At 72.0% G+C, this 55830-nt stretch carries 58 protein-coding genes (3 of these 58 running past the window's edge); 20 read left to right on the top strand and 38 right to left on the bottom strand.

Translation table 11 applies throughout. The features are described 5' to 3' along the window. Positions 1–98, top strand: the 3' portion of a protein-coding gene (locus QJS33_RS01835) for a nicotinate phosphoribosyltransferase (protein WP_306366054.1). Its footprint begins 1204 nt before the window's first position; only the last 98 of its 1302 coding nucleotides appear in the window; the start codon falls outside the window, past its left edge; the stop codon is at positions 96–98. Positions 99–145: 47 nt separating this feature from the next. After that, positions 146–718 (top strand): nicotinamidase, encoded by a 573-nt coding sequence (locus QJS33_RS01830; RefSeq protein WP_306366053.1) that lies wholly within the window; start codon positions 146–148, stop codon positions 716–718. A gap of 55 nt (positions 719–773) precedes the next feature. On the opposite strand, the gene QJS33_RS01825 is transcribed toward QJS33_RS01830, so the two are convergent. Together QJS33_RS01825 and QJS33_RS01820 are read right to left on the bottom strand one after the other, a co-directional pair. After that, entirely contained in the window at positions 774–1637 is an 864-nt protein-coding gene (locus QJS33_RS01825; protein ID WP_306366052.1) for an alpha/beta fold hydrolase, read from the bottom strand. Positions 1638–1737: 100 nt separating this feature from the next. Next, positions 1738–2754, bottom strand: coding sequence for a tryptophan--tRNA ligase (locus tag QJS33_RS01820; RefSeq protein ID WP_306366051.1), 1017 nt, complete (start codon positions 2752–2754; stop codon positions 1738–1740). 84 nt (positions 2755–2838) lie between these two features. Here QJS33_RS01820 and QJS33_RS01815 point away from each other — a divergent pair, with 84 nt between their 5' ends. Next, complete coding sequence (locus tag QJS33_RS01815; RefSeq protein WP_306366050.1) at positions 2839–3102, top strand: hypothetical protein; 264 nt, start codon at positions 2839–2841, stop codon at positions 3100–3102. Further along, the gene (locus QJS33_RS01810) at positions 3096–3431 is read left to right on the top strand and encodes a type II toxin-antitoxin system PemK/MazF family toxin (RefSeq protein ID WP_306366049.1); all 336 of its coding nucleotides are present in this window, start codon (positions 3096–3098) and stop codon (positions 3429–3431) included. The genes QJS33_RS01815 and QJS33_RS01810 overlap by 7 nt, the downstream gene beginning before the upstream one ends. Positions 3432–3435: 4 nt before the next feature. On the opposite strand, the gene QJS33_RS01805 is transcribed toward QJS33_RS01810, so the two are convergent. From QJS33_RS01805 to QJS33_RS01775, 7 genes are all read right to left on the bottom strand, one after another. Beyond that, positions 3436–4368: a zinc metalloprotease gene (locus tag QJS33_RS01805; protein ID WP_306366069.1), complete on the bottom strand. Its 933-nt coding sequence runs from the start codon at positions 4366–4368 to the stop codon at positions 3436–3438. A gap of 161 nt (positions 4369–4529) precedes the next feature. Then, positions 4530–6254: a DEAD/DEAH box helicase gene (locus QJS33_RS01800; RefSeq protein WP_306366048.1), complete on the bottom strand. Its 1725-nt coding sequence runs from the start codon at positions 6252–6254 to the stop codon at positions 4530–4532. A 444-nt stretch (positions 6255–6698) separates the two neighbouring features. After that, entirely contained in the window at positions 6699–6962 is a 264-nt protein-coding gene (locus tag QJS33_RS01795; RefSeq protein WP_306366047.1) for a hypothetical protein, read from the bottom strand. Positions 6963–6972: 10 nt separating this feature from the next. Next, a complete protein-coding gene (locus tag QJS33_RS01790; RefSeq protein ID WP_372339564.1) occupies positions 6973–7686 on the bottom strand; it encodes a class E sortase in 714 nt (237 codons plus the stop codon). A gap of 165 nt (positions 7687–7851) precedes the next feature. Continuing rightward, positions 7852–8724 carry a heme ABC transporter ATP-binding protein gene (locus QJS33_RS01785; protein ID WP_306366068.1) on the bottom strand — a complete coding sequence of 291 codons (873 nt, stop codon included), beginning with the start codon at positions 8722–8724 and terminating at the stop codon, positions 7852–7854. Then, positions 8724–9833, bottom strand: coding sequence for a FecCD family ABC transporter permease (locus QJS33_RS01780; protein ID WP_372339562.1), 1110 nt, complete (start codon positions 9831–9833; stop codon positions 8724–8726). The genes QJS33_RS01785 and QJS33_RS01780 overlap by 1 nt, the downstream gene beginning before the upstream one ends. Continuing rightward, the gene (locus tag QJS33_RS01775; RefSeq protein ID WP_306366045.1) at positions 9830–10921 is read right to left on the bottom strand and encodes a hemin ABC transporter substrate-binding protein; all 1092 of its coding nucleotides are present in this window, start codon (positions 10919–10921) and stop codon (positions 9830–9832) included. Before QJS33_RS01775 ends, QJS33_RS01780 begins: the two co-directional genes overlap by 4 nt. 237 nt (positions 10922–11158) lie before the next feature. Between QJS33_RS01775 and QJS33_RS01770 the strand changes: the two genes are divergently transcribed. The 3 genes from QJS33_RS01770 to QJS33_RS01760 all read left to right on the top strand — a co-directional run bounded on the left by QJS33_RS01770 (position 11159) and on the right by QJS33_RS01760 (position 15420). After that, positions 11159–12634, top strand: coding sequence for an LPXTG cell wall anchor domain-containing protein (locus QJS33_RS01770; protein WP_306366044.1), 1476 nt, complete (start codon positions 11159–11161; stop codon positions 12632–12634). A 125-nt stretch (positions 12635–12759) separates the two neighbouring features. Next, entirely contained in the window at positions 12760–13428 is a 669-nt protein-coding gene (locus tag QJS33_RS01765; RefSeq protein ID WP_306366043.1) for an HtaA domain-containing protein, read from the top strand. A 114-nt stretch (positions 13429–13542) separates the two neighbouring features. Continuing rightward, a complete protein-coding gene (locus QJS33_RS01760) occupies positions 13543–15420 on the top strand; it encodes an HtaA domain-containing protein (RefSeq protein WP_306366042.1) in 1878 nt (625 codons plus the stop codon). Between the two features lie 73 nt (positions 15421–15493). On the opposite strand, the gene QJS33_RS01755 is transcribed toward QJS33_RS01760, so the two are convergent. The 7 genes from QJS33_RS01755 to QJS33_RS01725 all read right to left on the bottom strand — a co-directional run bounded on the left by QJS33_RS01755 (position 15494) and on the right by QJS33_RS01725 (position 22686). Beyond that, positions 15494–15736 (bottom strand): DUF3039 domain-containing protein, encoded by a 243-nt coding sequence (locus QJS33_RS01755; RefSeq protein WP_073379644.1) that lies wholly within the window; start codon positions 15734–15736, stop codon positions 15494–15496. Positions 15737–15795: 59 nt separating this feature from the next. Further along, a complete protein-coding gene (locus QJS33_RS01750; protein ID WP_306366041.1) occupies positions 15796–16377 on the bottom strand; it encodes a YqgE/AlgH family protein in 582 nt (193 codons plus the stop codon). Between the two features lie 63 nt (positions 16378–16440). Next, a complete protein-coding gene (locus QJS33_RS01745; protein ID WP_306366040.1) occupies positions 16441–17856 on the bottom strand; it encodes an NAD-dependent malic enzyme in 1416 nt (471 codons plus the stop codon). A 294-nt stretch (positions 17857–18150) separates the two neighbouring features. Then, complete coding sequence (locus QJS33_RS01740) at positions 18151–18852, bottom strand: AAA family ATPase (RefSeq protein WP_306366039.1); 702 nt, start codon at positions 18850–18852, stop codon at positions 18151–18153. A gap of 487 nt (positions 18853–19339) precedes the next feature. Continuing rightward, positions 19340–20290 carry a tetratricopeptide repeat protein gene (locus QJS33_RS01735; protein ID WP_306366038.1) on the bottom strand — a complete coding sequence of 317 codons (951 nt, stop codon included), beginning with the start codon at positions 20288–20290 and terminating at the stop codon, positions 19340–19342. Positions 20291–20360: 70 nt separating this feature from the next. After that, positions 20361–22088 carry a methylmalonyl-CoA mutase gene (locus tag QJS33_RS01730; protein ID WP_306366037.1) on the bottom strand — a complete coding sequence of 576 codons (1728 nt, stop codon included), beginning with the start codon at positions 22086–22088 and terminating at the stop codon, positions 20361–20363. 76 nt (positions 22089–22164) lie between these two features. Continuing rightward, entirely contained in the window at positions 22165–22686 is a 522-nt protein-coding gene (locus QJS33_RS01725; RefSeq protein WP_306366066.1) for a MarR family winged helix-turn-helix transcriptional regulator, read from the bottom strand. A gap of 704 nt (positions 22687–23390) precedes the next feature. On the opposite strand from QJS33_RS01725, the gene QJS33_RS01720 reads away from it, so the two are divergent. Then, a complete protein-coding gene (locus QJS33_RS01720) occupies positions 23391–25331 on the top strand; it encodes a glycoside hydrolase family 18 chitinase (protein WP_306366036.1) in 1941 nt (646 codons plus the stop codon). 148 nt (positions 25332–25479) lie between these two features. Then, positions 25480–26292: an alpha/beta fold hydrolase gene (locus tag QJS33_RS01715; protein ID WP_306366035.1), complete on the top strand. Its 813-nt coding sequence runs from the start codon at positions 25480–25482 to the stop codon at positions 26290–26292. Here the strand turns inward: QJS33_RS01715 and meaB are convergent. Both meaB and QJS33_RS01705 read right to left on the bottom strand, forming a co-directional pair. Further along, complete coding sequence (meaB, locus tag QJS33_RS01710; RefSeq protein ID WP_306366034.1) at positions 26289–27233, bottom strand: methylmalonyl Co-A mutase-associated GTPase MeaB; 945 nt, start codon at positions 27231–27233, stop codon at positions 26289–26291. The two genes, QJS33_RS01715 and meaB, sit on opposite strands and share 4 nt — an antisense overlap. Positions 27234–27547: 314 nt before the next feature. After that, positions 27548–28735, bottom strand: a complete 1188-nt coding sequence (locus QJS33_RS01705) for an acetyl-CoA C-acetyltransferase (RefSeq protein ID WP_306366033.1) — start codon at positions 28733–28735, stop codon at positions 27548–27550. A gap of 86 nt (positions 28736–28821) precedes the next feature. Here QJS33_RS01705 and mce point away from each other — a divergent pair, with 86 nt between their 5' ends. Further along, a complete protein-coding gene (mce, locus tag QJS33_RS01700; RefSeq protein WP_306366032.1) occupies positions 28822–29280 on the top strand; it encodes a methylmalonyl-CoA epimerase in 459 nt (152 codons plus the stop codon). 443 nt (positions 29281–29723) lie between these two features. Beyond that, complete coding sequence (locus QJS33_RS01695; protein WP_306366031.1) at positions 29724–31019, top strand: DivIVA domain-containing protein; 1296 nt, start codon at positions 29724–29726, stop codon at positions 31017–31019. 85 nt (positions 31020–31104) lie between these two features. On the opposite strand, the gene QJS33_RS01690 is transcribed toward QJS33_RS01695, so the two are convergent. The 3 genes from QJS33_RS01690 to QJS33_RS01680 all read right to left on the bottom strand — a co-directional run bounded on the left by QJS33_RS01690 (position 31105) and on the right by QJS33_RS01680 (position 33502). Beyond that, a complete protein-coding gene (locus tag QJS33_RS01690; protein ID WP_306366030.1) occupies positions 31105–31845 on the bottom strand; it encodes an alpha/beta hydrolase in 741 nt (246 codons plus the stop codon). Between the two features lie 33 nt (positions 31846–31878). Further along, positions 31879–32208 carry an ATP/GTP-binding protein gene (locus tag QJS33_RS01685; RefSeq protein WP_306366029.1) on the bottom strand — a complete coding sequence of 110 codons (330 nt, stop codon included), beginning with the start codon at positions 32206–32208 and terminating at the stop codon, positions 31879–31881. An 82-nt stretch (positions 32209–32290) separates the two neighbouring features. Continuing rightward, positions 32291–33502 (bottom strand): 3-hydroxybutyryl-CoA dehydrogenase, encoded by a 1212-nt coding sequence (locus QJS33_RS01680; RefSeq protein WP_306366028.1) that lies wholly within the window; start codon positions 33500–33502, stop codon positions 32291–32293. A 355-nt stretch (positions 33503–33857) separates the two neighbouring features. On the opposite strand from QJS33_RS01680, the gene nucS reads away from it, so the two are divergent. The 7 genes from nucS (at position 33858) to QJS33_RS01645 (ending at position 41132) form a co-directional block, all read left to right on the top strand. Then, complete coding sequence (gene nucS, locus QJS33_RS01675; RefSeq protein WP_306366027.1) at positions 33858–34535, top strand: endonuclease NucS; 678 nt, start codon at positions 33858–33860, stop codon at positions 34533–34535. Between the two features lie 235 nt (positions 34536–34770). Next, positions 34771–35664 (top strand): ABC transporter ATP-binding protein, encoded by an 894-nt coding sequence (locus QJS33_RS01670; protein WP_306366026.1) that lies wholly within the window; start codon positions 34771–34773, stop codon positions 35662–35664. Next, positions 35661–36497, top strand: a complete 837-nt coding sequence (locus QJS33_RS01665) for an ABC transporter permease (protein ID WP_306366025.1) — start codon at positions 35661–35663, stop codon at positions 36495–36497. Before QJS33_RS01670 ends, QJS33_RS01665 begins: the two co-directional genes overlap by 4 nt. After that, the gene (locus QJS33_RS01660; RefSeq protein WP_306366024.1) at positions 36473–37729 is read left to right on the top strand and encodes a sensor histidine kinase; all 1257 of its coding nucleotides are present in this window, start codon (positions 36473–36475) and stop codon (positions 37727–37729) included. Before QJS33_RS01665 ends, QJS33_RS01660 begins: the two co-directional genes overlap by 25 nt. Positions 37730–37934: 205 nt before the next feature. Beyond that, entirely contained in the window at positions 37935–38570 is a 636-nt protein-coding gene (locus QJS33_RS01655; RefSeq protein ID WP_306366023.1) for a response regulator transcription factor, read from the top strand. A gap of 74 nt (positions 38571–38644) precedes the next feature. Then, a complete protein-coding gene (locus QJS33_RS01650; protein ID WP_306366022.1) occupies positions 38645–39325 on the top strand; it encodes a DUF1707 domain-containing protein in 681 nt (226 codons plus the stop codon). A gap of 286 nt (positions 39326–39611) precedes the next feature. Further along, positions 39612–41132 carry a M28 family peptidase gene (locus QJS33_RS01645; protein WP_306366065.1) on the top strand — a complete coding sequence of 507 codons (1521 nt, stop codon included), beginning with the start codon at positions 39612–39614 and terminating at the stop codon, positions 41130–41132. A 236-nt stretch (positions 41133–41368) separates the two neighbouring features. Here the strand turns inward: QJS33_RS01645 and QJS33_RS01640 are convergent, their stop codons facing one another. Next, on the bottom strand, positions 41369–42007 hold the full coding sequence (locus tag QJS33_RS01640; RefSeq protein WP_306366021.1) for a class I SAM-dependent methyltransferase: 639 nt from the start codon (positions 42005–42007) through the stop codon (positions 41369–41371). A gap of 408 nt (positions 42008–42415) precedes the next feature. Between QJS33_RS01640 and QJS33_RS01635 the strand changes: the two genes are divergently transcribed. Beyond that, positions 42416–43012: a cob(I)yrinic acid a,c-diamide adenosyltransferase gene (locus QJS33_RS01635; RefSeq protein ID WP_306366020.1), complete on the top strand. Its 597-nt coding sequence runs from the start codon at positions 42416–42418 to the stop codon at positions 43010–43012. 245 nt (positions 43013–43257) lie between these two features. After that, complete coding sequence (locus QJS33_RS01630; protein WP_306366019.1) at positions 43258–43524, top strand: hypothetical protein; 267 nt, start codon at positions 43258–43260, stop codon at positions 43522–43524. Here the strand turns inward: QJS33_RS01630 and QJS33_RS01625 are convergent. After that, on the bottom strand, positions 43521–44036 hold the full coding sequence (locus QJS33_RS01625; RefSeq protein WP_306366018.1) for a hypothetical protein: 516 nt from the start codon (positions 44034–44036) through the stop codon (positions 43521–43523). The two genes, QJS33_RS01630 and QJS33_RS01625, sit on opposite strands and share 4 nt — an antisense overlap. A gap of 220 nt (positions 44037–44256) precedes the next feature. Continuing rightward, the gene (locus QJS33_RS01620) at positions 44257–44709 is read right to left on the bottom strand and encodes a DUF2550 domain-containing protein (protein ID WP_306366017.1); all 453 of its coding nucleotides are present in this window, start codon (positions 44707–44709) and stop codon (positions 44257–44259) included. An 18-nt stretch (positions 44710–44727) separates the two neighbouring features. After that, a complete protein-coding gene (locus QJS33_RS01615; protein WP_306366016.1) occupies positions 44728–45117 on the bottom strand; it encodes a F0F1 ATP synthase subunit epsilon in 390 nt (129 codons plus the stop codon). 77 nt (positions 45118–45194) lie between these two features. Further along, the gene (atpD, locus tag QJS33_RS01610; RefSeq protein ID WP_306366015.1) at positions 45195–46637 is read right to left on the bottom strand and encodes a F0F1 ATP synthase subunit beta; all 1443 of its coding nucleotides are present in this window, start codon (positions 46635–46637) and stop codon (positions 45195–45197) included. A gap of 5 nt (positions 46638–46642) precedes the next feature. Then, positions 46643–47563, bottom strand: coding sequence for a F0F1 ATP synthase subunit gamma (locus tag QJS33_RS01605; RefSeq protein ID WP_306366014.1), 921 nt, complete (start codon positions 47561–47563; stop codon positions 46643–46645). A 3-nt stretch (positions 47564–47566) separates the two neighbouring features. Beyond that, a complete protein-coding gene (gene atpA, locus QJS33_RS01600) occupies positions 47567–49207 on the bottom strand; it encodes a F0F1 ATP synthase subunit alpha (protein WP_306366013.1) in 1641 nt (546 codons plus the stop codon). A gap of 65 nt (positions 49208–49272) precedes the next feature. Continuing rightward, the gene (locus tag QJS33_RS01595) at positions 49273–50094 is read right to left on the bottom strand and encodes a F0F1 ATP synthase subunit delta (RefSeq protein ID WP_306366012.1); all 822 of its coding nucleotides are present in this window, start codon (positions 50092–50094) and stop codon (positions 49273–49275) included. After that, entirely contained in the window at positions 50094–50642 is a 549-nt protein-coding gene (locus QJS33_RS01590; protein ID WP_306366011.1) for a F0F1 ATP synthase subunit B, read from the bottom strand. The genes QJS33_RS01595 and QJS33_RS01590 overlap by 1 nt, the downstream gene beginning before the upstream one ends. A gap of 30 nt (positions 50643–50672) precedes the next feature. Next, on the bottom strand, positions 50673–50891 hold the full coding sequence (gene atpE / locus QJS33_RS01585; protein ID WP_220562989.1) for an ATP synthase F0 subunit C: 219 nt from the start codon (positions 50889–50891) through the stop codon (positions 50673–50675). A 109-nt stretch (positions 50892–51000) separates the two neighbouring features. After that, a complete protein-coding gene (gene atpB / locus QJS33_RS01580; RefSeq protein ID WP_306366010.1) occupies positions 51001–51855 on the bottom strand; it encodes a F0F1 ATP synthase subunit A in 855 nt (284 codons plus the stop codon). 93 nt (positions 51856–51948) lie between these two features. Then, positions 51949–52164: a hypothetical protein gene (locus QJS33_RS01575; RefSeq protein ID WP_306366009.1), complete on the bottom strand. Its 216-nt coding sequence runs from the start codon at positions 52162–52164 to the stop codon at positions 51949–51951. A gap of 63 nt (positions 52165–52227) precedes the next feature. Further along, positions 52228–52659 carry a hypothetical protein gene (locus tag QJS33_RS01570; protein ID WP_306366008.1) on the bottom strand — a complete coding sequence of 144 codons (432 nt, stop codon included), beginning with the start codon at positions 52657–52659 and terminating at the stop codon, positions 52228–52230. A gap of 231 nt (positions 52660–52890) precedes the next feature. Continuing rightward, positions 52891–54042, bottom strand: a complete 1152-nt coding sequence (locus tag QJS33_RS01565; RefSeq protein ID WP_306366007.1) for an MraY family glycosyltransferase — start codon at positions 54040–54042, stop codon at positions 52891–52893. A 41-nt stretch (positions 54043–54083) separates the two neighbouring features. Continuing rightward, complete coding sequence (locus QJS33_RS01560; protein ID WP_306366006.1) at positions 54084–54893, bottom strand: L-threonylcarbamoyladenylate synthase; 810 nt, start codon at positions 54891–54893, stop codon at positions 54084–54086. Positions 54894–54968: 75 nt separating this feature from the next. After that, positions 54969–55830 carry the 3' portion of a peptide chain release factor N(5)-glutamine methyltransferase gene (gene prmC, locus QJS33_RS01555; RefSeq protein WP_306366005.1) on the bottom strand. It continues 2 nt past the right edge of the window, so 862 of the gene's 864 nt are visible here — the last part of the coding sequence; the start codon is cut by the window's right edge — 1 of its three bases falls inside, at position 55830; it ends in the stop codon at positions 54969–54971. Beyond that, positions 55829–55830: a 2-nt sliver of a peptide chain release factor 1 gene (gene prfA, locus QJS33_RS01550; RefSeq protein ID WP_306366064.1), read on the bottom strand. 1069 nt of this gene lie beyond the right edge of the window; only 2 of the gene's 1071 nt are visible here; the start codon falls outside the window, past its right edge; its stop codon straddles the right edge of the window (only 2 of its three bases are visible, at positions 55829–55830). The genes prmC and prfA overlap by 4 nt, the downstream gene beginning before the upstream one ends.

Below are 55830 nucleotides of genomic sequence, written 5' to 3'. Positions count from 1 at the left end.
ACGCCCGCGACCGGCACCGCGCGGTGGTGGCCGAGCTGCCCGAGCAGGCACTGCGGATGTCGCGGGGCGAGGCCGCCCTGCCGACGGTGTTCCACTGACCGGCGGTGTTCCGGTAGACCGGGTTGTGAGAGAAAGGGGTGCCGCTATGACCAGAGCGCTCATCGTGGTGGACGTGCAGAACGATTTCTGTGAGGGCGGCAGCCTGGCGGTGGCCGGGGGTGCCGCGACCGCGGAGGCCGTCACCGGGCACGCCCGCTCGGGCGGGTACGACCACGTGGTCGCCACCCGCGACTACCACATCGATCCGGGGCCGCACTTCTCGGAGGAGCCGGACTTCGTGGACAGCTGGCCGCGGCACTGCGAGGTGGGCACGCCGGGGGTGGAGTTCCACCCGGGCTTCGACGCCTCCCTGGCCGAGGAGGTCTTCAGCAAGGGCCACTACACGGCGGCCTACAGCGGGTTCGAGGGCGCTGCCCGGGACGGTGCGACGACGCTGGCGGAGTGGCTGCGCGAGCGCGGGGTGGACGAGGTGGACGTGGTGGGCATCGCCACCGACCACTGCGTTCGGGCCACCGCGCTGGACGCCGTGCGGGAGGGGCTGCGCACACGGGTGCTGCTCGACCTGACCGCGGGTGTGGCGCGGCCGACCGTGGACGCGGCGCTGGCGCAGCTGGAGCAGGCGGGTGTGGCCCTGGAGGGCGAGCCGAGGGTCGGCTGACCGCGGACACGCGCACGGCGGAGGGCGGGGCCGGGCGGTCCCGCCCTCCGCCGTGTCATGGGCGGGCGAGCAGGGTGCGCAGGACGTCGCCGGCGCGGGTCCACAGCAGGGATCCGCCCTCCCCCGGCAACAGGTGGCGGCGGGCGCCGGGAACGCGGCGGGCGAGCAGGCCGGCCCGGTCCGGGGAATGGAAGGTGTCCAGCTCGCCGTACCAGACGTCGGTGGGGACGGCGACCCGCTCCGGGGCCGGGTCCCAGCGGCCCGAGGCCAGGACGGTGTCGCGGGCGTACCCGGCGCCGTCACCGGCGAAGCCCTCGGCCAGGGCGCGGCGGTAGGCGGCCTCGAAGACGGGGGTGCGGTACACGGCCGCGTCGCGGTCCGGGGCGTGGGCGGTGACCAGGTCCCACATGCCGTCGGGGCCCAGCGCCGCCAGATCGCGCCCGGCGTGCTCCGGGTCGGCGGCCACGGCGTCGCGCAGGGCCCGTGCGCCGGGGTCGAGGAGGTCCGCCAGAGCGGGGTGGGCGATCTCGTCCGCGGGCGAGACCAGGGCCAGGGCGCGCGCCGCTCCGGTCGCGGCACAGGCGAGGGCGAAGGGAGCCCCCTGGGAGTTGCCGACGACGGCGGGGCGGCCGATGCCCAGATGGTCCGCGAGGGCGCGGGCGTCGGCGGCGAAGTCCGCGGCGGTGCGGCCGGGGGCCGGGTCCGAACCGCCCAGGCCGGGACGGTCGGCGGAGACCAGGTGGACGCCGAGTCCGGCGAGCAGGTGGGTGCCGAACCCCAGGGAGCGGCCGGTGGCGGCGCCGGGGCAGAGCAGGACGGGGGTGCCGCCGGGGTCGCCCCATGAGCTCCAGGCCAGGGTGCGGCCGTCGGGCAGGGTGAGCGCGCCGGTGTGCTCGGGGGCGTCGACTCCGAGTTCCATACCGGGGAGCCTAGGTGCGCCCGGGCCGCTGTGACCAGTGGTTTTCCGGGTGACCGAGAGGCGGCGGGAGGGTTCCCGCCGCCTCCTGCCGTGCCGTGGTTCAGGCGACGCCGATGGCGGCGCGGACCCGGTCCAGGACGGCGCGGGCGCGCTCGCGGGCGCGGACCGATCCGGCTTCGAGGATGTCCTCGATCTCCTGCGGGTTCGCCATGAGCTCCTCGTAGCGATCGCGCTTGGGGCCCAGCTCGGCGTTGACCGCCTCGAAGAGCTCGTTCTTGAGCTCGCCCCAGCCCATGCCGCCCTGCTCCAGGCGCTTGCGCACGTCGGCCACCTTGTCGGCGTCGGCGAAGTGGGTGAGCAGCTGGAAGGGCACCGAGGTGTCGGGGTCCTTGGGGTCCTCGACGGGGGTGGAGTCGGTGGGGATGCGGCGGATCGCCTTCTTGAGCTTGTTCTCCGGCAGGAAGAGCGGGATGTGGTTGTCGTAGGACTTGCTCATCTTGCGGCCGTCGACGCCGGGGAGGATGCTCGCCTCGCTGTCGTCGATGACGCCCTTGGGCAGGGGGAAGGCGTACCCGTGTTCGCCCTCCCCGTAGCGGTTGTTGAAGTACCCGGCGATGTCGGCGGTGTACTCGATGTGCTGGGACTGGTCGCGGCCCACGGGGACGTGGGTGGCCTGCATGATGAGGATGTCCGCGGCCATGAGGATGGGGTAGTTGAACAGCCCCATGTTGACCCCGGCGTCCAGGTCGGTGATCCCGGCCTCGTTGTTGCGGTCGCGGGCGGCCTTGTAGGCGTGGGCGCGGTTCATCAGGCCCTTGGGGGTGAGGGCGCTGAGGATGGTGGTCAGCTCGAAGGTCTCGGGGACCTTGGACTGCTGGTAGATGACCGTCCTGGCCGGGTCCAGCCCGCACGCCAGCCAGGTGGCAGCCCCGGACCGGATGCTGTGGCGGAGCTCGTCCGCGTCCTTGACGGTGTTGAGCGCGTGGTAGTCCGCGACGAAGTAGTAGGTCTCGTAGACGTCCGCGGCCGCCAGGGCCGGCTGGATCGCGCCGACGTAGTTGCCCAGGTGGAAGTCACCGGTGGGCTTGATCCCGGTCAGGTAGGTGTTCGCTGCCATGTCCCAAGGAAACCACACCTCCGAACTCCGGTTTCCGCACCCCGAGGATCTGCTTTCGGGGGTGCGGGTATGCATGCTGGAGGTATGACTGCCACGGATACCACCATCAAGGTCCCCGAAGCTCTGCGCGACCGCATCGGTCGGCGTGCCGAGCGGGAGCACACGCCGTTGGCCGTCGCGATCGAACGCGCCCTGGATGAGGCCGAGGAGCCGGAGTTCTGGCGGGAAGTGCGTCGATACCACGCAGGTCTGTCCGATGAAGACCGCCGCGCATACCTGAACGACCGGACACTCCGTGACGATCTGGCCGACCCTGATGATGCCCTGACCGCGGAGGACGCATGGTGAGGCGCGGAGAAATCCACATGGCGGATCCGGGCGACCCGATCGGCCATGGGCAAGCGTTCCGGCGACCGGTACTCATCGTCGGTGGCCGGCCCTGGCTTGACTCGAATCCACCGGTGTTCACGGTCGTGCCTCTCACCCGCACGTGCCGGGAGAGCCCGACCCGTGTGGAGATCGGGCCGGGCTCTTCCGGGCTGAAGGAGATCGGCCACGCCGAGTGCGGGGACCTACGTGCCATCTCGCCACTGCGGTTGGAGCGGAGCTTCGGAACGGTCGAGGACACGGTCCTGTTCCGGGTGGAACTGGTCCTGCGCAGGCTGCTCGTGCTCTGATCCGTCAGGGCCGGTGGGGGGAGCGGAAGGCGGCCCAGTGCTCGGCCATGCGGCGGGCCTGGCCCTCGGTGAAGTGGGTCATGCAGTCGTCGTCGCTGTAGTCCATGAAGTTGGTGACCGGGTCGCGGCCGCCGCGGTGCGGGCAGGAGTCGCGGCCCTGCGGGCAGCCGGCGGCGGCCCCGCGCTCGTAGGGGGTGTCGCCGACGTAGTCGCCCGGGGTGGTGCAGCCGTTCTGGAAGGTGTGGAACAGGCCCAGCCAGTGACCGACCTCGTGGGTGGCGGTGTGGCCCAGGCCGAAGCGGCCGCGGCCGCCGCCGGGCAGGGTGTCGTGGGCCAGGACGATGCCGTCCTGGTCGGGTGCGGCGGCGTGGTCCTGCGGGAAGCTGGAGTAGCCGAGCAGGCCGGAGCCGAGGTCGGCGGTGTAGATGTTGAGCGTTTCGGCGCCGCCGCGGCGCAGCTCGGCGCGGATGTCGTCGCGGTGGCCGTTGAAGTCGGCGAACCAGGTGTCGTTCTCGCTGCGGGTGACCTCGGAGAGCGTGAAGCGGAAGCCGGTGTCGGCACCGTCCGTGTCGTAGCCGCCGGAGTAGGCGGTGTTGAGGACGTCGATCTGGTCGCGGACGCGGGCGTCGCTCACGTCGCCCCGGCCGTCGGTGGCGGAGATGACGTGGACGACGACGGGGACGGTGCGCGGCGGGGCGATCTCGTGGGACCGCAGGGAGCGCAGTGCCTCGCGCAGCTGATCGTTGTACCGGGCGGCCTGTTCGGGGGTGAGCTCTCCGTTGTCGAAGGCGGTGTCCGCCCCGGGTCCGGCGAGGCGGGCGACGGTGCCCGGCGGGCAGTCGGGCCCGTCCGCCGTGGCCGCCCGTTCGGCTCCGGCCCCGGCGGGGTCGGGCAGGGCGGTGCCCCCGACCACCCCGGCCAGGGCGAGCCCGCACATCACCAGTCCGGTCCAGAGTGCGGCCGTCGCGCCGCGTGCGTTTCGTCCAGTCACCTCACGGACTGTAGTGAAATGAACACGTATCGCACATGAGCCCGGGCGCGAGCTTGCGAAGTGTTTGCCCGGATGGTCCGAAATCCCCTGGCCTGGTCGCCCCCCGGCTACTTGCCGCCGACCGCCCAGACGCGGAGCTTGGCGATGCGTTCGCGGATCTGGTCCGGGGTGGCCTGGGCGACCGGCGGCCCGCCGCAGGCGCGGCGCAGCTCGTTGTGGATCACCCCGTGCGGCTTGCCGGTGCGGTGGTGCCAGGCCCCGACCAGCCCGCTCAGCTCGCGGCGCAGGTTCGCCAGGACCTCGTGGGTGGGGCCCTCGTCCCGGACCGGCTCGTCCTTCCTGCGGGCCTTGATCTCCCCGGCCTTGATGTCGTCCTTGCGCTTGCGCAGCAGCTGCGCCACCTGCTGGGGTTCCAGCAGCCCGGGCAGGCCCAGGAAGTCCTCCTCCTCGGTGGAGCCGGGCACACCGCCGTACTCGTTGCCGTCGTAGAGGGCGCGGTCGAACTCGGCCGACGCCTCCATCGTCTCGAACGGCAGCTCCTCCCCCGCGTCGGGGGTGTCGCGCTTCTTGTTCGCCTCCCTGAGGAGGTCCTCCTCCGGGTACGCGTCGTCCTCGGCGGGGGTGCGGTCCAGGACGTGGTCGCGCTCGCGCTCCATGTCCCCGGCGAACTCCAGCAGGTTGGGCACCGAGGGCAGGAACACCGAGGCCACCTCGCCGCGCTTGCGCACGCGCACGAACCGGCCGATGGCCTGGGCGAAGAACAGGGCGGTGCTGGTGGAGGTGGCGTACACCCCGACCATCAGCCGGGGCACGTCCACCCCCTCGGACACCATGCGCACCGCGACCATCCACCGGTCGTCGCCCTTGGCGAACCGGGAGATCTTCTTGGAGGCGGTGGGGTCGTCGGACAGCACCACGGTGGCGCTCTTGCCGGTGATCTGACGGATGATCCGCGAGTAGGCGCGGGCGTTCTCGTGGTCGCTGGCGATGACCAGGCCGCCGGCGTCGGGGTGGGTCTTGCGGACCTCGGTGAGCCGCCGGTCGGCGGCCTGGAGCACGCGTTTGATCCAGTCGCCCTTGGGGTCCAGCGCGGCCCGCCAGGCCTGGGAGAGCGCGTCCTGGGTGAGCGGCTCGCCCAGGCGGGCGGCCAGTTCGTCCCCGGCTCGGGTGCGCCAGCGCATCTCGCCGGAGTACGCCATGAAGATGACGGGGCGCACGACGCCGTCGGCCAGCGCCGGGCCGTAGCCGTAGCTGTAGTCCCAGGAGCAGCGGCGCACCCCGGCGGCGTCCTGGACGTAGTCCACGAACGGGATGGGGTTGATGTCGGACCGGAAGGGCGTCCCGGTCAGGGAGAGCCGCCGGGCGGCCGGGTCGAACGCCTCGCGGGCGGCGTCGCCCCAGGACAGGGCGTCGCCCGCGTGGTGGACCTCGTCGAAGATCACCAGGGTCTTGCGGGCCTCGGTGCGGTTGCGGTGCAGCGCCGGGTGGGCGGCGACCTGCGCGTAGGTGACGGCGGCGCCGAGGTACTGCCGGCCCAGGGCCCCCTGGCCGTTGCGGAAGTCGGGGTCGATGGGGATGTTGAACCGTGCGGCGGCCTCGGCCCACTGCTTCTTGAGGTGCTCGGTGGGGCAGACGATGGTGAGGGAGCGGATGATGTTCCGCTGGAGGAGTTCGCTCGCCAGGGTGAGGGCGAACGTGGTCTTGCCCGCGCCGGGCGTGGCGACCGCCAGGAAGTCCCGCGGCTGTCGGCGGAAGTACTCCTCGAACGCCTCCCGCTGCCAGGCCCGGAGCCCGCTGAGGCGGTCCTCGGTCGTGGTCTGCGTCACCGTCATGCGTTTCGTCCCCCGATACTCACCTGCTAGAGATTAGCGGCCCGGTCCGACCGGACAGGGGCGGCTTCCCGTGGTGCCGCGCACACTCACGGGTCCGGACCGGCCGCCGCGAAGACCCATGAACGCCCGCGCACGGGCACATACGGGTGCGAACACGCACGAGCCCCGCGGGTCCGGAGGTTCTCCGAACGGACCCGCGGGGCGCGCGTGTCGCACCGGGCCGCGATGGTGTCCCACCGAGAGGTGTGACCTCGTTCGACTCCAGGGCCCCGGAGGTAACGACGCGCTGGTCGGCGATTCGTTTCTGTTCGAACGACCGTTGTTCTCACACCGCTCCACGGGACATGGCCCGGGCCGCGCCCGGCCTTCCAGGCACCGATGCCGCCGGTGGCGGGCGGCGTCGGCGCCGAGCCGGGCGAAGGCGTCCGCCGCACACGCCTCGTGTCACTCGGCGGGCGGCTCCTCTTCGGGGGTGTCGGAATCCACGGGCGCCCCACCCGGCTCGTCGGCCTCTTCCGTCCCTGCTCCCCCACCGGATCCGCCGGCGCCCTCGATGTCGACGGCGCCGTCGTTGAACGGCATGTAGGGGGAGATCGCCGGGAAGGCGAAGAACCACAGCAGGGCGGCGGTCCCGGCCAGCAGGCCGAGCGCCATGATGAACTTGGAGATCCAGGGTCCGGGCAGAATGCGCCAGATCAGGCCGTACATGCGGGTCTCCTCACTCGCTCTCGTCGGCGTCGGGGGCCATGTGCGCGATCGAGTCGGGCATGCCCTCCGACTTGGGCGTGGTCTCGACGAGTTCGCCCCACACGATGAGCCGGTGCGTGTTGTTCAGCTTGGGCGCACAGGTGGTGAGCGTGATGATCGACCGCCCCGGCTCGACCTCTCCCCCGGCCTCCTCCGCGTCCTCGGCGTCGCCCGCGCCCTCGACGTCGTCGAACGGGTCGGGTTCGATCACCCACACGTCGGTGGGCACGACCGTCTCCTCCCGGAACACCTCGTAGGTGTAGAAGTTCTCGCCGTCCTCCAGCACCAGGACGTCGCCGTCGTCCAGCAGGTCGATGTCCCAGAACAGGCCGGGGGTGCGGTGCGCGGCGATCGCGTAGTTGCCCGCCTGCCCGGGGCTGCTGGGGTACTCGGTGTAGTGCCCGGGGCTGTAGCGGATGTCGTCCTGGGTGGTGCCGTTGACGACGACCCAGTCCAGGTCCAGGGACGGGATGTACAGCCGGCTGTCGGCGCTGCCGGGCAGGGGCTCGGAATCGGGGCCGCGTTCCTCGGCCTCGGCCCAGGCATCCTCCAGCCCCTGGGCCAGACCCTGCTGCTCGCGGTCGGTCTCCCACCGGGAGCCGTACACCTCGTACGCCGCGTAGAACAGCATGAGGAGACCGGCGGTCAGCAGGATCTCGCCGACGAAGCGGACGATGCCGCGCACCACGTCGCCGGGGGTGGCCCGGCGGCGGGGCGGGGGCTTGCGGCGGCGGCCGCCGGGGGAACGGCGGCGGCCCTCCCCGGCCCCGGGGTCATCCTGTGGCTGTCGTTCCGTTGTGGACACCAATACGACCTACTCCTGTGGACGTCTCGCGTGTGCTCCGTGGACCTACCGGAGGGGCACGACCAGCGGGGTCCCGGTCCTCGGGTGCGGCAGGACCTCGACCTCGTGCCGGTAGACGGCGCTGAGCAGGGACGCGGTGAACACCTCGGTGGGGGGACCCTGCGCGGCGATCCGTCCCTGGGAGAGTATCGCCACACGGTGGGCGTAGGCCGCCGCAAGACCCAAATCGTGCAGGACCACGATAACCGCACCGCCGCGTTCGGCGAGTGAACACGCGATGCCCAGCACGAGTTCCTGGTGGTGGACGTCCAGGGCGGCGGTGGGCTCGTCGAGCATGAGCAGCGGGGTGTCCTGGGCCAGGACCCGGGCGAGCATCACGCGGGCCCGCTCGCCGCCCGACAGGGTCGGGAAGCGGCGGTCGGCCAGGTGGGAGACGCCGGTGCCCTCCATGGCGGCGGCGACGATCCCGTCGTCCTCGCCGGGGTCGCCGAGCCCGGCCCAGGGGGCGCGTCCCATGGCGACCAGTTCGGCGACGGAGAACGGGAAGCCGACCGCGGCCTCCTGGGGCAGGACGGCGCGGCGCAGGGCGAGTTCGGGCGGGGTCCACGCGCCGAGTTCGCGGCCGAAGAGGTCGATACGGCCGCCGTCGGCGCCGCCCCGCTCCGCGGTCGCGGCGAGGTCGCCGGACACGGCGGCCAGCAGCGTGGACTTGCCGGCGCCGTTGGGGCCGACCAGCGCCACCAGCTCCCCGGCGCGGACGGTGAGGTCCACCCCGTCCAGGAGGGTGCGCCCGCCCCGGCGGACGGTGACGCCCTCGGCGCGCAGCACGGGGTCGCCGACGGCGACGGGTTCGGGCCGCGCGGGCGGCCGGGACAGGGGGGCGAGGACGGCCCGGGCCCGCCGTCGAAGGGTGGGGATCACGACCAGCCTCCCTGCTTGGCGCGGGTGCGGTAGAGGAGGTAGAAGAAGAACGGTCCGCCGATGGCGGAGGTGACCACGCCCAGGGGGATCTCGGCGGGGGCGGCCACGGTGCGGGCCAGCAGGTCGGCGGCGAGCAGCAGCAGGCCGCCGCCCAGGGCGCTGGCCGGCAGCAGCACGCGGTGCCCGGGCCCGGTGACCATCCGGACGATGTGCGGGACGACCAGGCCGATGAACGCCACGATCCCGGCGAAGGCCACCGCCGCCGAGGTGAGCAGGGCCAGGGCGGTGATGAGGACCAGGCGCATGCGCTCCACGTCCACACCCAGGTGGCGGGCCGGCCCCTCGCCCAGGGAGAGCAGGTCCAGGCGGCGCGCGTGGATCGGGATGACGATCATCCCGGCGACCAGGCAGGGCACGATCGCGGCGACCTTGGACCAGGTGGCGGTGGCCACACTGCCCAGCTGCCAGAAGGCGATGGTCTGGATCTCGGCGTCCTGGGAGAAGTTGGTCATCAGGCCGATGGCGGCCCCGGCGATGGCGTTGACGGCGATGCCGGTGAGCAGCAGGGTGACGACCTCGGTGCGCCCGCGCGAGCGCGCGAACACGTACACGAACAGGGTGGTGGCCAGGCCGAACACGAACGACGACGCGATGATCGTCCAGTGGCCCAGGACGGTGGCCCCGGTGAAGATGACGACGATGGCGCCGACGGCCGCCCCGGAGGAGACGCCGATGACACCGGGTTCGGCCAGGGGGTTGCCGAAGATGCCCTGCATCATGGCCCCGGCCACGCCCAGGGCGGCCCCCACCGTGACGGCGAGCACCACGCGGGGGAACCGCACGTCCCACAGGACGGTGTGGGCGACCCGGTCGGGCAGGGGGCCCGCGGTCCTGATGCCGAGGGCGTCCAGGACCGAGGCGGTGACCTGCCCGGCGGGGATCTGGTAGGCGCCGATCCCGGCGGCGACGACGGAGACGACGACCAGGCCGGCGGTCAGGCCGCCGAGCAGCAGGCCGGCGCGCAGGCGGTGCCGGGCCCGGCCGGTCCGGAGCGGGGCGGCCTCCTCCTCCCCCCGTTCCGCCGCCGGCGCCTCGGTGGCGGTCACGAGCCCTCCCCTGCCGCGACCTCGGACAGCTCCTCGGCCAGGGCGGCGATGACCTGCGGGGTGCGGGGGCCGAAGTTGAGCAGCACCCCGTCCTCGAAGTCGATGACGGCGCGGTCCCGGCCGGCGGGTGTCTGGGCGACGCCGGGGATCTCGACGAGGCCGTCGACGCCGCCGACCGATTCCAGCCCCTTGGTCATGACCAGGATCACATCGGGCTGGGCCGCGATGAGGGCTTCGCCGGTGATGGGTGTGAAGGGCTCGGTCAGGCCCATCTCGACCCCGGCGTCGCGGGCGCCGACCTCGGCGAGCATGGCGTCGGCCCCGGAGCCGGGTCCGCCGATGAGGTACACCCCGGCGGTGCCGCGCAGGTAGAGGAAGGCGACCAGGGGGGAGCCGACGGCCTCGGCGGAGTCCTCGCGGACGTCGGCCATCTGGGTCTGTGTGCGCTCGACCAGGGCGGTGCCCGCGGCGGGGACGCCCAGGGCCCGGGCGACGCGTTCGAAGCGCGGGTACATCTCGTCGAAGGACCAGGCCTCCTCGACGATGACCACGGGGATGCCCGAGCGCTGGATCTGCTCGATGGCCTCGGGCGGCCCGGTCTGGGTGTCGGCGAGGATCACCGTGGGCTCCAGGGCAAGGACGCTCTCGGCGGAGACCTCGTGCCCGCTGGTGACGACGGGCAGGTCGGCGGCCTCGTCGAAGGTGGCGGCGACGTCGCGGCCCACGACCCGGTCGCCCAGGCCCAGGGTGAAGACGATCTCGGCCAGGCCGCCGGTGAGGGGCAGGATCCGCGAGGTGTCGGCGACCTCGACCTGCTCGTACTCCAGGGGGTCGGCGCTGGTGCGGTAGGGGTCGAGCACGACGGAGTCGACGGTCACCGGCAGTTGCTCGACGAACTCCTCCTCCAGGGGCTGGAGGCGGTTCTCGGCGAGTTCGGGGATCTCCCCGGCGCCGCCGGAGGCGGTGTCGTCCGGGGCTCCGGTACCGCCCGAGCAGCCGGCGAGGGCGAGTGCGAGGGCGCAGGCCGCGGCGAGTGCCCGGGCCCCGCGCCGGGCGCGTGTACGGGAACGGGGGTCGGCGAGGGACATGGGGATCGCTTTCGGGTCGGGCCGGGGGTCGGGGTCGCCGGGGGAACGACACCGACCTTTATACGACACCTTGTCACCATCTTGACAAGTCCGATGGTCCGGTGTTCAACTGTTCCGGTCGCGGACGCCAGGTTAGGTAAGGCTCACTTCGCCAAGGTAAGCGTAACCTAACTTGAAATCCGCATGTCACGCGGGTCACCACCCGAACCGGGCCCGCACGAACCCCGAAGGCCCCTGATGCAAGCAGCGGTTTCCCCCCGCCCGATCACCGGGCGGCGCCGGGGCGGGTCCCTCCCTCCCCTGGCCGTCGCCGCGGCCGCGGTACTGATCTCCACCGCGCTGCCCGCGGCGGCGCACGCAGAACCGGCTCCCCGGCAGGAGGAGACCGGACACCCCCGGATCACCACCGTCGACCGGACCGAGGGACTGGACCCCGAAGGTGACACCGTCACCGTCTCCGGGGCCGGCCACACCCCCGGATCCGTCATCGAGATCGCGACCCTCGCCGTTCCGACCGAACCCGCCGACACCGGAGAGGCCGCGGAGACCGAGGAGGAGGCCGTCGCCGACACCGAGAACGCGGTGACGGTCGAGGTCGGCGGGCGCGGCACCTTCAGCGCCACCTTCGTCACCGGCGCCGGGTTCGCCGCCGAGGCCGGGCTGGACGCGGCCGCGGACGCCTTCGAGATCCGCCTCGTCGAGGTGGAGTCCCCCGAGGACTCCGAGGGCTCTGAGGACTCCGAGGGCTCCGAGCCGGTCACCGGCACCTGGGGCGGCGGCGCCCCGGCCGACGGCCCGACCGATCCCGCGGAGGATCTGGCCGCAGCGCCCGGCGCGGGGATGAGCGCCCCCGTCGCGGTCCCGGCGACCCCTGCGGCCGCCGCCGTCGTGGGCCGGGTCCCGGTCACGTTCGCGGCGCCCGAGACCGCCCCGGCTCCGGAATCGCGGCCGCGGACCACTCCGCAGACCCAGGCCGGTGCGCCGCGGGCACCCCTGCCCCGGGAACCGGGAGATCCCCGGATCACGGTGTCCAAGACCGACGGCCTCGACCCCGACGGGGAGACCGTCACGGTCACCGGCACCGGTTACGACACCGCCAAGGGCATCTACGTGGCGCTGTGCGACACCGCCTCCGCGAGCTCGACGCAGGCTCCGACGCCGTGCATCGGCGGGGTGGACATGGACGGTTCCGGCGGTGCCTCCGCCTGGATCTCCAGCAATCCGCCGCCCTACGGCGAGGGCCTGGCCGTCCCCTACGACGGCTCCGGCACCGACGGCGGCTTCAGCGTGCAGATCACGGTGAAGGCCGACGACGGCAGCACCGACTGCAACGCCGCCGGCGTCGAGTGCGCCGTGGTCACCCGCAACGACCACACCCGGTCCAGCGACCGCAGCCAGGACGTGTTCGTCCCGGTGACGTTCGGCTCGGGCGGCTCGGGCGGCTCGGGTGGTTCGGGTGGCCCGGACACCGGCTCCGGGGACACCGGCTCGGGTGGTGACGGCGGATCCGGTTCCGGCGGCACGGGTTCCGGTGGCTCCGGCAGCGGCGGCTCGGGCTCGGGCCCGATCACCGACCTGCCCCGAACCGGCACCGACCTGACCGTCCTGGTCCTGGCCGCCGCCGTGGCGACCGCGACCGGTGCCTTCGCCCTCTTCGCGACGCGCCGCCGCCGCGGCGCCGGGGACGACGTCCCCGGTGAGGCCGCGGCCTGACAGACCCCACTCTCCATGACGGGCCCGTGCCCCGGCACGGGCCCACGGGCTCCACATCCGCCGCCCCGCCCCCGGATCCCCGGGAACGGTCACCGTCTCCTTCCGACGATGGGAATCGACGAACCATGACCCTCACGACCACTCGCGGCGCCGCCCCGGGCCGCCGTGTCCTGCGCACGCTCACCTCGGCCTCGGCCGTCACCGCCCTGGCCGCGGGCCTCATCGCGGTCTCCGCCCCCGCCGCCTCCGCGGCACCGGTCTCCGGCGGCTCCGCCGCCTGGGGCGTCAAGGAGTCCTTCCGCAACTACGTCTCCGGCATCATCGCCAACGGCGGCTACGAGACCTCCGACGGCGCCACGAAGCTGAGCGACGGCCTGGTCGACTTCCCCACCGCGGGCGGGGACGTCGACGACGCCTTCTTCATCTCCGGCGAGGTGGAGTTCTCCGGCACCGTGGTCTTCACCGGCCACGACTACGGCCAGGGCCCGGTCCTGGAGATCCGCATCTCCGACCCGCGGGTGGAGTTCGACGGCGACACCGGCACGGTGTACGCCGACGTCACCAGCCGCGAGTTCCACGGTGCGAACCCCTTCCTGCCCCCGGGCGACCTGATCGAGTACGGCGAGGTCGCGGTCACCGAACTGACCGGCGTCGGCATCGACGTCACCGGCACCGAGATCGACTTCACGTCCACCGGCGGCACCCTGCACCCCGACGCCGTCGAGCCGTTCGCCGGCTTCTACGACGCGGGCACCGAGATGGACCCGATCTCCTTCACCACCGACCTCTCCTAGGCGTCGCGATCCGGGGACGGGCGGGCCCGTGGCTCCCACTCCGCCCGGGCCTGTCCGTCCCCCGCCGCCGGACCCCCGACACCATCCCCCTCACGATTGGAACCGAAGAATCCCATGACCAGCACGACCAGCAGCGGCACGCGCGGGAGGGTCCGCCGCGCCCTGCGCTCCCTCACCGCGTACGCGGGTGTGGCGGCACTGGGCGGCGCGCTCGCCGTGGCGAGCGCCCCCACCGCCTCCGCCGACGAGGTGCTCCCGCTCTCCGGCGGCTCCGCCGCCTGGGGCGTCAAGGAGTCCTTCCGCAACTACGTCTCGGGCCCCATCGCCAACGGCGGCTACGAGACCTCCGACGGCGCCACCGAGTCGGGCGAGGGTCCGATCGACTTCCCGACGGCGGGCGGCGCGGTCTCCAAGGAGGACGCCTCCGGTGATGTGAGCTTCGCCGGGACCGTCGTCTTCACCGGCCACGACTACGGCCAGGGGCCCGTTCTGGAGGTCCGGGTCGCCGACCCGCGCGTGGTGTTCGAGGACGGCACCGCCACGGTGTACGCCGACGTCACCAGCCGCGAGTTCCTCGGCGCGAACCCGAACAACCCGCCGGGCGACCTGGTCGAGTACGGCGAGGTCCCGGTCGCCGACCTGACCGGCGTCGAGGTCGACGTCCAGGACGAGGACCTGGTCTTCACCTCCACCGGGGGCTCCCTGCGCGAGGAGGCCGTCGAGGCGTTCGCGGGCTTCTACACCGCGGGCGCCCCGATGGACGCGCTGTCCTTCACCGCGGGCATCGACGACGCCGGGGAGGACCCCGACCCGGTGCACGACCCCCGGGTCACCGTCGACCCGGCCGCCGGCCTGGACGCCGAGGGCGACGTCGTCACCGTCTCGGGCACCGGTTTCCGGCCGGGCGCGGGCGTCTACGTCGCGCTCACCGCGATCCCGCGGTCCGAGGACTCCTACCCGGCGCACTGGTACGGCTCGGGCGTGTGGCTGCGCGGTGACACCGCGCCGGACGCGCAGGGCGCCTTCAGCACCCCGCTCGACGTCGTGGGCGCCTTCAGCAAGAGCGGCAGCGACTACGACTGCCTTGAGACGCAGTGCTACGTCGCCGTCTTCAACGACCGCAACGACCTGGCCAACCGCGACCAGGACGTGTGGACGCCGATCTCCTTCGCCGGTGACGAGGAGCCGACCGAGGAGCCGACGGACCCGACCGACCCCGAGGGGCCGCTGACCGTCCGGAACGGCCGCGCCGACTGGGGCGTGCGGGAGTCGTTCCGCAACTACATCGTGGGCTCCATCGCCAAGGGCACGATCGAGACCCGGGACGGCGCGAGCCGTAACGACGACGGCACCTTCGCCTTCACCGACGGCTCGGGCGAGGTCGACCTGGAGGCGGCCACCGCCGAGATCGGGTTCGAGGGCACCGTCCTGTTCCAGGGCCACGTCTACGGCGACGACGACCCGCTGCTGTACATGACGGTCGAGGACCCGCGCGTGGTCATCGACGGCGGCGAGGGCACCCTCTACGCCGACGTCGTCAGCAAGTCGCTGGACGACGCCGAGCTGGTCACCTACGACGACGTCGCGTTCGCCGACCTCGACCTGTCCGGCGTGCAGTACGACCTGACCGACGGCGTGCTCGCCTGGGAGCCGATCCCGGCGACCCTGACCGCCGACGGCGTGCCCGCCTTCGCGGACTTCTACGCCGAGGGCGAGGAGCTCGACCCGATCACGCTGACCGTCAGCGTCGACGAGGACGTCGACGTGCCCGGCGGCGGTGACGGCGGGGGCGACGGCGGAGGCGACGGTGACGGCGGAGGCGACGGTGACGGCGATGGCGACGGCGGGGGCCTGCCGAACACCGGTGTCGCCGTGGCCGGGCTGATCGCGGCCGCCGCGGTGGCCGTCGGCGCGGGCGGCGTGGCCATCGCCGCGTCCCGGCGCCGCCCGGCCGACGCCGGGGCCGACGGGGACGAGAACCCCGGGTCCTGACCCTCCCGGCAACCCGTGACGAGGGCCCTGGTGCCGTGCACCAGGGCCCTTCGCGTCGCGGGGACGGCCGGGGTCAGGCCATCATCTCTTCGTAGATCTTCTTGCACTCGGGGCAGACCGGGAACTTCTTCGGGTCCCGGTTGGGCACCCAGACCTTGCCGCACAGGGCGATCACGGGGTTGCCGGTGACGGCGCTCTCCGTGATCTTGTCCTTCTGGACGTAGTGGGAGAACCGCTCACGGTCCCCACCGTCGTGCGAAGTGTCCGGCTTGGTCTCACTGTCCGGCAGGACCTTGTTGAGGACGTCCATCGACATCGTTCTCACCTTTCGAAGTCTGCGTTCCACGGTATAGGGTGCCGCGTCCCGGGCCGCCCTCAGTTCATGGTGGGATCGTCCGGGTAGGTCGACAGCAGCGCCAGGTCGCCGCCCTGGCGGCGCAGCACCCGCGACCACAGCCCCTCGGGGTCGGTGGTGAACACGTCGGCCGCGACCGCGTCCAGGACGTACCACGCGCCTTCGTCGATCTCCCCGGCCAGTTGTCCCGCGCCCCACCCGGCGTACCCGGCGAAGACGCGGAAGCCGCCCAGGGCGGTGCCCTGCGCCGGTGCGGGGTCGTCCAGGTCGACCACGCCGATACCCGTCAAACCCGAGGCGGGGTCCAATCCTTCCAGAGGGGACCAGCCGGGCGGCGGCCCGTCCGGTCCCCGCGCGCCCAGCGCGATGCCCGAGCCGGCGCCGACCGGGCCGCCGGAGAACATGACGGCGGGCTCGCTGGCCAGCCGGCCCCAGTCGATGACCACTTCGGCCACGGGCAGTTCGAGCGGCCGGTTGAGGATCACACCGAGGGTGCCCTCGGGGGTGTCGTCCACGACGAACACCACCGAGCGGCGGAAGGAGTCCTCTTGGAGCACCGGGGCGGCCACGAGGAGCCGCCCGGTCATCGTCGGCTGGTCCATGCCACACCCCATACCCCGGAACGGGTCCGGGACCCGCGCCGGGACCCGTTCCGGAAGGGTACGTCAGACGCGGTCGCGGTCGTTCCTGTGGCCCCGCTGGGCGACCTCGCGGACGGCCGTGGCCACGTGCGTCGACAGGTCCGCGTGGAACACGCTCGGGATGATGTAGTTGGGGCCGAGCTCGTCCTCGGTGACCACGTCGGCCAGGGCCTCGGCGGCGGCGACCATCATGTCGGAGGTGACGTGGTGGCTCTGGGCGTCGAGCAGGCCGCGGAAGAACCCGGGGAAGACCAGCACGTTGTTGATCTGGTTGGGGTGGTCGCTGCGGCCGGTGGCGACGACGGCGGCGTGCAGGCGGGCCACGTCCGGGTCGACCTCGGGGTCGGGGTTGGCCAGCGCGAAGATGATCGCGTCGTCGTTCATCTCGGCGATGTCCTCGCCCGACAGCAGGTTGGGGGCGGAGACGCCGATGAACACGTCGGCCCCGGCCACGGCGCCCTTGAGGTCGCCGGAGTAGCCGCCCTGGTTGGTGTTCTCCGCGATCCAGCGCAGGTTGGGGTCCATCTCCTCGCCGCGCCCGGTGTGCACGGCGCCGTGGATGTCGCTGACGATCACGTCGCGGGCCCCGGCGTGCATGAGCAGCTTGAGGATGGCGGTCCCGGCCGCGCCCGCGCCGGACATGGCGATGCGGACCCCGTCGAGCTTCTTGCCGACGACGCGCAGGGCGTTGCGCAGGGCGGCGAGCACGACGATGGCGGTGCCGTGCTGGTCGTCGTGGAAGACGGGGATGTCCAGCAGCCCGCGCAGGCGGGCCTCGACCTCGAAGCAGCGGGGCGCGGAGATGTCCTCCAGGTTGATGCCGCCGAAGCCGGGGGCGATCAGCTGCACGGTGCGGACGATCTCGTCGACGTCCTGGGTGTCCAGGGCGATGGGCCAGGCGTCGATGTCGGCGAAGCGTTTGAAGAGGGCCGCCTTGCCCTCCATGACGGGCATGGCGGCCTCGGGGCCGATGTTGCCCAGGCCCAGGACGGCGGAGCCGTCGGTGACGACGGCGACGCTGTTGCGCTTGATGGTGAGGCGGCGGGCGTCGTCCTTGTTGGCGGCGATCGCCTGGGAGACGCGGGCGACGCCGGGGGTGTAGGCCATCGAGAGCTCGTCGCGGTTGCGCAGCGGCACCTTGGACTTCATCTCGATCTTGCCGCCCAGGTGCATGAGGAAGGTCCGGTCGCTGACCTTGTGCACGGTGACGCCCTCGACGGCGCCCAGGGCGTCGACGATGGCCTGGGCGTGCTCGGTGTCACGGGCGGCGCAGGTGACGTCGATGCGGATGCGCTCGTGTCCGGCGGCGGCCACGTCCAGCGCCGTGATCATGCCCCCCACGCGCTCGACCGCGTTGGTGAGACCACCCACGGCCGTGCTCCCCGCGTCCAGTTCGAGGCGGACGGTGATGGAATACGAAACGCTGGGAAGGGTGGCCACGTAGTGCTCCTCGGGTGGTGCCGGTGCTTCTGTGTCCGGACGTGCGGACGTCCCCTGGCGCGGCGGCGTTGATGCGCTGCGGGGCATCGGATGTGTGCGGTACCCCCCTGGGGCGGCATCGCGGCGGACCTCGGCTCGCGTTCGGGGGTTTCGCGACAGAGTCGCCTCACCCTACCCGAGTCAAGCCACTGGAGTCAGCACAAGCCGACAATTATCGCTTCCGTGAAAAATCAATGAATTTCACGCGAGCTTCGAGATGGCGCCGCGGGGCGGCATCACGATAACGCCGAGGGTTCAGGGAGTCTTCCCGGCGGTCCGGTCGCGGGCCGCCCGGACGATGACGTCGGCACACGCCCGCGGCGAGAGGACGGTGCCGTCGAGCACCATGTGGTAGTGCCGCGGCGAGGCGGCGTCGGCGCGGTAGAAGCGGCGGACGTAGGCGGCCCGGGCCCGGTCGTTGTCGTCGCGGACCCGCGCGGTGGGCGGTCCGCCCGCGGCATCGCGGCCGTCGGCGTCCCCGGACTCCCACAGCTCGCGGGCCCGGCGCAGCCGCGCCTCGGGGTCGCCGTCGAGCCGTACGTGCAGGGCGGTGGGGTGGTCGGCCAGGACGATGGCCCCGGCCCGGCCCAGGACGACCCCGCCGGTGTGCGCGACCTCACCGATCACCTGCTCGGTGTGCTCGACGAACTCGTGGTCGTAGAGCAGCCGCCCCTCCTCGTTGACGGTGCCGATGAAGGCGGTGTCGACGCTGCCCAGGGTGACGGTGGGCAACCGCGCGGCCCCGGCGAGGAGGCGTTCCAGCCCGCCGGGCGAGCGGTCGTCGTGTTGCAGGGCCTCGTCGAGGGAGCAGCCGATCCGGCCGGCGACGGCGCCGGGCACCGCCCGGTCCAGGAAGACCACGCCGAGGGCGGCGGCGACCGCGGGGCCGATGGCGGCGCCGCCCGCGCCGTAGGTCGCCGAGATCGTGACGACGGGGCGGGGCGGTCTGCTCGTCATGGGACACCTGCCGGGAGGACCGGGCGGGCCGGGAGGCCCGCGGTGGCAGGGTTGTACCCGCCGTCGGCCGCTCCCTACCCTCCCGGGCCGGAAACCCGGAAAGAAGGGGTGGTTTTACCGCTTTGTCCGTCTACCGGTGAGTAATAATTCCGATTTCCGCACAGCGGTATCTTCACGACGACCGGATTTCGCCTCCCTCCCCCAGGGCGTGTTCGACGGATCACTCCGCCCGCCCGTCACCCACCGCCACCCTCAGCGGACGCCTTCGGCGCGGTGTCTCCGCGGAGCCGCCGGGCCGCCTCTCGCCGCGCCGCCCGGGTTCGGCCGGCCGAACCCGGGCGGGCCCCCGCTGTGCGACACCGCGGAGCCTGCGCAGCAGGGCACAGTAGGGGCACCTCGCCGGTCGTCCTGCGAGAGATCGCCCGGCGGCCGCCCGTGTCCTTCGGCACGAGCGCCGATCCGCACGAAGGCATCCGCCGGACACGCCCTAGAACAGGGCGGAGGTGAGCCGCCGCCGAGCGGAGGCCACCGCCTTGTCGCCCGGGGGCAGCAGGTCGAACAGCTCCAGCAGACGGGCGCGGACGGCCTCGCGGTCCTCGTCCGAGGTCCGCTTGACCACCGCGATGAGCCGGTCGAAGGCGTCCTCGAACTTGCCGCCGTACATGTCCAGGTCCGCGACGGCCAGCTGGGCCGCCACGTCCTGCGGGTCGTCGGCGGCGGCCTTGCGCACGGCGTTCATGTCCACCGCGCGCAGCCGCCGGACCAGCCGGACCTGGGCGAGCTTGCTCTTGGACTCGGTGTCCTTGGGGTCGGCCTCGACCGCCTTGGCGTAGACCGCCTCGGCTGCCTCGAAGTCCTCCCGGTCCAGGGCCTGCTGCGCCTCGGCGTCGATGGGGCGCAGGTCCGTCTCCGGGACGGCGGTCTCGGCCTGCTCCGGGCCGCCCTCGCCGAACAGGGTGCCGGGGTGGCCGGGCGGCAGGGCGCCCTGCTCCTTGAGCGCGGCGAAGGCCTCGGTCAGCCAGGCGGTGAGCTGGTCCTCGGGGACCGGGCCCGCCGGGCCGGGCAGGAGCTGGCCCTGCACGACGACGATGATCATCGGGGCGGTCGGCACCCGCAGCGCCTGCACGAGCTGGGGGCTGGCCTCGCCGTCGACCTTGGCGAGGAACCAGTTGCCGCCGGAGGCCGCGGAGAGCTTGTCCAGGGCGTCCTCGACCTGCTTGGACTGCTCGGACCAGCCGGCGAGGACGGCCAGGACCACCGGGGCGGTCATGGACCGCTCCAGGACCTGTGCCTGGAAGTTGGCCTCGTCGACGTTCACGGCATAGGGGTTGGATCGACCCGCCGACTCCGCGGCGCGCTGCTTGGCCTCGCGTTCCATGGCCGCCTTGCGCGCACCGAGGTCGACGGCACTGTTCGGGGAAAAGTCCGAAGGCTGCATGTGTCCATCCTGCCGTATGCGCGGAAAGGACGCGGACCGAGAACCGGTCCGCGCCCCGTCCGGTCCGATCTCAGAAGCGCGGCGCCTCGGTGTAGGTTCCGAACTCCTCGCCCATGGTCGCGCAGATCTCACCGAGCGTGGCCTCGGCGCGGGCGGCGTCCATGATCAGCGGAACGAGATTGCGGTCCCCGGCACGCACGCCCTCCAGCAGGGCGGCCAGGGCCCTGTCCACCGCGGCGCCGTCGCGGGCCGCGCGCCGCTCGGCGAGCACCCGGCGCTGCTCGTGCTCCACCTCGTGGCCGATGCGCAGGATGTCCAGCTCGCCGGAGACCGTGGGCGTGTGGGAGTTGACGCCGACGATGCGCTTGTCGCCCTTCTCCAGCGCCTGCTGGTACTGGAACGCGGACTCGGCGATCTCGGAGGAGAAGTAGCCGTTCTCGATCCCGGCCAGGATGCCCGAGGTCATCGGGCCGATCGTGTGCTCGGCACCGTCCCCGCCGCCCATCCGCTTGATGTGCGCGAAGATCTGCTCGGCCTCGGCCTCGATCTCGTCGGTGAGCGCCTCCAGGTACCAGGAGCCGCCCAGCGGGTCGGCGACGTTGACCACCCCGGTCTCCTCCATGAGCACCGCCTGGGTGCGCAGGGCGATCTCGGCGGCCTGCTCGGTGGGCAGGGCCAGGGTCTCGTCCAGGGCGTTGGTGTGCAGCGAGTTGGTGCCGCCCAGGACGGCGGCGAGCGCCTCGACCGCGGTGCGCACCACGTTGTTGTAGGGCTGCTGGGCGGTGAGGGAGACCCCGGCGGTCTGGGTGTGGAACCGCAGCCACTGGGACTTCTCGCTCTTCGCGCCGTACACGTCGCGCATCCAGCGGGCCCAGATCCGGCGGGCGGCGCGGAACTTGGCGATCTCCTCGAAGAAGTCGATGTGGGCGTCGAAGAAGAACGACAGCCCGGGCGCGAACGAGTCGATGTCCAGGCCCCGGGACAGCCCCAGCTCCACGTAGCCGAACCCGTCGGCGAGGGTGTAGGCCAGCTCCTGGGCGGCCGTGGCCCCGGCCTCGCGGATGTGATAGCCCGACACCGACAGCGGCTTGTAGGCGGGGATGTTCTCGGCGCAGTACTCCATGAGGTCGCCGATGAGGCGCAGCTGCGGCTCGGGCGGGTACAGCCACTCCTTCTGGGCGATGTACTCCTTGAAGATGTCGGTCTGGAGCGTGCCGTTGAGGGTGCCGATGTCCACGCCCTGGCGCTCGGCGGCCACCAGGTACATGCAGAACGCGGGGACCGCCGGGCCGCTGATGGTCATGGATGTGGTGGTCCCGCCCAGCGGGATGCCGTCGAAGAGCAGGTCCATGTCGGCCACCGAGTCGATGGCCACACCGCAGTGCCCGACCTCGCCCAGCGCGTGCGGGGAGTCGGAGTCGTGGCCCATGAGGGTGGGCATGTCGAAGGCGACCGAGAGCCCGCCGCCGCCGGAGGCGAGGATCATCTTGTAGCGCTCGTTGGTCTGGCGCGCGTTTCCGAACCCGGCGAACTGGCGGATGGTCCAGGCGCGGCCGCGGTAGCCGGTGGGGTACAGCCCGCGGGTGAAGGGGAACTCGCCGGGCCAGCCGATGCGCTCGAACCCGGGGACCTCCGAGCCGGGGGGCGGCCCGTACACGGGTCGCAGTGTGCGTCCGGACAGGGAGGTGAAGTCGGCGTCGCGCTTGCGCGCGGCATCGTAGCGGCGCTGCCAGCGCTCGCGTCCGGCCTCGATGTCCTCGGCACCGCCGCCGTTGGTGCCGTTCGTGGTGTTCGCCATACCTGGATAGTAGGACGTCCAACTAAATATGTACAGGAGGGGGACCCACGGCACCGCGCGGATCCACGGACCGGGTTCAGCGCCCCTCGGCGGCCCCGGCCACCGGCTCGGGGAAGTCCCCGAAGTCGACGCGCAGCCGGGTGAACATGCGGTGCATGTCCCACAGCTCCTCGTCGGAGTAGCAGCCCAGGCCAAAGTCCAGGTCGAGCAGGACCCGGGTGGCCCGCTCGGTGACCTCGCGGCCGGCGTCGGTGATCTCCGCCAGCACGCCGCGGCCGTCGCTGGGGTTGGGGCGGCGGAGCACGAAGCCCTGCCCCTCCAGCCGGTCGATGGTGTTGGTGACGCTGGTCGGGTGGACCATGAGGCGCTCGCCGATCTTGCCCAGCGGCAGCGACCCGGAGGTGCTGAAGGTGAGCAGGACCAGCGCCTCGTAGCGGGCGAAGGTGAGGCCGAACGGCTTGAGGGCGCCGTCCAGCTCACCGATGAGGATCTGCTGCGCCCGCATGACCGAGGTGACGGCGGCCATCGCGGGCGAGGGGCCCCATCTCCGCGTCCAGTTGTCGTGCGCGCGTTCGATCGGGTCGAACGGAAGGTTCAAAGGGTTTCCCACGCCGCCACTCTATGGGTCCGACCGGAGCCCCGCGCCCTACGGTTTGTGCGCTTAGCATCACATTGCGCACAGGTCAATGCTTTGGCGTGGCCACAAGGGGACAACCGATCTCGGGGGCCACTGGTACGGCCGGTCATCTCGAAAGATCCGCATCGGACCGGCATCGGAGAGTCACCGGCCGCCGAAAACTTCGACGCGGACCGTTGACGCCCCCCGTAATTATTAGTTAAGTTTCCTAAAAATTTATCTTCCCTGGTCAGGCCCCCGGGCCCTGCAACCCCCCGATAGCAGGAGATCCACGACGTGAGAACACGACCCTTCAGGAACCGGATCGCGGCGATCCGCGCCGCGGCCCCGCGGGCGGACCACCCCTAGAACCTCCCGGTCGGCGGAGCCCTCGGCCCCTCCCCCGCCGACCGGGAACCGGACGGCGTCGGTGCTCTGATCCGGGGAGCACCGCCGCCACGGCCGGTGCGGACCGATGTGCGACGGTTCGCACCGGCCTCCTTCCTTCTCGCACACCCCGCCCCTCCACCGGAGGCCCGCCATGTCCCGCGCTCCCCCGCCCCCTCCCCGACTCCACGACACGCGACTCCTCGGGCGCACACCCGCCGTCGTCCACCGGTCCGCCCCGACGGGGCCACCGGACGGCGACTCCCCCACCTCCCGCTCACGCACTCAGGAGCACCGAAGTGAGAGCACGACGATCCCGGCTCGCGGCACTGGTCGCAGCCGTACTGCTCATCCCCCTGTCCCTCTCCCCCACCGCGGCCGCGGCAGCGGCCTCCGACGTCACCGTCACCTACGTCGAGACCGGCAACTGGGGCACCGGCTACGGCGGCCAGATCACCATCGACAACGCCGGGACCACGGCGCTGGACGACTGGACGATCGAGTTCGACCTGCCCTCGGGCACCGCCGTCACCAGCCTGTGGAACGCCACGATGAACCGGTCCGGGGACTCCTACACCCTGACCCCGCCCTCGTGGGGCGGTCCCGTCCCCGCGGGCGGCGCCTACTCGATCGGGTTCAACGGCACCAGCACCGCCGGGGCCGACACCACACCGCTGAACTGCACCGTCAACGGCGCCCCCTGCTCCGGTGAGCCGGGCGAGCCCGACACCGAGGCCCCCACGGCCCCCACCGGGCTCACCGTCACCGGGACCGGCCCCAACACGGTGGACCTGAGCTGGACCGCCGCCACCGACAACGTGGAGGTCGCCGGCTACGAGGTGGTCTCCGGCGGCGAGGTCGTCCGCGCCGTCACCGGGACCAGCGCCACCGTGACCGGGCTGACCCCGCAGACCGAGTACGGCTTCACCGTGCGGGCCTACGACACCTCCAACAACCGCGGTCCGGAGAGCAACGCGGTGACGGCCACCACCGACGACGAGGTCACCGTCCCGACCCCGCAGGACCGCCGGGTCGCCTACTTCACCCAGTGGGGCATCTACGACCGCGGCTACCTGGTGCGGAACCTGGACACCTCGGGCACCGCCGAGAAGCTGACGCACATCAACTACTCGTTCGGCAACATCAACGCCAACGGCGAGTGCTTCATGGCCAACCAGCTCGGCCAGGGCGACGCCTGGGCCGACTACGGCCGCTCCTTCACCGCCGACCAGAGCGTCGACGGCGTCGGCGACGTGTGGAGCCAGGACCTGCGCGGCAACTTCAACCAGCTGCTCGAACTCAAGGAGAAGCACCCGCACCTGAAGGTCAACATCTCCCTCGGCGGCTGGACCTGGTCGGAGCACTTCTCCGACGCGGCCCTGACCCCCGAGTCGCGTGAGCGCATGGTGTCGTCCTGCATCGACCAGTACCTGCGGGGCAACCTGCCGGTCTTCGACGGCGCGGGCGGCGTCGGCTCCGCCTACGGCGTGTTCGACGGCATCGACCTCGACTGGGAGTGGCCCGCCTCCGAGGGCCACGAGCACAACACGGTCCGCCCCGAGGACCGGGAGAACTTCACCGCCCTGGTCCAGGAGTTCCGCGACCAGCTCGACGCCCTGGAGGCCGAGACCGACCGCGAGTTCGAGCTGACCGCGTTCCTGCCCGCCGACCCGGACAAGATCGACCTGGGCTTCGAGATGGACGCCCTCATGCCGAACTTCGACTTCATCACGGTGCAGGGCTACGACTACCACGGCGCCTGGGAGGACAACACCAACCACCAGTCCAACCTGCTGGTCACCCCCGGCGACCCCGGCCCGCGGATCTTCGCGGGCGAGGTGGCCGTCGACCGCTACCTGGAACTGGGTGTGGACCCGGCCGACATGGTCCTGGGCGTGCCCTTCTACAGCCGCGGCTGGACCGGCGTCGACCCGGGACCGAACGGCGACGGCCTGTTCCAGACGGCCACCGGCCCCGCGCCCGGCACCTACGAGCAGGGGATCGACGACTGGAAGGTCATCAAGAACCTGACCGGGTACGACCTGTACCGCGACGACGCCTCCGGAACCGCGTGGCTGTACAACGGCAGCACGTTCTGGACCTACGACGACGAGATCGCCATCGCCCAGAAGACGCAGTGGGCGGTGGACCGCGGTCTGGGCGGCGTGATGATCTGGTCCATCGACGGCGATGACGCGAACGCCTCGCTCATGAACGCGATCCACACGACGCTGGGCTGATCCGCCGGCCTCCGGCCGCCTCCGACGGCGGCGCCCCGTGCCGGGGCGCCGCCGTTCCCGTGCGTCCCGGAGAAATGTTCCGGCCGGGCGATGATTTCCACGGGGCCGCCGGGTCCGTACCGGTGAGACCCGAACGAGAGGACTTCCCATGCCCGAGTCGCACACCGTGAAGACCCCCGACGGCACGCTGTACTACGAGATCCGCGGCAACGGCCCGGTGCTCGTCCTGAGCGGGGCGCCGATGGCCGCCCACGAGTTCGCCCCGGTCGCCGACGTGCTGGCCGCCGACCGGACCGTGGTCACCCACGACCCGCGCGGCATCGGCCGCAGCCCCTTGGACGACCCCGAGCAGGACTCCACCCCGGAGCTGCGCGCCGACGACCTGGTCGCCCTGTTGGACGCGCTCGGTGCGGAGCGGGCCGACGTCCTGGGCTCCAGCGGCGGGGCGGTCACCACGCTGGCCGCGGCCGCGCTCCACCCGGGCCGGTTCGGCACCGTCGTCGCGCACGAGCCGCCGGTGCTGGAGCTGCTGCCCGACGCCGCCGAGCAGCGCGCGGCCACCGAGGCGATCATCGGGACCTACCACCGGGACGGGGTGGGGGCCGCGTTCGGGGCGTTCATGGCCAACGCCGGGTTCCCGATGCCCGAGGAGGGCGGGGAGGGGCCGGGCGGCCCGGAGCAGGAGCCCGGCGAGCAGGACCTCGCGGACGCCCGCCGCTTCTTCGTCCACGAACTGCGGGGCACCACCCGGTACGTGCCCGACACCGACGCGCTGCGCGCAGGCCCGGTGCGGGTCGTCGTCGGACTCGGCGCCGAGTCCGGCCCCCTGCTCACCGACCGCACCTCCCGGGAGCTGGCCAAGCGCCTGGGAACGGACCCGGTGACGTTCCCCGGCGGACACGGCGGGTTCGCCGACGACCCCGCCGGCTTCGCCGAGGTGCTGCTGCGCACGCTCGGTTAGGCGCCCAGCTCCTTGATGACCAGGTCGGCGGCGGCGTAGGGGTCGCGGCGGCCCTCGGCGACGTCGCGGGCCGCGGACTCCAGGACGCCGTCGTCGCCCACCCCGATCCGGGAGCGCAGCAGGTCCAGCACGATGGCCTGCACCTCCTCCCGGGCGCGGCGGCGGCGCCGCTCGGCGAGCCCGCCAGCGGACCCCAGGTGCGCGAAGTGCGCGTCCAGGCGCTCCCACAGCTCGTCCACGCCCTCGTCGCGGACGGCGACCATCATGACGATCGGCGGCTTCCACTCGTCGTCGGCGCGGTCCTTCATCGCGACCATCTGGCGCAGCTCGCGCAGGGTGGACTTGGCCCCCTCCCGGTCGGCCTTGTTGACCGCGAACACGTCGGCGACCTCCAGCACGCCCGCCTTGGCGGCCTGCACGGAGTCGCCCATGCCCGGGGCGCACAGCACCACGGTGGTGTCGGCCTGCCCGGCGATCTCCACCTCGGCCTGGCCGACGCCGACGGTCTCCACCAGCACCACGTCGAACCCGGCGGCGTCCAGCACCCGCAGGGCGTGCGGGGCCGCCCAGGACAGCCCGCCCAGGTGGCCCCGGTTGGCCATGGACCTGATGTACACGCCCGGGTCGGTGGCGTGCTCCTGCATGCGGACCCGGTCGCCCAGCAGCGCCCCGCCGGTGAACGGGGACGAGGGGTCCACCGCCAGCACGGCCACGCTCAGGCCGCGGGCCCGGGCGGCGCGCACCACCGCGTTGGTGGTCGTGGACTTGCCCACGCCGGGCGACCCGGTGAAGCCGATGATCCGGGCGCGGCCGGTGTGCGGGGCCAGCCCCGCCATGATCTCGCGCAGTTCCGGGGAGCCGTTCTCCACCAGGGTGATCGCGCGGGCCAGGGCCCGGCGGTCGCCCCGCAGCAGCTTCTCGACCAGTCGGGGGGTGTCCATGCGGCTCCTTCCATGCGCAGCCGGCTGCGCGGCGGCGGGGCGGCGGCTCGTGACCGCCGCCCCGCCGCTCCAGGTGCGTCGTGACTCCGTGCGGGGCCGGTCGGCCCCGGGGACACGGTGGGGAATGACTATTTTCTGCGAGGAGCCCCGGGCCGCCGGGACCGACGCGCGAGCGCCCACGGGCCGGGAGGGACCGTCCGCCGCCGGGCCGCCCGTCGAGGGCGGTGGCGGGCGACGGGCGGGGAGGCCAGGGCCCGGGGAGGGCACGGCGCGGGAGTCTCCCGGTGCGCGCCCTCCCGGCGGCGGGTCGCGCCCTATTCGGCGGGCACCGAGAACAGCAGCGCGTCGCCCTGGCCGCCGCCGCCGCACAGCGCGGCCGCGCCCAGCCCGCCGCCGCGGCGGCGCAGCTCGTGGACCAGGTGCAGGGCGATCCGGGCGCCGGAGGCACCGATCGGGTGGCCCAGGGCGATGGCGCCGCCGTTGACGTTGACGATGTCGGCGGACACGCCCAGGTCCTTCATGGACTGGATGCCGACCGCGGCGAAGGCCTCGTTGATCTCGATGAGGTCGAGGTCGGCGACCTCCCTGCCCGCCTTGCCCAGCGCGTGCCGGATCGCGTTGGAGGGCTGGGAGTGCAGGGAGTTGTCCGGGCCCGCGACGTTGCCGTGCGCGCCGATCTCGGCGAGGACCGGCAGGCCCAGCTCCTCGGCCTTGGCCCGGCTCATCACCACGACGGCGGCGGCGCCGTCGGAGATCTGCGAGGAGGACCCGGCGGTGATGGTGCCGTCGCGGTCGAAGGCCGGGCGCAGCCTGCCCAGGCTCTCGGTGGTGGTGCCGGGGCGGACGCCCTCGTCGTGCGAGAACACGACCGGGTCGCCCTTGCGCTGCGGGATCTGGACCGGGACGATCTCCGCGTCGAAGAGGCCCTTCTCGGCGGCCGCGGCGGCGCGCTGGTGCGACCGGGCGGCGAACTCGTCCTGCTCCTCGCGGCCGATGCCGAGCTTGCCGTTGTGCCGCTCGGTGGAGGCGCCCATGGAGTCGCCCTCGAAGGCGTCGGTGAGGCCGTCGTGCGCGGTGGCGTCCAGGACCTCGATGGAGCCGTACTTGTACCCGTGCCGGGACTTGGGCAGCAGGTGCGGGGCGTTGGTCATGGACTCCATGCCGCCCGCGACCACGATGTCGAACTCGCCCGCGCCGATGAGCTGGTCGGCCAGGGCGATGGCGTCCAGGCCCGACAGGCACACCTTGTTGACGGTGACCGACGGGACGTTCATGGGGATCCCGGCCTTGACCGCGGCCTGTCGGGAGGGGATCTGGCCGACGCCGGCCTGGAGCACCTGGCCCATGACCACGTACTCGACCTGGTCGCCGTTGATCCCGGCGCTGTCGAGCGCGCCCTTGATCGCGAAGCCGCCCAGGTCGACGGCGGAGAACCCGGCGAGGGAGCCGAGGAGTCGTCCGGTGGGGGTACGAGCCCCACCGACGATGACGGAACCGGGCATGGTAACTGGCCTCCAAGTGATCGGTGACGCACCTGGTCTGCAACGATACCCACACAGCCGTTGGCCGCCATCGAGAGGTTCACACGTTGAGCAACGTCCCTGATCGCGCCGTCCCCTTCTCCGGTCTCACCCGTCTGGACCACGTCGGCATAGCCTGCCGCGACCTGGACGCCGCGATCGAGTTCTACCGGTCCACCTACGGGTTCGAGGTGGAGCACGAGGAGGTCAACGAGGAACAGGGGGTGCGCGAGGCGATGCTCCGGATCAACGGCACGGACGACGGCGGTGCCACGTATCTGCAACTGCTGGAACCGACCCGGCCGGACTCCCCGGTGGCGAAGTTCCTCGCACGCAACGGGGAGGGCGTGCATCACATCGCGTTCGGCACCGGGGACGTGGCCGCCGCGGCGGCGGAGGTCGGCGGCAGGGGCGTGCGCGTCCTGGACGCCGCGCCGCGGCGGGGCACCGCCGGGTCGCAGATCGTGTTCCTGCACCCGAAGGACTGCGGGGGCGTGCTCACCGAACTGGTACAGAGCACCCACTGACACCGCGGTCCCCGGGGGTCCCGCCGCCCTCCGACGTCACGGGGGCGTTCCGGACACATCACATCTTGTGCGCCGGTCGCGGAAGCCACCGCAAACCCCACCGGAAGTTACCCGAAACCCTCTTCCCAGGGGTTCCCCGCTTGATAAAGTCGGTTGGCCACCGGATGTGAATCTCCGGTCGTCAGGTCCACGTCCTGTGATCCGGTGGACCGGGTCGGCCGCGCCACCCAACCCTCGCGCCGCGGCGGGCCGGTACGCACGGAACGCACCGACGGCGTCGGCGATGGTCGAGGAACCGGTCGCGACCCGCCGCGTCGGTCACACCCGCGTCCGCGGATCGGACCGGAGAGCAAGCCCGTCCCCGGGGTCCCGACCACCGCCCACCAATGCGGTCCCCGGCCGTTCACAAATAGCCGTCTCGCACCCGTTCAGGATTCCGCCACATGCCGTCAAACAACATCGACACCCAACTCAACAACATCTTCGACGAGGACAACACCCCGCCCGAATTCGACGTGGTGTTGCGCGGCTACGACCGTACCCAGGTGTCGGACTACCTGGAGGGCCTGCGCAACGAGGTCAAGGCGGCCGGCAAGCAGGCCGAGAAGTACAAGGCCGAGCTCAACGCGAAGAACCGCCAGCTCCAGGAGCGCGAGCGCCCCACCTACGCCGGTCTGGGCTCGCGGATCGAGCAGCTGCTGCGCCTGGCCGAGGAGCAGGCCTCAGAGCTGGTCCAGAGCGCCCAGATCGACGCCAACGACATCCGCTCGGCCGCCAAGATCGAGGCCGCCGAGATGCGGGCCGCCGCCGAGTCCGAGGCCACCGAGGTGCGCACCCTCGCCCAGCGCGAGGCCGACGAGATGCGCCAGAGCGCCGAGGCCGAGGCCGAGGAGATCTCCACCAGCGCCCGCCGCCGGGCCGACGAGCTGTCCTCCACCACCGAGCGCGAGGTCCAGAAGAAGCGGGCCGCGGTCGACCACGAGATCGCCGAGAAGCGGGCGACCTTCGAGGGCGAGATCGCCAAGCTGCGCACCACCACCGAGCGTGAGTGCGCCCAGGCCCGCGCCGCGGCCAAGCGCGAGCGCGACGAGACGATCCAGGCCGCCAAGAGCCAGGCCGAGGAGCTGCGCAAGAACGCCGAGCGCGCCTACGCCGAGTCCGAGGCCCGCCGCACCGAGCTGGAGGACCAGTTCGAGTTGCAGCTGGCCGACCGGCGCGCCGAGGCCGAGCGCCAGGACGCCGAGCGCCTGGCCGCCGCGCAGGCCGCCACCCAGAAGATGGTCGCCGAGGCGGAGGAGCGCGCCGCCAGCGCCGACCACCACGCCAAGCAGGCCAGCCAGCAGGCCGAGCAGACCCGCCGCGACGCGGAGAACCACGCCAAGCAGCTGGTCGGCAACGCCAAGAAGAACGCCGCGCAGATCGAGGCGGAGGCCAAGTCCAAGGCCGAGCACATGGTCAACGACGCCAAGGCCGAGGCCGACCGCGCCACGACGGCCGCCAAGAAGGAGGTCGACGAGCTCAACCGCCAGCGCGACAGCATCCAGTCGCACCTGCAGCAGCTGCGCCAGCTGCTCGGTGGCGGTGCCGCGCCGGCCGCCCCCGCCGCCCCGGCCCCCGCGCCCGTCGCGGCCCCGGCCCCCGCGCCGGCCATCGCCGAGGGCGCACCGGCCGCCGAGGAGCCCAAGCAGCCGGCCCGTTCCGGCAAGGGCGCCGACGACGAGGACTGGTGGCAGGAGTAGTCGATCCGCGGTCCTCGTGCCGCGGGTGACCTGACGAGGGCCCGTCCCCCGCCTTCGGGGGGACGGGCCCTCGTGCGCGCGGGGGTCAGCCCGGCTGCTGGACGTCCTTCTCGTAGGGGCCGTCCCACTCGGTGGGCAGCGGGTACGCGGCGGGGGCGACCCGCCGGACGATCTCGTCCAGGACCCGGCGCACGTACGGTTCGCCCACCCACAGGTGCTTGGCGCCGTCGATGCCGATGATCTCGGCCTGGGTGAGCGGCTTGAACCGCTCCCGGGCCTGCTCCGGGCGCAGGTAGTCGTCGTGTTCGGGCACGAGGGCGACCACGGGCTTACCGGTGGCGGCCCAGTTCTCCAGGTCCGCCTCGGTGGCCCGGTGCAGCGGCGGCGACAGCAGCAGCGCGCCCGCGACCTGTGGGTCGGCGCCCCACTTCAGGGCCAGCTCGGTGCCGAACGACCAGCCCAGCAGCCACGGGTTCGGCAGCCCCTCGAACTCGGTGAACTCGATGGCGGCCAGCACGTCGTGCCGCTCGGTCTCGCCCTCGCCGAACTCGCCCTGGCTGGTGCCGTGGCGGGAGGTGGTGCCGCGCGTGTTGAAGCGCAGCACCGCGATGTTCGCCAGCGCGGGCAGCCGGAACGACGCCTTGCGCAGGACGTGGCTGTCCATCATGCCCTCGGCGGTGGGCAGCGGGTGCAGGCACACCAGGGTCGCGACCGGGTCGCCGCCCTCGGGCAGGGCCAGTTCGCCGACCAGCTCCAGGCCGTCGGCGGTGTGCAGGGTGATGGGACGTCGCACGGCGGGCAGCACCGTGGTGGCTCGGATCTCCATGGCTCCTCGGTCCGGTTCTCGGCGGGGCGGGGCTCAGTGACGGGGGGCGCGGGGAGCCCGCCGGGAGCGCCGCTCCCAGCAGGAGGAGTGCCAGTGCCGCCGGTCCTCGCCGTCGCCGTAGGGGCGCCAGGCGACGACGTGGGGCATACCGGCGGGGATCTCCTGGGCGCAGCCGGGGCAGCGGTAGGCCTTCACCGCGGCGGAGCCGGGGATACGGCGCGTCACCCACTCGCCGTCGGGGCCGGTCTCCCGGCGCTGGCCGCCGGTGATCCGCAGCATGAGGGCGTCCTCGTCCGGGGGGCCGCCGGGGGTGCGGCCGCCGCGCGAGGACTGACGGCGGGAGGAGTTGCGACGCGGGCTCACGCATCCAGGGTAGGAGAAGAACGGCGGTGGCCGTCGTCACAGGTCTACTGCGGCGACGGCCACCAGGGGTCTTCGGGGAGCGTCAGGCGTGGCAGGCGCAGCCGCCGTGGCCCTCCTCCTCCGGGGTGTCGGGCAGCCGGTCCATGAGCAGCGGCGCGGGCACGGCGATGGTGGTCAGCCCGTACTCGCCCATGGCGACCAGGGTGGTGACCACGGACTCGGCGCCGCGCTCGGCGAGCAGCTCGGTCGGGCCCTTGGGGTAGCCGCAGCCGAAGCGCATCGCGGTGTCGACGTCCTCGGCGGTGGCGTAACCGTCGCCGATCATCCGCAGGGCGTCGTCGATCTGCGGCGCGATGAGGAGCTCACCCAGGTCGAGGGTCTCCTCCTCGCGGATCATCTCGGCGTAGCGGCCGGTGGGCAGCGGCTCGGGGGCCTCGTCGCGGCCCGCGTAGAAGCCCCTGCCCGCCTTGCGGCCGTAGTGGCCGGCGGCCACCATGCGGCGCAGCAGCGGAGTGGCGGCGTAGCGCGGGTCGCGGTACTCGTCCCACAGCACGTCCATGACGGCCAGGCAGACGTCGATGCCGACCAGGTCGGCCAGGGCCAGCGGGCCCATGGGGAGTCCGGCGGCCTTCTTGACCGACTCGTCGATCTCCTCGCGGGTGGCGATCCCGCGCTCGTAGAGGCGGACGGCGTCGTTGATGTAGGGCACCAGCAGCGCGTTGGCGACGAACCCGGCGCGGTCGCCGACCGTGATGGGGGTCTTGCCGATGCGCTTGGCGACCTCGGTGACGACGTCGGCGGTCTCGGCGGAGGTGGAGACCGTGGTGATGACCTCGGCCAGCTTCATGACGGGGGCCGGGTTGAAGAAGTGCAGCCCGACGACCTTCTCCGGGCGCCCGGTCAGGGCGGCGATCTCGGTGACCGACAGCGAGGAGGTGTTGGTCGCCAGGATCGTCTCGCTCTTGCAGATCCGGTCCAGGTCGCCGAAGACGTCGCGCTTGAGGTCCATCCGTTCGGGGACGGCCTCCACGACCAGGTCCGCGTCCGCCAGGTCCTCGCGGGACGTGGTGAACGTCAGGCGCTGCTCGATCGCGGAGCGCTCCTCCTCGGTGAGCTTGCCCTTGGCGACGGCGCGCCCGAGGGACCTGTCCAGGTGGCCGCGGCCGCGGTCGAGGGCGGCCTGGTCGATCTCGACCCCGATGACGTTGAAACCGGCCCGGGCGAACACCTCGGCGATGCCCGCGCCCATCGTGCCGAGTCCGACGACACCGACCTTCTTGAATTCCTGCACCATGAGGCCAAGCCTAGACGGCCCGCGGACCCCGGACGTCCCCGGGACCCCCTTGCCCGTACTCACGAGTAACACGATGTCGGGACATGCCCGGCGGGGCCGCCGCCCTCACCTCGGCGGCGGCCCTTCCCCCTTCCGGCCGGGCCGGTGTCCCCGCGCGGTCCGTCCTGGCGGGCCGGCCCCGGCCCGCACCGCGCGTTCTCTGGAGAGGTTAGGCGCCCGGCCCCGTTCCGGTCACGGGGCGCGGAGGCCACAAAGTCCTTGCCCGGACGGTGCCCCCACCTGTCCCGGCGGGTCGCCCGCCGGCTTCCCGCGTTCGCGCACCGGGCACGCCGCGGAGACGGTAACGTGACGTTTCGTGCGTCTCGTCATCGCCCGGTGCAGCGTCGACTACGTCGGCCGGCTCACCGCCCACCTGCCCATGGCCCCGCGGCTCATCCTCATCAAGGCCGACGGGAGTGTGTCCATCCATGCCGATGACCGGGCCTTCAAGCCCCTCAACTGGATGAACCCCCCGTGCAAGCTGCGCGAGGAGACCGTCGAGGACGGCCCCGACCTGTGGACCGTCACCCACGGCAAGTCCGGTGAGAAGCTGGTCCTGACCGTGGAGGAGGTCCTGCACGACTCCTCCCACGAACTCGGCAAGGACCCCGGCCTCCAGAAGGACGGTGTGGAGGCCCACCTCCAGGAGCTGCTGGCCGAGCACATCACCACCCTCGGCGAGGGCTACACCCTCATCCGCCGCGAGTACCCGACCGCGATCGGCCCGGTGGACATCCTGTGCCGGGACGGGGAGAGCCGCACGGTGGCCGTGGAGCTGAAGCGCCGCGGCGACATCGACGGCGTCGAGCAGCTCACCCGCTACCTGGAGCTGCTCAACCGCGATCCGGTGCTGGCGCCGGTGAAGGGCGTCTTCGCCGCCCAGGAGATCAAACCGCAGGCGCGGGTGCTCGCCGAGGACCGCGGCATCACCTGCGTGGTCCTGGACTACGACGAACTGCGCGGCATCGAGCCGGACGTCCTGCGCCTGTTCTGACGGGCCCCTGCCGGGCCCGGTAGAGACCACGGCAGCAGCCGCCGGCAGGTGGGCACCGCCCTGTTCGGAGCCGTCGCGGGCCCCGAGGTCGGACCGTGTCCCTACCGGTCGGCCGGGGCCCGACCCCTCATGGGACGGCGTGGCCGCCCGGAGGACCGTGTCCTCCGACCGGATGACACCGGGCCGCCCGGTCGCCCGATACCGCCCGGGCCCGCCGCGCGCGAGGCTCGGTGGTATGAGCACGACCGTGATCGAGGCCGCGGGCCTCCTCAAGAAGTACGGCGACCACACCGCCGTCGCGGGGGTGGACCTGTCGGTCCCCCGCGGCGAGGTCTTCTCGGTCCTGGGCCCCAACGGCGCGGGCAAGTCCACCACCGTCGAGATCCTGGAGGGCTTCCGCCGCCGCGACGGCGGCACCGTCCGGGTGCTCGGCGCCGACCCCCAGGGCGCGGGCCGGGCCTGGCGGGCGCGGATCGGCATCGTGTGGCAGCAGGAGACCCTGCTGCCCAAGGTCCCGGTGCGCGAGGTGCTGCGGCACTTCGCCGGACACTACCCCGCCCCGCACGGCGTCGACACGATCCTGGAGCTGGTCGGCCTGACGGAGCAGGCCCGTGCCCTGCCCGAGTCCCTGTCCGGTGGCCGGCGGCGCCGCCTGGACGTGGCCCTGGGCATCATCGGCGGACCCGAACTCCTCTTCCTCGACGAGCCCACCACCGGTTTCGACCCGAAGGCGCGACGGGACTTCTGGGGTCTGATCCGGAACCTGGCCGAGCAGGGCACCACCATCCTCCTCACCACCCACTACCTGGAGGAGGCCGAGGCCCTCGCCGACCGGGTGTGCGTCCTGGCCCGGGGACGGGTCCGCGCTCTGGGCGCCCCCGACACCCTGGGCGGAAGGGCCACCGCGCAGGCCACCGTGAGCTGGTCGCAGGACGGGGTGCGGCGCGAGGTCCGCACCGGCGAGCCCACCCGTGTCGTCGCCGACCTGGCCGCGGGCTTCACCGGGGAGATCCCCGAACTGCGCGTGCACCGCCCCACCCTGGAGGAGGTCTACCTGGGGTTGATCGAGGACACCGGGGGGACCGAGGACGCCGGGAGCGGCGGCGAGCGGGCGGAGGCACCGGCATGAGCGGCACCCTTGGCGGCGCACCCGCGGGTGACGTCCGGCTGCCCGGCACGCTCCGCGTGGGGCTGTCCCGGGGATGGCTGGAGATCCGGTCCTTCACCCGGGAGTGGGAGAGCGTGATCTTCACGTTCGCGCTGCCCGCACTGATCCTGATGATGTTCGCGTCGGTCCTCGACGGACTGTTCGACGTCGGCATGCCCGCCGTCGACCACTACCTGCCCGGCCTGTTCGCCATGGGTCTGATGTCGGTCAGCTTCCAGACCCTGGGCGCGGGGATCGCCACCGAACGCGACCAGGGCGGGCTGCGGCGGCTGCGCGGCACCCCGATGCCGCCCGCCGCCTACTTCCTGGGCAAGACCCTGCTGGTGTTCTTCCTCGCCCTGGGCCAGGCCGTCCTGCTGCTCGGGGTGTCCGCCGTGGTCTTCGGCGCGTCCCTGCCCGACAACGCCGCCGACTGGTCCACCGTGGCCTGGGTACTCGTCCTGGGTACGGTCGCCTGCTCCCTGCTGGGCATCGCGGTCAGCTCACTGGCCCGCACCGCCCAGGCGGCGTCCACCATCGTGGTGGTGCCGTTCCTGGCCCTACAGTTCACCTCCGGGGTGTTCGTTCCGGTGGCGGTGCTGCCCGACGGGGTGCTGGCCGTCGCCTCGCTGTTCCCGCTGCTGTGGATGGCGCAGGGCATGCGGGCCGCCTTCTACCCGGACGCGATGGCCGCGTTCGAACCCTCCGGGGCGTGGGACCTGCACCTGGTGGCGCTCGCCCTGGGCGCCTGGTGTGCGGTGGGCTCGGCTCTGGTACTGCTGACGTTCCGGTGGAAGACACGGAAGGACGGGTGATCGCCGTGGCGGCGCGTGCTCCGGAACAGGTCGCGGCGGCGGAGCCCGCGGTCGCCGAGCGCCACGCCTGGGCGCTCGACGGTGCCTGGTACGCGTACGTGACGGTGGCGCTCGGGATCTCCGCGGCGGTGGCGGTGACCTCCGAACCGGGGGTGCCCGCCTGGACCGCCGCCGCCCTGTTGGCGGCGGCCGCCGCCCTGTACCTGGCCGTCGGCCGGCGCCTGTACGACGACGACCGGTACGCCACCCTCCCGGCGATCGCCTTCACGACGGCGGTGGCGGCCCTGGTGACCGTCGCGGTGACCCTGGCCCCGGCCGCTACCTTCTGCCTGTTCGCGGTGGCCCCCGTGTGCTTCATGTCGGGGGGATCGGTGATCGGGGCGATGGCGGTCGGGACCATCATGTTCGTCCCCGCCGGCATCCGCTTCCACCTGGGCGGGACAGAGCCGTCGGAGGCCCTGGTGGGCGTCGGCGTCAACCTGGTCATCCTCGGTTTCGCCCTGTGGTTCGGCCGCTGGTTCGAGAGGGTGATCGAGGAGAGCCACGAACGCTCCCTGCTCATCCGCCAGCTCCGGGAGAGCCGGGCCGAGTCCGCCCGGCTGTCGGAGGAGACCGGCGCCCTGGCCGAGCGCGAGCGCCTGGCCCGGGAGGTGCACGACACCCTGGCCCAGGGGTTCACCAGCATCATCGCCCTCGCCCAGGCCGTGGAGTCGGAACTGGACACCGATCCCGCCCTGGCCCGCCGCCACCTGGCGCTGATGCGGGAGACCGCTGCGGAGAACCTCGCCGAGGCACGCGCCATGGTGGCCGCCCGCCGCCCCGTACCCCTGGGCGAGGACACCCTGGAGGCGGCGCTGGAACGCATCGGGGCCCGGCTGGGCACCGAGCTGGGCGTGCCCGTCTCCGTGGAGGTCCAGGGCGCCCCGCGGGAGCTGCCCGGCGACCTCCAGGTGTGCCTGCTGCGCACCGCCCAGGAGGCGCTGGCCAACATCCGCAAGCACGCCGCGGCCGACCGGGTGGCGGTCACCCTGGCCCACACCGACGTGGGCACCCGGCTCACCGTCACCGACGACGGGCGCGGCTTCGACCCCGCCGCCCCGGCCGCGGGCAACGGCCTGCCGGGCATGCTCCACCGGGCGCGCGGCGTCGGCGGCACCCTGGACGTCGACAGTGCGCCGGGGGAGGGCACCACCGTCCGCCTGACCCTGCCCGAGCCCGAGGAGTCCCGATGAAGTCGTCAAGCCGTCTGCGGGACCGGTGGGGCGGGGGTGAACACCCCGTCGGCATCTCCGTGAACAGCGACTCGTGCGCAGATCTCGACCAGCGACCGGAGCGCCCTGGAGGGAAGGGCGGCCACTCCTCAGAAGCCATGGACGGCAAGACCCCGTCAGCCACACCCGGCCCTCCCGGGCCACCTACCGACTTACGGAGGTCCGCGTGATCCGTGTCCTGCTGGTCGACGACCACCCGGTGGTCCGCGAGGGCATCCGCGGCATGCTCGCCGCCGAGGCCGACCTGGACATCGTCGGCGACGCCGCCTCCGGCCCCGAGGCGCTGGCGCGGGTCGCCGAACTGGCCCCCGACGTGGTCCTGATGGACCTGCGCATGCCGGGCGGGGACGGGGTCGCCGCCACCGAGCGCATCATCGCCGACCACCCCGGGACGCACGTCCTGGTGCTGACCACCTACGACACCGACACCGACATCCTGCGCGCGGTGGAGGCCGGGGCCACCGGGTACCTGCTCAAGGACACCCCGCGCGCGGAACTGGCCGAGGCGGTGCGCGCGGCCGCGCGCGGTGAGACGGTGCTGACCGGGCGGCTGGCGGGCAAGCTCGTCACCGGGATGCGCAACCGCTCCGCCCCGGCCGGCCCGGCGCTGTCCCCGCGCGAGGTCGAGGTGCTGTGCCTGGCCGCCGAGGGCGCGACCAACGCGGCGATCGGCCGCGCCCTGCACATCAGCCCGACCACGGTCAAGACGCACCTGATGCGCGTGTACGAGAAACTGGGGGTGGGCGACCGTACGGCGGCCGTCAGCCGGGCGATCCGCCGGGGGCTGCTACCCGGAGCGTGAACCCGCGGATCCCAGGGATGTCCCGGGGTTCCTTCCCGATGCGCGAGAGGGTGTCCCGTCACGAGAATCGGAATATGGTGGAGACGATGAGCGAGATCACACCCCCCGACCCCGATCGGATGCGCGCTTCCGACGCCGATCGCGACGCGGTCGCGCACCGACTCCAGGAGGCCTTCGCCGAGGGCCGCCTGGATCCCGACGAGCACAGCGAGCGCCTGGACGCGGTGTACCGCGCCAAGACGGTCGGCGAACTCGTCCCCCTCACCCAGGACCTGCCCGCCGTTTCCGGACCCGCCGCGCCGGCCGCCCCCACCCCCGGCGACTTCCGGTCCCCGCGCCCGATCTACGGTGCCGACCGGATCGTCGACCAGCCGCCGACCAGCTCCGTCGCGATCGCCGTCATGGGCGGCGCCGACCGCTCCGGCAGCTGGGTCGTCCCGGAGAACTTCGTGGCGTTCGCCCTCATGGGCGGTGTGGAGCTGGACCTGCGCGAGGCCCGGTTCACCGCCCGCGAGACCACCATCTGGACCTACACCGTCATGGGCGGGATCGGCATCGTCGTCCCCGACGACGTGCAGGTGCGCGTCCACGGCCTGCCCGTCATGGGCGGCTTCGGCGTGGGCGGCGGGACGCCGAGCGTGGTCGACCCGGGCGCACCGATCGTGCACGTGCGCGGCATCGCCGTCATGGGCGGGGTCGGGGTGGACTACCGCAGGCGCAAACACCAGAAGAGGCAGGACGAGATCGAGGAGTGAGACCGGGCGCGGATTCCGCGCCCGGTTGGACGTTCGAGCCGCCCGCAGCCGAAAATCCGACCACAGTGATCACGGGAACGTAAGACCTGTGGCTGATTGTGGCAACCTCCCGCGGCATACTTGCCCGGCGCGGTCGAACGGTGTCAGTGTGCAACGGTACCCCGCCTACCCCGGGTGTCCATCCCCCGACACTTCGGAGCGGTGGACTCCCCCGTAAAACGGAGGAACATCGTTGCGCACACCCCACAGACGACGGGCGGCGACCGCGGGAATCACCGCCCTGGTCATGGCCGCGGGGGTCCTCGCGACCACCCCCGCGCACGCGGACCCCGAGACGCAGGCACGCGGCGGCGACGAGGCCGAGCCGCCGGAGTGGCTGCGCCGCCCGGTCCGGCCCGAGAAGCCGGCCCGCCCCGGCATGCCGCAGGAACCGCCCCTGTCGGAGCTGGTGACCGCCGACTCCATCCGGGCGCACATGGAGAACCTGGACACGATCGCCGAGTACAACGGCGGCCACCGGGCCACGAACTCCCCCGGCTACGACGTCTCCGCCCTGTACATCGAGGACCAGTTGGAGAGGGCGGGGTACGAGACCTTCCGCCACGAGTACGACTACGAGCTGTGGCGCGAGCAGTCCGACCCGGTGCTGGCGCAGACCGCCCCGCAGGAGGTCGCCTACGAGGGCGGCACCGACTTCCTGACCATGTCGTACTCGAACTCCGGTGATGTGACCGCCCCGGCGGTCGCCGTCGACGCGGAGAGCACCGACAGCGGCTGCACCGCGGACGACTTCGCCGACTTCCCCGAGGGCGCGATCGCGATCACGGTGCGCGGCGGCTGCCCGTTCGCCGACAAGGTCGCCAACGCCGCCGCGGCCGGCGCGACGGCCGCACTGGTGGTCAACAGTGCCGACGAGCTCTTCGCCGGGACCGTCGGCGAGACGTCCGCGATCCCGGCCGTGGGCGTCTCCGGTACCGCGGGCGCCGCGCTGCTGGCGGCCGAGGGCCTGGAGCTGCGGGTGAAGGTCGACGCCACCGTGTCGCAGGAGTCGTCCTTCAACGTGCTGGCCGAGACGCCCGGCGGCCGCGCGGACAACGTGGTGGTCGTCGGCGCCCACCTGGACGGGGTCGAGGACGGCCCGTCCATCAACGACAACGGTTCCGGCACGGCGTTCGTGCTGGAGACCGCGATTCGGCTGGCCGCCCAGGGCGCCCCGAAGAACAAGGTGCGGTTCGCCTTCTGGGGCACCGAGGAGGAGGGCCTGGTCGGTTCCACGGAGTACGTGGGGAGCCTGACCGACGGCGAGGTCGACGACATCGCGCTGTACCTGAACTTCGACATGATCGGCTCGCACAACTACGCCCGGTTCGTCCTGGACGGCCGGATGGAGCTGCCGGACTCGTCGGGCGCGCCGTCGGGCTCGGGTGCGATCGCGAAGGTGTTCGAGGACTACTTCGCCGAGCAGGACCAGGTCAGCGAGCCGGGTGTGCTGAGCGGGCGCAGCGACTACCGCGCGTTCATGCAGGCGGGCATCCCGTCGGGCGGCCTGTTCAGCGGCGCCGACGGGGTCAAGACCGAGGAGCAGGTGGAGTGGTACGGCGGTACCGCGGGTGAGCAGTTCGACCCGTACTACCACACCGCCGACGACACCCTGGAGAACGTCAACTGGGACTCGGTGGCCGAGCTGGCCGCCGCGGGCGCGCACGGCGTGGAGTTCCTCGCCGAGAGCACGCTGCCGGTCAACGGGGTGCTGAGCACCCGCGCGGCCGTGCAGTTCCCGCGCCTGGGCCACGACTGGGTCCTGTGACCCGACCGCCGCACCGGCACAAGGAGGGGCGGCGGGCGTGAACCCCCCGGTTTCACGCCCGCCGCCCCTCGCGGTGTCTCCCCCTCCGTGCCCGCCCGAGCGGCCCCCCTCATGACTCCGTTCGGGTTTGCACGGCGAACACCGCGGCGGGACTACGTTGAGTAGCACCCTCACTCCATAAGGTATCAGTGAGCCAGATCACTTCTCACCCCCTGATGCCGAACAGTTATCCTCCGTCACACCTGTTTGCGGAGCAGTAGGTGGGCCTGGGGGAATCCGCGGCGCTCGTCCTCGCCACCGGCGATGACGAGGCGGGCCACCTCGGCGAGACCGGCCTCTCCCGCCAGCACCGACACCCGTTCCGGTGAGTAGCGGTGGGCGGGCGCCACCCGGTGGTCGAAGGGCTCGCAGAGCATCCCCGGGTCGTCGAGGGCCTGGAAGGCCAACAGCAGGTACCCGCCCGCCCTCAGCATCCGGTGGAACCCGGCCAGCGTCACGGGCAGCCGCCCGGGCGGGTCGTGGATCACCGAGTAGTGGGCCAGGATCCCGCCCAGCGTGCCCTCCGCCGCCACCGGGTCCGCCAGGTCACCCACCTCGAAGCGCAGCCCCGGGTACGACTCGCGGGCCAGGGCGACCATGCCCGGCGACAGGTCCACCCCGAACGCCTCCACCCCCAGGTCCCGCAGCCTCGCCGTCAGGCGCCCGGGCCCGCACCCGGCATCCAGCACCGGGCCGCCGCCGCGGACCAGTTCCGCGAAGACCGGGAGCAGCGCCCGGTCCAGCGGCCTGCCCGCCTCCCACCGGTCCGCGGAAGCCGCGTACTCCCGCGCCAGCGCACCGTAGGCGTCCCCGACCGTCTCATCCGTCTCTCCCATGCCGCACGACACTAGCCTGTGTTCCTTTGAACCTCCGCTTCGCCCCGGCCCGCCCGTCGCCGACGGTGTCCCATCGAGTGGTGCGGCCTTCCCGGCCCTCTCCCCACGGACGTGCGCCGTCGGCGTCCGCCCGGTCGGTGTCCCGCCGCCTTCGGCGGCTCTTCCGCCCCGGTCAGCGGACCACCCGCACGCAGCGGCGGACCGGCGCCGGCCGACTGCCGCGATGACCTGCAAGGACGCAACCGCGCGAAAGTCACACCACCCCACGGGACATGGCCCCGGGCAGCCGCCACCGCCCTCAACGGAGGGCCTGGCGGCCGCGGTCCTGCTCTCCCTGCGCTGCGCCCTTCGGGGGCGGGAGCCTTCGGCCCTGCGGCGGCCGGCGGTCCCCGGTCTAGGGTGGGGGGCATGACTCAACGGGACACGGACAAGCCGGTCGTGCTGTCCAAGATCTACACGCGGACCGGGGACGCGGGTACCACCGCGCTCGGCGACATGAGCCGGACCCGCAAGAACGACACCCGGATCGTCGGCTACGCGGACACCGAGGAGGCCAACGCCGCCATCGGCGCCCTGCTCGCCCTGGGCGAGGTCCCCGACGACGTGCGGGCGCTGCTCTCCCGCATCCAGAACGAGCTGTTCGACCTGGGGGCCGACCTGTCGACCCCGATCGTCCCGGACCCCGAGTACCCGCCGCTGCGCGTCCTGCCGGAGTACGTCACCCGGCTGGAGGAGGCCTGCGACACCTACAACGCCGACCTGCCGACCCTGCGCAGCTTCATCCTCCCCGGCGGCTCCCCCACGGTCGCGCTGACGCACACCGCCCGGGTAGTGACCCGGCGGGCCGAGCGCAGTGTGTGGGCGGCCATCGAGGAGCACGGCGACTCCGTCAACCCGCTCACCGCGCAGTACCTCAACCGCCTCTCGGACCTGCTGTTCATCCTGGGCCGGTACGTGGCGCGGGAGGGCGACGAGGTCCTGTGGAAGCCCGGCGGCGAACGCTGACCCGGTTCCCGTCCGCCTCTGGACACCGCAGGGGAAGCGGGGGAGAGTGAAGCCGTCCTCCCCCCGCCCCCCGAAGGAACCCCTCGTGACGGAGAAGGAGCGCGTCTCCCGGCAGACGATCCAGGCCCGCAACAACCCCGGTCATCGGCTGGTCGTTCATCGCCCTGGGAGCGATCCTGCTCGTCCTCAACCTCTGGCTGATCGCGCTCGGCGCGTTCAACCCGGCCGTCCTCATCGCGATCGTCATGCTGATCGCCGGGCCTCTTCACCTGCGCCGCCACACCTTCGAACCGGTCCGCTACTCGGACGGCCGCATCGCGTTCAGCGGACCCGGCTGGTTCGGCAGCAGGGAGGTCGGCCCCACCCGCCCGGGTGAGCGCTTCCTGGTCGAGGGCGGCCGGATCGTCTTCGAGTCCGCGGACGGCGGGCGCCGCAGACTCCCCGTGCACCGGTGGCTGACGCGCTCCGAGGACTGGAAGAAGGCCGTGCGGATCATCGAGGGCGACGACTAGCAGGCGGGCGGGAACTCGGCGGGGTCGGCGTACTCCGCCTCCCCCTCGCCGGACACGCTCGCGTACAGGCCCTGTTCGGCGGCCAGGGCCTCGGTGGTGAAGCGCAGCACCGCGATGTCGTGCTCGGTCGCCTCGCCGGGCTCGGCCTCCGCGGTGCCCACCCCCAACAGGTACTCCTCCTCCGGGGACTCCGGGCCCATCCGGTAGATGGGACCGCCGTCGTCGTCGACGATGCTCCAGTCCTCGCCGGGGTCGGACAGGTCCACCTCCAGGGACCGGCCCTCGAACTCGCGGGTGGCCACCAGGTGTCTTCGCTGGGTGTCCCCGAGCAGGTCGATCTGCCGGGGCGGATCCTGGCCGCACCAGGTGACCATGACGACGGGGAACTTGTGCCCGGCCGTGAAATGGCCGGTGGCGACCGCGGCGACGTGGCCGCCGGTCGGCTGGCAGGAGACGAGGAACGGGCTGAGAAGGGCGAGGGCGATCAGGCCCCGCAACCGCGATACCACCATGGGAACGCATCCTGCCATCCCGGACCGCCCGAGCGGCGGCGGCGCGCGGCGGGGTTCCGGCGGCCCGGAGCGAACATCTTCGAGGAGGGGCCCGCGGCCGCAGGCCGTCCGTCGGGGGCGGTGGTGGGGGACGGGGGGAGGACGTGGGCGCAGGGCCGGAGATCCCCGCCCATGGGGGCGCCCGAGCGCCGGACCGGAGCGGAGGCCCGGAGCGGCACGGTCACGAGTCCCAGTCGGTCCCCGGGGGCATCGACTCCACCCAGGACAGGAACCCGGTGAGGGTGGCGTCGTTCATGGCGATCTCCACCGCGGGCCGGTCCCCGCCGCCGTCCCAGGTCAGATGCACGACGGTGGTGTCGGCGGGCAGGTGCTCACCGGGTTCCGGAGGGCGGCGTCCGGACACGACGAGACCGCGGCGCGACAGCTCTGCCGTCGGCCGCGGTCTGATCGAGAATGCGGGGAACCAGCCCAGGTACGACGAACCGTACCGGCACAGGCCGATCCGCCAGGCGCCCCGGCGTCCCCCCGCGCCCGGGAAGCGCAGGTGGCACTCCACCGCTCCGCCGCGCCGCAGGAGGACCCGGCGGCGCAGGATCGCGGCGCACACCACCGCCGCCGCACACAGGGCGAGGGCGGGGAACACCCACCGAAGCAGGTCCAGCGGCTGTTCCATGGGCCCCGTTCCGAAAGGCTAGGAGACGTCCTCGCCGGCGGCCCGCAGGCGGCTGCGGGCGCGGCCCAGGGCGGCGGTGTCGTCGCCCCCGGTCGCGTTCTTCAGCGCCGTGCGGGCGCGTTCCACGTCGATGTCCTCGGCGAGCTCGGCGGTCTCGGCGAGGATCGAGACGCGACCCTCACCCGACACCGAGATGAACCCGCCGTGGGCGGCGGCGCGGACCTCGCCGTTCTCCCGCGCGCCCAGCACGCGGACGACCGCGTCCTCGGCGAGCAGCGAGAGGACGGGGATGTGGTTCGGCTGGATACCGATCTCACCCTCGACGGTCTTCGCGATGACCATGTCGCCCTCGCCCGCCCACACCTCGTGCTCGGGCGAGACGATCTCGACGAAAAGCTTCTTCGACACTGCCTGAACTCCTCGGCCAGGGTTGGATTGGGCGGGGGCCGCCCGCCGTGACGGGCGGCCCCACCGGCTACAGGGGTCTAGCCCTGGAGCTTCTTGGCCTTCTCGACGACCATGTCGATGTTGCCCACGTCGAGGAACGCCTGCTCGGGCAGGTGGTCGTACTCGCCGTCGCACAGGCCCTTGAAGGAGGCGATGGTCTCCTCCAGGGGCACGAACACGCCCGGCGTACCGGTGAACTTCTCCGCCACGAACATGTTCTGCGACAGGAAGCGCTCGATGCGGCGCGCGCGGTTGACGATGATCTTGTCCTCTTCGGACAGCTCGTCCATACCGAGGATGGCGATCTGGTCCTGGAGGTCCTTGTTGCGCTGGAGGATCTCCTTGACGCGCTGGGCGACCTGGTAGTGCTCCTGGCCCACGTACTGCGGGTCGAGGATGCGGGAGGTCGACGCCAGCGGGTCCACCGCCGGGTAGATGCCCTTCTGCGAGATCGGGCGGGAGAGCTCGGTCGTCGCGTCCAGGTGGGCGAACGTGGTCGCCGGGGCCGGGTCGGTGTAGTCGTCCGCGGGGACGTAGATCGCCTGCATGGAGGTGATCGAGTGGCCCCGGGTCGAGGTGATCCGCTCCTGGAGCTGACCCATCTCGTCGGCCAGGTTGGGCTGGTAACCCACGGCGGAGGGCATGCGGCCCAGCAGCGTGGAGACCTCCGAACCCGCCTGGGTGAAACGGAAGATGTTGTCGATGAACAGGAGCACGTCCTGGTTCTGAACGTCGCGGAAGTACTCCGCCATCGTCAGAGCGGACAGCGCCACCCGCAGACGGGTGCCCGGGGGCTCGTCCATCTGGCCGAAGACGAGAGCGGTGTCCTGGAGGACCTCCATCTCGTCCATCTCCAGGAAGAGGTCCGTACCCTCACGGGTGCGCTCGCCGACACCGGCGAACACGGACACACCGCCGAAGTTGCGGGCGATACGGGTGATCATCTCCTGGATCAGCACGGTCTTGCCGACACCGGCACCACCGAACAGGCCGATCTTGCCACCGCGCACGTACGGGGTGAGGAGGTCGATGACCTTGATGCCCGTGACCATCATCTCGGTCTTGGATTCGAGCTGGTCGAACGACGGCGGCTTGCGGTGGATCGGCCAGCGCTCGGTGACCTTCAGCTCCGAGGTCGGCACGTCCAGCGCCTCGCCCAGGGTGTTGAACACGTGGCCCTTGACGATGTCGCCGACCGGCACGCTGATGGGCTCGCCGGTGTCGCGCACCTCGGCGCCGCGGACGAGGCCGTCCTGCGGGGCCAGCGAGATGGCCCGCACCAGGTTGTCACCCAGGTGCTGGGCGACCTCCAGGGTGATGGTCTTGGTCTCGCCGCCGACGGTCACGTCGGTGTGCAGGGCGTTGTAGATGGCAGGGATCGAGCCGACGGGGAACTCCACGTCGACGACCGGGCCGGTGACCCGGGCGATCCGACCGGTGGCGGTGCCAGCCCCGGTCGTCTCTTCAACAGTCGCAGTCACTTTTCTTACTCACTTCCCGCGCTTGCAGCAGAGAGCGCGTCGGCACCGCCGACAATCTCACTGATCTCGTTGGTGATCTCGGCCTGACGCGCCTGGTTGGCCAGGCGGGTCAGGGTCTTGGCGAGTTCCTCGGCGTTGTCGGTGGCGGCCTTCATGGCGGCCCGACGGGACGCCTGCTGGGAGGCGGCGGATTCCAAGAGGGCGAAGTAGATGCGGTTGGTCACGTACTGCGGGAGCAGCCGGTCCAGCGCTTCCTCGGCGGAGGGCTCGAACTCGTACAGCGGCAGGGCCTGCCCGCCGTGCGCGGCCTCAAGCTCCGCCTCGTCGACCTCTTCCACCTCCAGCGGCAGCGCCCGCGTGGCGGTCGCGCGCTGGGTCAGCATCGACACGAACTCGGTCGAGACCACGTGGATCTCGTCGACGCCGCCCTCGGAGGAGTCCTTGGCGAACCTCTCCATGAGAGCGGTGCCGATCTCCTGGGCGTGCGCGTAGGTCGGACGCTCGGTGATGCCCTCCCACTGCTCCTCGACCGGGCGGTCGCGGAACTTGTAGGAGGCCACGCCCTTGCGGCCCACCATGTAGGTGACGACCTCCTTGCCCTGCTCCTTGAGGAGTCGGGCGAGGGAGTCGGCCTCCTTGAGGACGTTGGACGAGAAGGCGCCCGCCAGGCCCTTGTCGCTGGTGATGACCAGGACGGCGGCACGGGTGGGGTTCTCGGCCTCGGTCAGCAACGGGTGGTCGGACACCCGGCTCGCCAGGGCCGAGACCGCCCTGGTGATCTCCCGCGCATAGGGTCCGGCAGCCTCAGCCGCACGCTGCGCCTTGGTGATGCGCGTCGTGGCGATGAGCTCCATCGCACGGGTGATCTTCGCCGTCGACTTCGTCGAGCGAATCCTCCGGCGATAGACGCGAAGCTGTGCACCCATGGGTTACTTCCCGCCCTTGGCGACCTTGATGGTCTCCTGGCCGACGTTCTCCTCTTCGAGCGCCTCGGCCTCGGCCTCGGTGCCCAGGAGGGTGCCCCCGGACGTCTGGAAGCCCTGCTTGAACTTGTCGAGCGCGCCCTCCAGGGCCTGCTCGGTCTCCTCGCCGAACTTCCCGCTCTCGCGGATGACGTCCAGGATGCTGGAGTGCTCGCGGTCGAGGAAGTCCAGGAAGTCGTCCTCGAAGCGGCGCACGTCCTCGACCGGGACGTCGTCGATGCGGCCGGTGGTGCCCATCCAGATGGAGACGACCTGCTTCTCCATCGCGAACGGGGAGTACTGGCCCTGCTTGAGCAGCTCCATCAGGCGGGCGCCGCGCGCGAGCTGCTGCTTGGAGACGGCGTCCAGGTCGGAGCTGAACGCGGAGAAGGCCTCCAGCTCGCGGTACTGGGCCAGGCCCAGCCGGAGGGTACCGGAGACGTTCTTCATCGCCTTGGTCTGGGCCGCGCCACCGACACGGGAGACCGAGATACCGACGTCGATGGCCGGGCGCTGACCCTGGTTGAACAGCTCGGAGTCCAGGAAGACCTGGCCGTCGGTGATGGAGATGACGTTGGTGGGGATGTACGCCGAGACGTCGCCCGCCTTGGTCTCGATGATCGGCAGCGCCGTCAGCGAGCCCTTGCCCAGCTCGTCGGAGAGCTTGGCGCAGCGCTCCAGGAGCCGGGAGTGCAGGTAGAAGACGTCACCCGGGTAGGCCTCGCGGCCCGGCGGGCGGCGCAGCAGCAGGGAGACGGCGCGGTAGGCCTCGGCCTGCTTGGTGAGGTCGTCGAAGACGATGAGGACGTGCTTGCCCTGGTACATCCAGTGCTGGCCCAGGGCCGAACCGGTGTAGGGGGCGAGGTACTTGAAGCCCGCGGCGTCGGAGGCGGGGGCGGCGACGATGGTGGTGTACTCCATCGCGCCGGCCTCCTCCAGGGCGCCGCGCACGCTGGCGATGGTCGAGCCCTTCTGGCCGACCGCGACGTAGATGCAGCGCACCTGCTTGTCGGGGTCGCCGGACTCCCAGTTCGCCTTCTGGTTGATGATCGCGTCGACGCAGACCGCGGTCTTGCCGGTCTGCCGGTCGCCGATGACCAGCTGGCGCTGGCCGCGGCCGATCGGGGTCATCGAGTCGATCGCCTTGATACCGGTCTGGAGCGGCTCGTGGACGGGCTTGCGCTCCATCACGGTCGCGGCCTGCAACTCCAGCTCGCGGCGCTCGGTGGACTCGATCTCGCCCTTGCCGTCGATGGGGGTGCCCAGGGGGTCCACCACACGGCCGAGGAAGTCGTCACCCACCGGCACGGAGAGGAGGCGACCGGTGCGGCGCACCTTCTGCCCCTCCTCGATGCCGGTGAAGTCGCCCAGCACAACGGCACCGATCTCGCCGATTTCGAGGTTCTGGGCCAGGCCCAGGGTTCCGTCCTCGAATTCCAGCAGCTCGTTCGCCATCGCCGAGGGGAGGCCACTGACGCGGGCGATGCCGTCACCGGAGTAGGTGACGGTACCGACCTCTTCCGCGCGGGTGGCCTCAGGCTCGTACGACTGGACGAAGCGCTGCAGCGCGTCCCGGATCTCGTCCGGCCGGATCGTCAGCTCCGCCATCTCTACGTTGTCCTTGCTCTCAAGTGGCGCCTGACCGGCGCCGTGCGTACTTGCCTTGCGTTTTTTCAGCCGGCCAGACGGCGCTGGGCCTCGGCGATACGCCCGGCGATGGTCCCGTCGATGACCTCGTCACCCACCTGGATGGAAAGCCCACCCACGATTTCGGGGGCGACCTCGATGTTCAGGTGGATGTCGCGGCCGTAGGCGCGCGTGAGCGCCGCCCCCAGCCGGGACTGCTGGTCCTCGCTCAGGGCGACGGCGCTGCGGACGACCGCGACGTAGCGCTTGGCGCGCTCGGCGACGATGTGCCCGTAGTTCTCCAGCGCCTGTTCCAGGGTACGGCCCCGGGGCCGGGTGACCGCTTCGCCGACGAGGGTCAGCGTCGCGGGGTCCACCTTGCCCGAGAGCAGGCCCTCCAGCAGGGAGCGCTTGTGCTCGGGGCCGACACCGTCACGGGTCAGGGCATCGCGCAGCTGCGGCTGGGAGGCGACGATCCGCTCGAAGCGGAACAGCTCGTCCTCCAGGCCGTCCAGGGCCGCGGCGCTGCGGAGCGAGGCGACGGTCGCGTAGACCGCCATCCGCTCCATGGCGTCCACGAGGTCGCGCGTGCTCGACCACTTGACCGAGACGACGTCGCCGGCCACGAGGACCGCCGACGGCGAGACCTTGGACTCCAGCAGCTGCCCGATGAGGGCCGTCTTGGCCTCCGCCGGGTTCGCCTGGTCGGCGAGCCAGCGGCGCAGCGAGTGCTCCTCGGTGAGCAGGGCGACGATCTGGAACAGTTCGCCGCCCAGGGCGACGCCGCCGGTGGCGCCGGCCGACGCCAGGACGTTCTCGTCCAGGCGCCGGGTCACCTCGGTCAGCGACGTACGGCTGATACCACGCATCAGCGCACCTCGGCTTGCTGCTTGCCCTCGCTCTGCTCCAGCTCGTCCAGGAACCGGTCGATGACGCGGCTCTGGGCGGCGCTGTCGCTGAGGCTCTCACCGACGATGCGGCCGGCGAGCTCGGTGGAGAGCGTGCCGATCTCACCCTTCAGCTGGGCGAACGCCTGCTGGCGGTCGGCCTCGATCTGAGCGTGGGCGGCGTCGACGATGCGGCGGGCCTCGGCCTGGGCCTCCTCGCGCGCCTCGGCGATGATCGCCGCCCGCTGCTCCTTGGCCTTCTCCAGCTCCTGCGCGTACTCGCGGTGGGCCTCTTCGAGCTTCTCGCGGTACTGCTGGCGGATCTCGTCCGCCTCGGCCTCGGCCTTCTGAGCGCGAGCGATGCCACCCTCGATCTGGTCGGCACGCTCGTCCAGCGCCTTCGTCAGCCGCGGCCACATCTTGTAGACGACGCCGAGGATGATGAGGAAGGCGATGAGGCCGAAGGTGAACTCGTCCCAGTGGATGCGCAGGACGTTTTCTTGTTCAGCTGCCAAATACACGGTTGGCATCCCCTTCGCGTTCTGTATGACCAGGTGTTACTAGACGGCGAACGCGAGAACGAAGCCGAGGATGGCCAGGGCCTCGATGACGGCGAAGCCGAAGATCATCTGGCCCTGGAGGACGCCACGGGCCTCGGGCTGGCGGGCGATGGCCTGGACACCGAGACCGAAGACGAGACCCACACCGATGCCGGGGCCGATGGCGGCGAGGCCGTAACCGATGCTGTTGAGGTTACCTTCGATGGCGGCGAGATCCATTGATATTCCCTTTACTACAGGCCGACGATCATGGACGTCGTCGGACGGACGTGATGAAACGGAGAACGGGTCTTGCTGTGCGTACCGGGAGGGACCGCGGGGGCCTCTCCTAGTGCGCGCCCTCCATGGCCTCACCGAGGTAGATGGAGGAGAGGAGGATGAAGACGTAGGCCTGGACCGCCATGATGAACAGCTCGAAGGCCGTGAAGACCAGGAAGCCGATCAGGGCGATGCCGGAGTAGCCGACCGAGATGGCGCCGAAGAGCGGACCCATCGGGGAGGTCGGGTTGAACATGTAGAAGCCGGCGGCCGCGAACAGCGCGAGCAGCAGGTGCCCCGCGAACATGGTCGCGAACAGACGGATCATGTGCGTGGCCGGCCGGATGATGAAGTTCGACAGTGCCTCGATGGGCACCACGACCGGCAGGATCCACCCGGGGACGCCGCCCGGAACGAGGCGGGCCTTGAAGTGGGCGGCGGCACCGTGCTCACGGATGCCGACCACGTTCCACAGGACGAAGATGAACAGGGCCAGGACCGCGGGGAAGGCCAGGTTGGAGGTCACCGGCAGTTGGAGGCCGGGGATGAGACCCATGACGTTCATGCTGAAGATGAACAGGAACAGGGTCACCATCAGGGGGAGGTACTTGTCCCCCTTCTTGCCCATGGTGGTCCGGGTGACCTGGTCGCGGATGAACGTGACCAGCAGTTCGGCCATGCTCTGGCCGCGGCCGGGGACGACCTTGGCCTTGCGGGTGGTGAAGTACCAGAAGGCGGCGGCGACGATCAGCGCGACCACCGCGACCAGGTAGTACTTGTTCAGCCCGGAGGTGAGGGGAAGACCGAAGTCGACCCACGGGGTCGGGTTGAAGAGGCTCACTCCCGGAGCCTCGAACCCGCAATCGTCTCCGAAGAGGTGGCAGCCTGATTCGGACGCCGCGACGACGCTCACGTCAGCACCCACGGCGATCCCTTTCGTCGTGACGCAACTCAATCCTTGGTGTTCTCGTCGGGACGGTCCCGCCCACAGCGGGGGCGGACGCACCCGGGTGTTCGGTCAGGACCGGACGTACTGGGCATAGATGAGGTAGATCGAGCCGACCAGGCCCACTCCCAGCCCGATGGGCAGGAAGAGACCGGAGAAGCCCAGGGCCCAGTCCACGACCCAGCCCACGCCGCCCCAGAAGGCGAGCCCTCCCAGCAGGTACGAGATGAGAGTGGTGGCGTTGGCGTTGGACGATGTCTCGTCCTTCTTCGCACTCGACCGACTCATGCTCTCGCTCCGGAAGATAGCAGTAGGTGATCAGGCTCGGCGCACCACCCCGCCCGAACGGGGTCACCGGCGCGCCTCACTGTCCTCGGACTCGTCTTCTCCCGCGGGGACGATGGTCGGCTGCTTGCTGCGCTTGACCGCCACGGCCTGGGCCGACAGCCACGCGATGACACACGCCAGCGCCGACCAGCCGAACACCGTGGTGTCCAGGGCCTGCGTCCCCCGGAAGGTCAGCAGGACGGCCAGGAGGATGCCGAACTTGGTCGTGTAGACGAGGAGGGCCACCGGGAGGAGGAGCTCCGGACGCCGGCCGCCGGTCCAGGAGATGACGAACGCCGAACTGGCGAACGCGCCGATCACCAGGGCGACAGCGAAGAGCGCGCCGAGGAGTCCCTGAACGTTGCCGAGGGCGAAGCCCGCGATCATCGCGACCACGCCGACCAGTGCCGTCGGAATCGCGGCGCCGCGGAGAGTCCGGGCGTCGTGTTCCTGCATCAGAAAAGCTCCGTGAGGTTCAGTGGTTGCCTGCTCGTGAAAGCTATCACAAGGTTTTCGGTGCTGAATCCGGGGGTTCCTTAACGCGACCTTAACGCCTCGGGAAACACCCGCTCCGCCCGCGTTTCAGGCCCTGTGTCACCTTGGCCACACCCGTCACGACCGCCCCGGAGGCACCCCGCCCCGCGAGCCGAAAGGGACCTGGGGCCCCCTGCCCGGATCACAGTCCTCTCACCGTTTCACACCGGCCCCGGAACGGCGGCCGTGCGAACGGCCCCAGGGCAGCAGGCCGCGGCGGCGCAGCCGCGGCAGCGCGATGAGGCCGACCGCGCAGACCGCGACCAGGGCGGTCACCGTCAGCACCACCACCGCGGAGTCGAACACCGACAGCGCGACCGCGGCGAACGCCACGATCCCCGCCCACAGGTACATGAGCAGCACCGCGCGCACGTGGCTGTGCCCCATGTCGAGCAGGCGGTGGTGCAGGTGCCCGCGGTCCGGGGCGAACGGCGACTTGCCCGCCAGGGTGCGGCGCAGCACCGCGAGCACCAGGTCGGCCAGCGGCAGCGCGATGACCAGCAGCGGCAGCGCGATCGGCAGGAACACCACGAGGCCGGAGTTGAACTCCTCGCGGGCGGTGTTGGCGTCGAACTGCCCGGTCACCGTGATGGTGATGGAGGTGAGCAGCAGGCCCAGCAGCATCGAGCCGGTGTCGCCCATGAACACCCGGGCCGGGTGGAAGTTGTGGCAGAGGAATCCGACACAGGTGCCCGCGAGGATGATCGCGATCATCGCCGGGTACGACTGGCGGACGAACCCCTGCTCCACCGCGACCACGTAGTAGTAGGCGAAGAAGGCCAGGGCCGAGATGCCGACGATGCCCGCGGCCAGGCCGTCCAGGCCGTCGGCGAAGTTGACCGCGTTGATGGTCACCACGATGAGCAGCACCGACACCAGCGCGCCCAGCCAGGGGCCGAGTGAGAGCTGGGTGCCGGGCAGCGGCAGCCAGAGCAGCTGGACGCCCGCGGCGACGAGGATGCCCGCGGCCGCGACCTGCCCGGCGAGCTTGCTGACCGGGCCCATCCCCCACCGGTCGTCGATGACGCCGATGACCGTGATGAGCCCGCCCGCCAGCAGCAGGCCGATCCAGGTGTCGGCGACGAACACGTTCTGTAGGTGCGGCAGTTGCGCGGAGAGCAGCAGGGCCACGGCGAAACCGCCGTAGATGGCCAGCCCGCCCAGCCGGGGGATGGGCTCGGTGTGCACGTCGCGGTCGCGCACCGGCGGGGTGGCGCCGAAGGCGATCGCGAACCTGCGCACCAGCGGAACCAGCAGGTAGGTCACCGCGGCGGCGATGACGAAGGTGAGCGCGTACTCCCGCACGGCCTGGCCCTTCTGTCTCTGCGTCCTGGGACGGGGGGCGGTCAGTCGCGATCGCGGTCGGCGGCCTCGGACCCGGTCTCCCCGGTGGCGGGCTCCGCGCCCGTCGCGGGGGTGTCGGCGGCAGGGGCCTCGGCGGCGGGGGCCGCCTCGGCCGGCGCGGTCTCCTCGGCGCTCCGGGCCTTGGGGCGGTCGGGGCCCTTGCGCAGTTCGCCGATGACCGTGCCGCACACCTCGCGCAGCTTCTCGATGGGGATGGCGCCGCTGCGCAGCACCCGCGGGACCGCGTAGGTGAGGTCGACGATGGTGGAGGGCACCGACGACTCCGTCGCCCCGCCGTCGAGGTAGACCGCGACGGCCTCCTCGCCCAGCTGCTCGATGGCCTCCACGGCCGTGGTGGCGGCCGGGCTGCCGGACCTGTTGGCGCTGCTGACCGCCATCGGGCCGGTCTCCTTGAGCAGGTCCAGGGCGACCGGGTCCATCGGCATGCGCACCGCGACGGTGCCCTTGGTGTCGCCCAGGTCCCAGGACAGGCTGGGGGTGGCGGCGCACACCAGGGTGAGCGGGCCCGGCCAGAACTCGTCCATGAGGTCGCGGCCGAACCGGCCCAGGTCGTCGACGAGGGCCATCGCCGCGCGGGTCGAGCCGACCAGCACCGGCGGGGGCATCTCGCGGCCGCGGCCCTTGGCGGCCAGCAGGTCCGCGACCGCCTTGGGGCTGAAGGCGTCGGCGCCGATGCCGTACACGGTGTCCGTGGGCAGCACCACCAGCTCGCCTCGGCGGACCGCGGACGCGGCGTCGGCGATGCCGTCCTTGCGGGCGGTCTCGTCCGCGCAGTCGTAGATGCGGCTCACCTGCGTTCACCTCGTTCTCAAGCGGGTGGGCCGGTCGGCGCCGGCCCGGGGGCGGGATCGTGACGACCGGGGCGGTCAGTCCTCGTGGTCGGCCCGGCGCATGACCACGAAGCGGTCGCGCCTGGCCAGGTCCTTGCGGTTGAGGACATCGCGCCAGCCCTTGTCCTCGGGGAAGAGCCAGGGGATGTCGATGCCCTGGCCGTCGTGGTGCTCCACGGACATGGCCCCGCCGGGGCGCAGCAGCCTGCGGCCGACCGCCTCCAGGTCGCGGATCATGTCCAGGCCGTCCTCGCCCGACCACAGGGCGGGGGCGGGGTCGAAGTTGCGCACCTCGGGGGGGATGGCGTCGGCCTCCCGGGTGGGCACGTACGGCGGGTTGCTGATGAGCAGGTCGACGCCGCCGTTGAGTTCGGGCAGCGCGGTGCGCATGTCGCCGTGGTGCAGGGTGACCCGGTCGGCGTGGCCGCTGGCGTCGATGTTGCGCCGGGCCCACTCCAGGGCCGTCGGGTCGATCTCCACGGTGTGCACCCGGGAGCGGGGCACCTCCTGGGCGATGGAGATGGCGATGGCGGCCGAGCCGGTGCCCAGGTCGACGACCAGCGGGTCGGCGACGTCCATGGCGCGCAGCGTCTCGATGGCCCAGTCGACCATGATCTCGGTCTCCGGCCGGGGGACGAACACGCCCGGGCCGACCCGGAGTTCGAGGTAGCGGAAGTAGGCGCGTCCGGTGATGTGCTGGAGCGGTTCACGGGCCTCGCGGCGGGCGACGCACTCCCAGTACCGGGCGTCGAAGTCGGTGTCGGCGACCGTGTGCAGTTCCCCTCGACGGACACCGTGCACGAACGCCGCGAGTTCCTCGGCGTCCGTGCGAGGCGATGCGATGCCCGCGTCCGCGAGTCTCAGTGTCGCGCGGGCGACCTCGTCGAGAAGAAGGTTC

The sequence above is a fragment of the Nocardiopsis sp. CC223A genome, assembly GCF_030766825.1.
Lineage (GTDB): Bacteria > Actinomycetota > Actinomycetes > Streptosporangiales > Streptosporangiaceae > Nocardiopsis.
The sequence above is the reverse complement of the archived record's forward strand: the minus strand, read 5'-3'. Positions and strand labels throughout refer to the sequence as shown.

Excerpts from the sequence above, each read along its gene's own strand:
- QJS33_RS01640 (WP_306366021.1), bottom strand. The coding sequence starts at position 42,007 with ATGGGAGAGACGGATGAGACGGTCGGGGACGCCTACGGTGCGCTGGCG.
- QJS33_RS01680 (WP_306366028.1), bottom strand. The coding sequence starts at position 33,502 with ATGGTGCAGGAATTCAAGAAGGTCGGTGTCGTCGGACTCGGCACGATG.
- QJS33_RS01775 (WP_306366045.1), bottom strand. The coding sequence starts at position 10,921 with ATGTCCCTCGCCGACCCCCGTTCCCGTACACGCGCCCGGCGCGGGGCC.
- QJS33_RS01760 (WP_306366042.1), top strand. The coding sequence starts at position 13,543 with ATGACCAGCACGACCAGCAGCGGCACGCGCGGGAGGGTCCGCCGCGCC.
- QJS33_RS01705 (WP_306366033.1), bottom strand. The coding sequence starts at position 28,735 with ATGCCCGGTTCCGTCATCGTCGGTGGGGCTCGTACCCCCACCGGACGA.
- QJS33_RS01805 (WP_306366069.1), bottom strand. The coding sequence starts at position 4,368 with ATGTGCGGGCTCGCCCTGGCCGGGGTGGTCGGGGGCACCGCCCTGCCC.
- QJS33_RS01625 (WP_306366018.1), bottom strand. The coding sequence starts at position 44,036 with ATGGTGGTATCGCGGTTGCGGGGCCTGATCGCCCTCGCCCTTCTCAGC.
- QJS33_RS01595 (WP_306366012.1), bottom strand. The coding sequence starts at position 50,094 with ATGCGTGGTATCAGCCGTACGTCGCTGACCGAGGTGACCCGGCGCCTG.
- QJS33_RS01800 (WP_306366048.1), bottom strand. The coding sequence starts at position 6,254 with ATGACGGTGACGCAGACCACGACCGAGGACCGCCTCAGCGGGCTCCGG.
- meaB (WP_306366034.1), bottom strand. The coding sequence starts at position 27,233 with ATGGACACCCCCCGACTGGTCGAGAAGCTGCTGCGGGGCGACCGCCGG.
- QJS33_RS01730 (WP_306366037.1), bottom strand. The coding sequence starts at position 22,088 with ATGGCGAACACCACGAACGGCACCAACGGCGGCGGTGCCGAGGACATC.
- QJS33_RS01755 (WP_073379644.1), bottom strand. The coding sequence starts at position 15,736 with ATGTCGATGGACGTCCTCAACAAGGTCCTGCCGGACAGTGAGACCAAG.
- QJS33_RS01630 (WP_306366019.1), top strand. The coding sequence starts at position 43,258 with ATGCTGATCGCCGGGCCTCTTCACCTGCGCCGCCACACCTTCGAACCG.
- QJS33_RS01765 (WP_306366043.1), top strand. The coding sequence starts at position 12,760 with ATGACCCTCACGACCACTCGCGGCGCCGCCCCGGGCCGCCGTGTCCTG.
- QJS33_RS01605 (WP_306366014.1), bottom strand. The coding sequence starts at position 47,563 with ATGGGTGCACAGCTTCGCGTCTATCGCCGGAGGATTCGCTCGACGAAG.
- QJS33_RS01590 (WP_306366011.1), bottom strand. The coding sequence starts at position 50,642 with ATGCCAACCGTGTATTTGGCAGCTGAACAAGAAAACGTCCTGCGCATC.
- atpE (WP_220562989.1), bottom strand. The coding sequence starts at position 50,891 with ATGGATCTCGCCGCCATCGAAGGTAACCTCAACAGCATCGGTTACGGC.
- QJS33_RS01620 (WP_306366017.1), bottom strand. The coding sequence starts at position 44,709 with ATGGAACAGCCGCTGGACCTGCTTCGGTGGGTGTTCCCCGCCCTCGCC.
- QJS33_RS01770 (WP_306366044.1), top strand. The coding sequence starts at position 11,159 with ATGCAAGCAGCGGTTTCCCCCCGCCCGATCACCGGGCGGCGCCGGGGC.
- QJS33_RS01830 (WP_306366053.1), top strand. The coding sequence starts at position 146 with ATGACCAGAGCGCTCATCGTGGTGGACGTGCAGAACGATTTCTGTGAG.
- QJS33_RS01820 (WP_306366051.1), bottom strand. The coding sequence starts at position 2,754 with ATGGCAGCGAACACCTACCTGACCGGGATCAAGCCCACCGGTGACTTC.
- QJS33_RS01645 (WP_306366065.1), top strand. The coding sequence starts at position 39,612 with ATGGCCGCGGGGGTCCTCGCGACCACCCCCGCGCACGCGGACCCCGAG.
- QJS33_RS01575 (WP_306366009.1), bottom strand. The coding sequence starts at position 52,164 with ATGAGTCGGTCGAGTGCGAAGAAGGACGAGACATCGTCCAACGCCAAC.
- QJS33_RS01715 (WP_306366035.1), top strand. The coding sequence starts at position 25,480 with ATGCCCGAGTCGCACACCGTGAAGACCCCCGACGGCACGCTGTACTAC.
- QJS33_RS01815 (WP_306366050.1), top strand. The coding sequence starts at position 2,839 with ATGACTGCCACGGATACCACCATCAAGGTCCCCGAAGCTCTGCGCGAC.
- QJS33_RS01695 (WP_306366031.1), top strand. The coding sequence starts at position 29,724 with ATGCCGTCAAACAACATCGACACCCAACTCAACAACATCTTCGACGAG.
- QJS33_RS01740 (WP_306366039.1), bottom strand. The coding sequence starts at position 18,852 with ATGACGAGCAGACCGCCCCGCCCCGTCGTCACGATCTCGGCGACCTAC.
- atpA (WP_306366013.1), bottom strand. The coding sequence starts at position 49,207 with ATGGCGGAGCTGACGATCCGGCCGGACGAGATCCGGGACGCGCTGCAG.
- QJS33_RS01810 (WP_306366049.1), top strand. The coding sequence starts at position 3,096 with ATGGTGAGGCGCGGAGAAATCCACATGGCGGATCCGGGCGACCCGATC.
- QJS33_RS01650 (WP_306366022.1), top strand. The coding sequence starts at position 38,645 with ATGGTGGAGACGATGAGCGAGATCACACCCCCCGACCCCGATCGGATG.
- QJS33_RS01825 (WP_306366052.1), bottom strand. The coding sequence starts at position 1,637 with ATGGAACTCGGAGTCGACGCCCCCGAGCACACCGGCGCGCTCACCCTG.
- QJS33_RS01690 (WP_306366030.1), bottom strand. The coding sequence starts at position 31,845 with ATGGAGATCCGAGCCACCACGGTGCTGCCCGCCGTGCGACGTCCCATC.
- QJS33_RS01665 (WP_306366025.1), top strand. The coding sequence starts at position 35,661 with ATGAGCGGCACCCTTGGCGGCGCACCCGCGGGTGACGTCCGGCTGCCC.
- QJS33_RS01570 (WP_306366008.1), bottom strand. The coding sequence starts at position 52,659 with ATGCAGGAACACGACGCCCGGACTCTCCGCGGCGCCGCGATTCCGACG.
- QJS33_RS01795 (WP_306366047.1), bottom strand. The coding sequence starts at position 6,962 with ATGTACGGCCTGATCTGGCGCATTCTGCCCGGACCCTGGATCTCCAAG.
- QJS33_RS01750 (WP_306366041.1), bottom strand. The coding sequence starts at position 16,377 with ATGGACCAGCCGACGATGACCGGGCGGCTCCTCGTGGCCGCCCCGGTG.
- QJS33_RS01635 (WP_306366020.1), top strand. The coding sequence starts at position 42,416 with ATGACTCAACGGGACACGGACAAGCCGGTCGTGCTGTCCAAGATCTAC.
- QJS33_RS01670 (WP_306366026.1), top strand. The coding sequence starts at position 34,771 with ATGAGCACGACCGTGATCGAGGCCGCGGGCCTCCTCAAGAAGTACGGC.
- QJS33_RS01735 (WP_306366038.1), bottom strand. The coding sequence starts at position 20,290 with ATGCAGCCTTCGGACTTTTCCCCGAACAGTGCCGTCGACCTCGGTGCG.